Below are 57,671 nucleotides of genomic sequence, written 5' to 3'. Positions count from 1 at the left end.
TTTCATGATATTACTATATTCTTTGATTTAAACCATTTACGCTTCTAAAATAGTCTGACTCACCAATGATTACTGCTGAAAATCATCCTGCGCAGCATAATCATCATTATACTGAGGCTCCATAGGCGCTACAGGAGCCTGTGATGGTGAAGACTGCATAGCGTTATTGAGCTCTCTTCGATTGCTTACTACAACACTGTAGGTCTTCTGCATGCTATCCTGAATAGCCTGGAATCTCTGATGCTGCTCAGAAATAGAATTACTCATAAGAGCTTCTATTGAAGCAAGAATAGAATCTGTATATGAAATAGCACTGGCCTTCACACTGTTTGCCTCTGCTGTTGCATTGGCAAGGATCTGATCGGCCTGTGCCTGTGCCTGCTGAACAAGCTCATTGGCCTTGTTGTATGCCTGCTGCATGATCTCATTCTCTGAAACCATCTCCTCAGTCTGCTGCTTGGCATCCAGGATCATTGCTTCTGCCTGACTCTTTGCGTCAGCAAGAATAGCATCCTGCTGTGAAATGATCTTCTGATATTTCTTTATCTCATCAGGTACTCTGAGTCTGAGCTCAACCAGAAGCTCCTCCATCTCCTCTTTATTTACAAGAATCTTTGTATTTGAAAGCGGCTGAAATTTGCAACCGTCAATGTACTCTTCAATCTCGCCAATTAACTGTTCTATTCTGCTCATATATCTATTCCACCCTTATATTATTTTTTATATTTTTCTTTGATTTTTTTCTCTACATAGTCCGGTACGAATTCATGAATCATTCCGCCGTAGCTGGCAATCTCTTTTACCATACTGGAACTCAGATAAGAATACTTAAGATTTGTAGTTAAGAAAATAGTATCAATATCAGGCGCAATGACCTTATTGGTCTGTGCAAGCTGAAGTTCATACTCAAAATCAGTTACTGCACGAAGCCCTCTGACCATAACTGAAGCTCCGCAATCCCTTGCAAAGTTTACAGTGAGGCCATCAAATGATCTTACCTCGACATTACCATAATCCCGAGTCAAATCCTCAATCATTTTAACACGTTCATCCATCGAAAACAACGGAGTTTTCGAGCTGTTGACGAGAACTCCGACTATCAGCTTATCAACCATCTTCGAAGCTCTTTCTATAATGTCAAGATGACCATATGTAATCGGATCAAAGGAACCCGGATAAACACCCACTATCATATCTTTTCTTCTTTCTCGGTATATATTTATAGCACGTAAACTTATCGCTTGTAAACAGCAACATTTTCCAAACTATTGAAGTTTTTTAAAGAAAACATGTTTATTTGTTTTATATGTTTTCTCTTTTTGCAGCTCATAGCCCATTTTTGCTATGTCCTCTGTTATATCATCATTGATATCTGCTTCTATAACAAAAAGGGTATTGTCATCAACATAATCCGCATCATGCATGAGTTCCATGGCTTTTCTCTCAAATCCCTTATTATAAGGAGGATCCATGAAAACAACTCCAAAATGATATCCTTTTCCATTCAGCCGGTTTAAAGCTGACATATAATCCGAAGCCATCACCAGAGATCTGTCCTCGAAGCGGCAGTGCTCAATGTTTTCCTGTATGCATGCAACCGCCTTTGGATTGTTTTCAACAAATACCGCTCTCCTTGAACCTCTGGACAAAGCCTCAATACCTATTCCTCCGGATCCGGAAAAAAGATCAAGGAAATCAATCCCGGGAACCTCAAACTGAAGCATATTAAAAAGGGTTTCCTTGATACGATCCGTTGTAGGGCGTGTGTCCATTGAATCTATGGTTTTAAGTAAAAGTCTTCTTGCAGTTCCTGCAATAACTCTCATATATTAACTCCATTCTGTGTGCAACTGTCTTTGCCGTTAATAGTCGCAATATACAGCTCAACACGGTTATTCTTCTTATCTGTTACATCATCGCGAAATGATTCTACATTAAGAATGAATTATTTACAACTGAGGAAATACTTATCTGTGAACTTTATTTTAATTAAAGCACATAGCTTTCTTCCAGAAACATATCAAGTTCCTGTCTAAGTTCCAGGTTTTCAGGATTGGAAAGTCCCGGATCTGTTTTAAATACATAAACTGCATCTTCCGATGCTTTCTGCAGAAGTACCTTATCCTGATATATGTCTGCAACACTGAAATCCAGGGCACCTGACTGTCTGATACCGAAGATGTCTCCGGGGCCTCTCAGTCTCAGATCCTCCTCTGCTATATGGAAACCGTCATTGGAGGACGCAAGTATGGAAAGTCTTTCCTTTGACTTTTTCGAATTCTCTGTATCCACAAAAATACAAAAGCTTTGATGGGAGGATCTTCCAACACGACCTCTGAGCTGGTGAAGCTGTGCAAGTCCGAATCGTTCTGCATTCTCAACCATCATAACTGTAGCATTTGGCACATCCACGCCAACCTCAACAACTGTGGTTGATACAAGAATGTCGATTTCCTTTTTGAGGAACCGCTCCATTATGTCATCCTTTTCTTTGGGTTTCATTTTTCCATGAAGCTTTTCTATCTTTATTTCCTTAGGGAAAATCTTCCGGATCTTCGAAACATAGTCGGTAACATTTTCAAGGTCAAGAATATCATTCTCTTCAACCATAGGACAAATGATATAGGCCTGCCGTCCCTTCTTTATCTCATCGTATATAAATTTATAGGCTTTCTGACGATAGCCTTCGTTAACAACAGCATTCTTAATGGGGAGCCTGTTGGAAGGAAGCTCCTTTATCTGGCTGACCTGCATGTCCGCATACATAAGCATTGCAAGAGTACGCGGGATGGGGGTCGCTGACATTACCAGCACATGGGGATTTCTTCCCTTTTCGTTCAACGTCTTTCTCTGGTTGACTCCGAATCTGTGCTGCTCATCCGTAACCACCAGAGCCAGATCTTTATAAGTAACTTTTTCCTGAAACAATGCATGTGTACCGATGATTATATCTGCTTTATGATTCTCAATCTCCTCATAGATCTCCCGCCGCTCTTTCGCTTTAAGAGAACCCGTGACCAGTACTGTTTTAAGGTTCAGGTCATTTTCTTCCAGAAGCTTTTTCATTTTGTCATAATGCTGACCTGCCAGGATTTCTGTGGGGGCCATAATAGCTGCCTGATAACCGTTCAATGCGGTCTCAAGACAGGCTGCGAAGGAAACTATAGTCTTTCCGGAACCCACATCCCCCTGAAGAAGCCGGTTCATGATCATTCCTGATGAGAGATCATTCCTGATGATTTCAATGGCTTCGGACTGACCCTTTGTTAGAGAAAAAGGAAGATTTTTTAAAAAATCATCTACACGTTTATCCGGAGTAAGCTTAAAGAAGGATTTCAGATCTTCCGTATTCTGTTTCTTCTTCACAAGAGCCAAAGAAAATAAAAAGAGTTCATTATATGCAAGACGGCCTCTGGCCTTTTCAAAGTCCTCTATATTTTCAGGAAAATGAACATGTGCCACAGCATCCTTCATTTCCATGAGTTGTCTGTTGTATCTTATGGCAACAGGTACAAAATCTTCTTTATATTCAGCCACCTCTATGGCCTGACTGACTGCTTTAACTATGGAGGCATTGGACAATCCCTTCACCTGGCTGTACACAGGTTCCAGGGTGTCAACCTTTTTCTCATAAGCTTCAGGAGAAAAGATTTTGGGCTGATTCATGGTTTTCTGACCATTGTAACTGCCAACCTTTCCCATGAAAACAAACATTGAACCGGCTTTCAGGGTAGTCCGGAGAAAGGGTGCATTGAACCAGGTTATCCTGAGTCGTCCGGAAATATCCTTTAGATACACACTGGTCATAAGGAGCCCGTGAACTCTGACTACAACCGCATCTTTTTCCAGCATGCCTGTCACCGCCTGTACTTCACCCTCCTGAAGATTTCCGATGGGGACAGGTTTATGAAAGCTCACATATGTATTGGGAAAAAAATACAGCAAGTCATTAACTGAATATATTCCGAGCTTATTATATAGTTTTTCTGTTTTCGGACCTATGCCCTTAAGATCTTTTAGTTCCATACTTTCTATATAGGTATTTCCTTAGCCTTAACTGTAGGATTTCAGTGTACCTGGTTTAGATCATTACATATTCCACAGCCTTAGAGTGAACTTAAAATCGCTCCCGAGTAATCTCAGGAGCGAAAATATTGATCACATTGGCTGAAGCAGTGATAGTGTCGGCAAATCCAAACTACACATCTTCAAGATATTAATGCCTATTCTACTGAAAGGAAGTAGTAGTATATCGGCTGGCCGCCAAACTGAAGCTCTGTCTCCAGGGACGGGTACTTCTTACGGATGACTCCGGCAAGCTTTTCTGCATCTTCCTCTTTTACATCAAGTCCGTAATAAATGGTAATAATCTCAGACTCGCTGTTTACCATCTTTGAAACTGCTTCCTCCACAGCTTTTCCTATATCCTTCTGGACAGAAAGAAGTCCTTCATCACCCAGAGCCATGATATCGTTTTCCTCTATTGCATGGCCGTCTATCGTAGTATTACGGACAGCATAGGTGATCTCAGCAGAACTTACATATTCTGAAGCATCCTTCATGGCTTCAAAGTTTTCATCTGCGGTCATATCCGGACTGAAGCTTATCATAGCGGATATTCCCTGAGGAATGGTTTTTGTAGGAACAACCATGATGGTTTTGTCCTCAACAATTGCCTTAGCCTGATTTGCTGCAAGAATAATGTTTTTATTGTTAGGTAAAACGAAAACGGTCTTGGCATTAACCTTCTCACAGGCGTTTATAATGTCTTCAGTTGAAGGGTTCATGGTCTGTCCGCCTTCGATAACGTAGTCAACACCGACTCCCTTAAAGATTTCTGTAAGACCGGCACCTGCAGATACCGATATGAATCCGAAATCCTTCATCGGTTCATTGCTTACAGCCTCCGCTTTATCATCCTTCTTTGAAGGGGCTTCCTCTGCGGCGATCTTTGACGCATCCTTAATGAGCACTTCGTTGTGCTCAAGTCTCATATTGTCAACCTTCATCTTTGAAAGGTATCCCATGCTGAGACCCTTCTCAAAGGCATCACCCGGGTGGTTTGTATGTACATGAACCTTAATGACATTTTCATCAGAGAAGCAAACGATAGAGTCACCTACACCGTTCAGCCAGTCTCTGAGACCATCAACCTCTTCATCTGTAAATTCATGGTCTCCGTTAACCATAAACTCTGTACAATAGCCGAATTTAATCTCAGCTGTTGAAATGTCCCCTCTGGATTTTCTTTCACTTACAGGCGCTGCAGCAGGGTTTACATCAAGTTCAAGATCCTTAACATTTATGTCAAGCTTCTCACCCTTTACGATGGAAAGTGCACCCTTTACCACAGTCATAAGTCCCTGTCCGCCGGAATCAACAACACCTGCTTCTTTCAGTACCGGAAGCATCTCCGGAGTTTTGGCAAGAACTTCATCTCCATAAGCTATTACATCTGAAAGCATCTTGACGATATCTTCTTCTGATACAGATACTTCTGTGATACGATCAGCCATTCCCTTGGCCACGGTAAGAATCGTACCTTCTTTAGGCTTCATTACCGCCTTATAAGCAGTCTCAACCGCACGGTTAAAGGCTCTTGCAAGAGTAAGACCATCAATATAACCTGACTCAGAATTCTCACGTATCTCTTTTGTGAAACCTCTGATGAGCTGGCTTAATATAACGCCTGAATTTCCTCTTGCACCACGGAGTGAACCGCTGGCCATAGCCTTTGCTACGTTCTCAATGGTCGGATCTGTAATGGCAGCCACTTCCTTTGCAGCTGACATGATGGTCATGGTCATATTGGTTCCGGTATCACCGTCCGGAACAGGAAATACGTTGAGCTCGTTGATGTATTCCTTATTAACATTTAGATTATTTGCGGCTGCAAGAAAAGCATCCTGTAACTTTTTCGCATCAATCTGATTACCCACAGGTAATTCCTCCTTTAAAACCGGTACATTAATCAATTACTCTTACGCCTTCTACGTAAATCTTTACATTCTTTACCTTCATACCGGTATACTCTTCAACTTTGTATCTTACGTTTTCGATAAGGTTGTCGGCTACAGCCTGGATGCTGACACCATAAGAAACGACGACATGAAAGTCCAAAAGGATTTCATTATCCTCAATCCTTACCATGATGCCCTTTGTAATACTCTCTCTCTTAAGAAGCTTTACAAGACCGCCGGACTGATATGACACTTTAGCCATACCAACGATTCCAAAACACTCTATCGCGGTAGTTCCTGCATAGGTAGCAATAACATCAGGATTGATTTGAATTTCACCCAGCTTGGATGCAATTGTTCCTTTCATAAAGTACCTCCAGAAATATCTTATTTGATATAAATAAAACGCTTCAGTTAAAATCACACATTAACATGCTGCACATCCTTTGATACTGACTTTTAGATGTACCCATGTTTTTTGATTATAACATATATATCATAACCATGCACTCTTACTTTGGTTCTGTAACCACAAGGGAGCACTCTTGCATGAAAAAAGGGTATTACGAAAATGCTCTCGTAATACCCTATCATACATCAACTAGACGATCCTGAATCAAGCGTTTGCTTCAACAGTCTTAGATGTACCGATTGCACGCTGAACCTTGCCAGATCTTAAGCAGGAAGTACATACATACATCTTCTTTGTACCGCCATTTACCATAACTCTGACTGACTTAACGTTAGCCTTCCAGATCTTGTTTGATCTTCTATGTGAATGGCTTACCTTATTTCCGAAGTGAACTGCCTTCTCACAAACTGCGCATTTTGCCATGGTTGCACCTCCCTTTCACAATAATCGAATCAGATGCACATCTGAATTCGCGACTTGAATATACTATCAAATATCATTCTATAATGCAAGCTTTATTTTACAAAAAAAACTTTAAATGTGAGGACTAAAATTGTCAATAATTGCCAAGCCGCCTATTTAATCAAAAAATGTAAATCTGCATCATCGGAAGATGACCGAATCAAACCAGATTACAGCTAAGGGATGTCCTTACCTATTGTAAAAATCAAATCTCATCCACCATATATGTTTCTTCAGCATTATCAGCTATTTTGTCAGCAGCAGCCTGAGCTTCCCTTGAGACTCTGTTCCCGCCGGTTATCTTATCTATCGCCTCAGGAATCATTTCCAGAATCTTTGTCATCGCATCCTGATTCTTGATATTAATGAGCTTTGTATTGCCACCCTGTAATATAAGAACAGCTGTAGGTGTGATCTTTGAGCTCAATGCACCAGCACCGCCTTCTCCCTCTTTAGTCTCTTTAGGCTTTACAAATCCTCCTGCTCCCATGCCACAGCTGACTTCAATAAGCGGGATCAATGTTGCATCGCCAACCTTAACGGGCTCGCCCACAACTGTCTTTGAATTTACAAAACCATCCATACCCTGGAAAAGAGTATCCAAAATATTCTGTACATTATTATTGTTATTTTCAGCCATCATTATCCCCCTTGAAATGGTTTGCGACTACCAGTCGGATTTTTTTATTTAACAAAAGTTCAACAATCGAAACCAAAAGATGAATCAGCCTGATATGTCCTTTAAAATACATATCGCCCTTCATGACAGGTCTGTCAAATACCGGTTCAATTTGGAAATTCCTTCCATATACCGGATGCAGAATACTAAGATACATCATGACCTGCCCCACATTTGCAGGATCGTCGGAACCATATGCAAAATGTCCTTTCAGCACTCTGAATTTATAGTGTTTTATGAGATATCGGACATTTTTGACAAGAAGCTTAACTGCCTTTTGATTTTCCGGATCGTTAATCTGTTCTCTAATTATGTTTATCTTCTTAACAACATCCTTTATTCTACCAAGAAATGCTGTAAATTGCTCTTTTATTTTCTCTAAAAGTGTTTTTTCTATTATATGTCTGTTATTGGACTTTTTGCTATCTGGTGCCTGCTCAGGGCTTTGCTCCGAAGTGCCGTCAGGTTCTTTCTCCTGATCAGGTTCAATATCATCCGACGATTCTTCGATGTCTTCTGCGATTTGATCCTCGTCCGAACCTGTTTCTTCTGCCTTTTCTAAAACACTGTCTGCCTGGTCGCTTCCTTCCCGGCAAGTTTCTAAATTCTCCGGCTCTATTTTCGAGATATCTGATTGCACCGCTTCCATCCGGAGTTCCGTTTTTTCCATTGACTCCGTTTCTCTCAGAATTTCTGTTTCCTCCCGAGCTTCATCCTCCGGGGAATCTGTCTCTTCCAAATCCTCTTCTCTCAAATCTTCTGATCCCTCCTGAGGTTCATCCTCTTCCGGAGATTTCATGAGAGTTATCCAAAACAGCTTCAAAAGCAGCTCTAACCCGTTATCCGTGTACACAGCCTTAAAGCGTAGTATTTTCATAAGCCAGTCAGCTCTGAAAACAATACGGTAATCTGTAAGTTCTTCACCTTTATAGCCATCGGAGGCATATCTGATGGGAACAAACAGAACAACTGCCAAAAGCAGTAGGATCAGCAACAAAAAAAGGAGGAGTATGCCGCCTATGACTTTTAATATCGTCAGGACAATCATCAATTCCTCCTTGTATAATGGTTTAGTTTAAATATCTTTTCTGGCCAGTATCATCTTTGTGACACAATCCACTGCATCTTTGTACCCATAACCTATGCCAAGTATCTCGACATTTTCTGTATCAAGCTTTGGATTTAAAAACATAGCCTGATTATATATCTCATACAGGTTAGGGCTTTGGGCTTCAATTATAACATATGCTCCGGGTTGAAAATGTTTCTTTCGGAGGTTATCCAGTATATATTTCTTATGCTCCGCAGCATGTCTGCCCCAAAACATATTTTTTGAAAAGATCATAATAAACCTCTCCCAAAGCCGTAAGCCGCTGAAATACACGACTCAAAGATAAAACCTATAACTTTCATTAATAAACGTGGAGTATCACTGTTTATAGATGACATACAGATTTGCATCTTATCAGCTTTACATTCCGCCTTCTGTGATAACCCGAATGTTTTTCACCATATAATCCACCAAAGATACTATAGTCAGGATCAAAGCAATGGCTGCAAATATATTTGTGATTACTTCCAATTCCGAAATATTTATAATCAGAAGGATTACGGTAAACATCTGAAATACCGTTTTGAATTTTCCCCACCAGGAAGCTGCTATGACGATTCCGTTGTCGGCAGCTACCAGTCTGAAGCCCGAAATAATGAACTCCCTGGCTATAATGATGATGACATACCAGGCAGGAAGCTGATCAAGCTCAATAAGACATATCAGGGCAGAACACACCAACAGCTTATCCGCCAATGGATCCATAAACTTTCCAAAATCAGTAACCAGATTCTGACGGCGTGCTATCTGTCCATCCAGAAAATCCGTGAATGAAGCAAGACAAAACACTACCAAAGCTGCTATACGCATATTCTGATCAGTGCCCTCTTCAAAAAGAAGCAGAAACACAAAAACCGGAATCATTACAACACGAAGTAAAGTCAGTTTATTTGGTAAATTCATCAGATACGCTCCCCAATCAAATCATAACCGTCTGAATCAATAATGCGGCAGTCGATCATATCACCGGAAACTTTATTGTTGTAATCTCCTGCATCAACAAAAACAAGGCTGTCAATGTCAGGATTATCCATGTATGAACGGGTAAGATACATATTGTTGTCAGGATCGTAGCCCACGATGATAACCCTAAGCTCCCGGCCAATCTGTTCTCTTGCCTTTTCAAAAGCGATACCCTGTTGAAGCTTCATTATTTCGTCCTGACGCTGAAGCTTAATCTTCTGTGGAATCTGCGGTTTCATTTCTGCCGCAGCTGTTCCTTCCTCACGGGAATATGGAAATACACCTAGTCTGTCAAAGCGCATTTCCTTTACAAAATCCTTCAGGATGGTAAAGTCTTCTTCCGTTTCTCCCGGGAATCCCGTAATAAGAGTGGTTCTCAGGACTATATCCGGTATAGCATTACGGAGTGATGCTATCTTCCCCTTAAGCTCAGCCTGTCTTGTCTTTCTGTGCATGTTCTCAAGAATATGATCCGAGGCATGCTGTATAGGTATATCAAGATAATGAACAACCTTTTTATTATCACGGATGGCAGCGATAAGTTCATCATCGATTTCTTCCGGATAGCAATAGAGAATACGTATCCACTCGATACCCTCTATCTCTGACAGCTTTTCCAGAAGTTCGGGAAGAGCCTTCTTATGGTAAATATCCTTTCCATATAAGGTTGTTTCCTGAGCCACAAGGATAAGTTCCTTAGTTCCTCTTTCTGCAAGCATCTTAGCTTCTTCTACAAGATGCTCCATGGGAACAGAACGATAATGGCCTCTTAATGAAGGAATGATACAATAAGTACAATACTTATCACAGCCTTCGGCAATCTTCAGGTATGAGGTGTAATTGTCAGCATTATCAACACGGGCAAGCTGAACATCAAGCTTGTCCACGTAGTCACTTATACCCATGACCTCATCAACCTCAGGCAGTTCCTTCCTGATCTGGTCTTTATAGCGCTCAACTAAACAGCCGGCGACTATGATTTTCTTAAGATTCGCCGACTGCTTATATTCACCCATTTCAATAATGGTATTTATACTCTCTTCCTTTGCATCTCCGATGAAAGAACAGGTATTTATGATAGCGATATCAGCCTCTGCAGGATCATCGGTTATCTCTGATCCGGGATACTTCTCAAGCAGATTACTGAGCATCTTTTCACTATCAACCCGGTTTTTATCACAACCGAGAGATATCATATGTATCTTCATACTTATGCTTCGCTGTCTGAATTATAGTCATCTTCTGATGAAGCTGAAGGTGAATTGTCAATTATCTCAGATGTACCATCATCTTCCTCATCATACTCTTCCGTTGCAAAATCAAAACGCTTTTCAACAGCATTGGTTCTGATCTCGTCCTCTACCTCAGTTCCACGCTTGATGGTTATGGCATTCTTTGCAAGCTCCTCTACCGCAATTGAGAGTGGCTTTCTGCTGGGATCTACAGGGAGAACAGGCTCCGCACCATCGATCAGCTGTCTTGCACGCTTTGCGCTTGCGATAACAACAGAATATCTGCTTTCTACAAGTTTATCGGTGTCATCCTGAATGGCATTGGTATTGTTAGCTGCATCGATCAGGTCATTATATGTTTGCTGTGACATCTTCTATCCTCCTAAGATCTTTTCTCACACTTTCAATGATATCAATATGCTGAGCCGCTCTTTCGTGCTGAGCACGAATGAGATTATGCAATTTTTCGGTGCATGTGTCAATATCATCATTTATTAAAATATAATCATAGGCTTCTACGCCTTCAGACTCTTGAACAGCTCTCTCTAGTCGCTTTTTCACAACCTCCGGAGCTTCTGTCCCTCTTCCTATAAGACGGCTCTTCAACTCTTCTCCGGAAGGAGTTGTGATAAAGACAAGTACCGCATCCGGGAACTTCTCCTTGATCTTGAGAGCGCCCTGGATTTCTATCTCCAGAAGCACATCCTTTCCCGCATCTAGCTGAGACCAAACAAACTCTTTCGGAGTGCCATAGTAGTTATCTACATACTGTGCGTACTCCACGAGTTCATCGTTTTTGATCATTTCTTCAAACTCTTCCTTTGTTTTGAAGAAATACTCACGTCCGTCAAGCTCTCCTTCTCTCGGCTTACGTGTGGTACAGGAAATTGATAAAGCGTAGTTATCATACTTGGCAAGCAGGTTCTTCATAAGAGTGCCTTTGCCCGCACCGGAAAAGCCCGATACAACAACCAGTGATCCTTTATTCATTTAAATCTCCATTCCGCCGCTTTCAGTAAGCGGCACAAACAGCGATGAAAAGTATCTTTCACACCATATTTCTCTCTGTATACCTGCAAACGCATTCATCTGATCGTAATGAATGAAATCAACCTGCGTTTACCGGTCATACCATGAATATAGTGGAAATCATTTTCGTTAACAGGTATAAATCATGATTTAACTGAATCACTCCAGATTCTGAATCTGCTCTCTTATCTTTTCTATAAGAGTTTTGAGTCCGATAGCATCATCTGAAATAATAAGATCATTTGCCTTGCTGAGGGTTGTATTGGCCTCCCGGTTCATCTCCTGTGCCAGGAAATCAAGTTCTCTTCCCACAGAGCCGCCTTTTTCGAGCTTCTCCCTCATATTCTTAATATGACTGTGGAGACGTACCCTCTCCTCATCGGTACAGGTCTTGTCTGAATACATGGTGACTTCCTGCACTATGCGGGATTCATCGATTCCTGCAGATCCCAGCAACTCTTCCACCTTTGTACGAAGCTTTTGTTCAAATGCTGCAGCAATCTCAGGTGATCTCTCATCGATTCTTTCGACGATAGCTTCCATTTCATCGAGCTTCCCAAGAAGATCAACTTTAAGATTTTCACCTTCCCGAACTCTGGTATCAACAAAATCAGATAATGCTTTACGTAATGCAGGATTAAGTCTGTTCCAAAGCTCATCATCATTTTCAGATTCCTCAGAGATAACAAGAACATCCGGCAGATTGGCAATGTTCGTTACTTTAACATTATCATCCACACCCAGTTCGCTGCTTATCTTACGAATGGCCTCAAGATACTCTCTGGCCAGATCCATATTGAGGCGTAAAGATTTTGAACCTTCCGAAAACTCTTCATAAGTAACGAAAAGATCAACCTTTCCACGGGAAATATACTCCTTGATAGTATTACGGATATCAGCTTCAAGAGCATTGAACTTTTTCGGCATCTTGATGTTAAGATCAAGAAAACGGGAATTAACCGACTTAACTTCAACTGACAAACGATAAATATCATTGGATATCTCACATCTGCCAAATCCGGTCATACTTTTTAAATCCATAACATACCCCTTTGATCACATATAATATTTTTTGATATGTCGGAAATTGGTGCCCCTGTCTGCGGCTTGTCTTTTCCGAACATTTGTTATAAATTATAGTCTACCTGTAAAAATAAGTAAAGTTAAAGAAATCATGGAAGGAAGGTTAGTTCAATGGCATACGATGGCCTGGTTGTATCTGCAACCGTTAAGGAGTTTCGGGAAACTTTAATCGGCGGTAAAATTTCCAAAATCACACAGCCTGAAAAAGATGAGATTGACTTAACTATCAGAAATCAGAAGGATAATTATCGTTTAAAGATCTCTGTAAATCCATCTCTTCCACTATGTATACTTACAGAAGAAAAGAAGCTGTCTCCCATGGCTGTACCAACATTTTGTATGGCCCTCAGGAAACACATAGGAAACGGTGCCATCCTTAATGTTATCCAGCCCGACCAGACTCTGGATAAAGACGGGCTTGAAAGAGTTATCATTTTTGAGATTGAACATCTGGACGAAATGGGGGATTTAGGAAAACGTTACCTGTCCGTTGAATTGATGGGGAAATATTCAAATCTCATACTCTTCAGAGAGGACCGGACAATCATTGATTCCGTAAAACGTATTTCCGTTTCACAATCCTCTGTCAGGGAAGTATTGCCTAACAGACCATATTTCATACCGGATTCAGGAGATAAAAAGAATCCCTTGGAACTTGATAAGGAAACATTTGCAGCTCTTATAAAGAACACTCCGGAGCCCGCCTTCAAGGCTCTGTTCCATGGCATAACAGGTCTAAGTCCTCTTACTGCTTCAGAGATCTGTCACGTGAGCCGTGTGGATCCGGATCTTTCAGCCAATTGTCTGGATCCTGATGCATTGGAAAGACTTTACAATGCTTTTTATAGCATAATCAGGGAAACCGTTTCTCTTTCCAAACCGGATCCTGTGATCATTTACAAAGACGGAGTACCCTCAGACTTTTCGGCTTTCAATCTTTCCATATATGCGGAGGATACCAAGTACGAAGTGCGTCACTTCTCATCTATGAGCGAAGTCATCACTCAGTTCTACAGTGAAAAGGATAAAAGTTCGCGTATGCGCCAAAGGTCCACTGATCTCAGAAAAGTGGTTAATACTCTTATGGAACGTACCTCAAAGAAGCTTAATATCCAGGAAAAGCAGCTTAAAGATACTGAGGGAATGGATAAATTCCGTGTATACGGAGAACTCCTTCACACTTATGGCTATTCCCTAGCGGGCGGCGAGGATCATTTGACCTGTGAGAATTTCTATACAAATGAAGAGATCACAATACCTCTCAAAAAGGATCTTACAGCGTCCGAGAACGCAAAGCATTACCTTGAAAAGTACGACAAGCTTAAACGAACCAAGGAGAATGTTACCGTTCAGCTCAGAGAAACCAGGCTTGAGCTTGAGCATCTGGAGTCCATACAGACATCCCTCGATATAGCCGAAAGCGAAGAGGATCTTCAGGATATCAGAAGGGAAATGAGCGATTATGGTTTCATCCATAAGGTTCAGGGAAAAGAAAAAGCCAAGCTTCAGCGCAAATCAAAACCCTATCACTTTGTTTCTGAAGACGGCTATGAGATATTTGTGGGTAAGAACAATTACCAGAACGAAGATGTCACTTTCAAAATAGGTGACGGCGGAGACCTCTGGTTTCATGCAAAAAATGTTGCCGGCTCCCATGTTATCGTAAAAACCGGCGGGCAGAACATGGAGGAGATTCCCGACAGACTGTTCATCGAAGCCGCAGGACTGGCAGCCTACTACTCTTCTCACCGTAACGACCAAAAGGTCGAAGTAGACTATACCATTAGGAAGAATCTCAAGAAGGTGCCTAATGCTGCCCCCGGATTCGTAATCTACCACCAGAACTGGTCCGTTACCGTTGAACCTAAAAATATGACGGAGAACTGAACTGCATAAACTTCAATAGAATTCCACCGGGTAGAATTCCACCCGGTGGAATTCTGACTGAGAACTAAAAAAATCCCCGCGCATCGGAATAACCCGATGCGCGGGGATATATTTTTATAGATGATTACTGAACGCTGTCGTCGTTCTCCTCTTCCCAGTTGGTGTAAACATTCTGAACATCCTCAGATGCATCAAGAAGATCAAGAGTTCTGCGAAGTCCCTTCACTGCCTCAGGGTCAGTTACTGATACGTAGTTCTGAGGAACCATAACTACATCAGCCTCAGCCATAGGGATACCCTGCTTCTCGATATTGGCACGAACCTCATCAAAATCTGCAGGAGCTGTGTATATTACATAAGAATCTTCCTCATCCTGGATATCTTCAGCACCAGCTTCGATAGCCATATCCATAAGAGTATCAAAATCCTTATCAAGATCATCCATAGCTTCCTTATCAAGGATGATCTGTCCCTTCTCATCAAACATGAAGGAAACTGCGCCCTGTGTTGCAAGAGATCCTTTTCCCTTTGTGAAAGCGGAACGAATATCTGCAGCTGCACGGTTCTTGTTATCTGTAAGTACCTTTACGATAAGAGCAACACCGTTAGGACCATAGCCCTCGTACTGAAGCTCTTCAAAGTTATCTGCCTCCATGGATCCGGCAGCCTTCTTGATACCATTATTGATAGTATCGTTAGGCATGTTATTTGCCTTAGCCTTTGCGATAACAGCTGCAAGCTTAGAGTTGTTGGAAGGGTCAGGACCGCCGGCTTTAACAGCAAGCGCAATCTCATGGCCGATCATAGTGAAAATTTTGCCCTTAGCAGCATCATTCTTTTCTTTCTTTGCTCTAATATTAGAAAATTTTGAATGTCCTGACATATCTTTCTCCTCATATCATAAATAACTAAATTCTCGGTCTCCGGAGTATATTTCACTCCCGAAGCGGACTTTTTATAAATCAAACTCTAGTACTATAACGTAAAATACAAATAGAATCAAGAGGGATATGAGTCATGGTAAATCAGATTCTTACTTGGCTCATAATCTGTTTTTAGAGATATGAGTCATGATGAATCGTATTCTTCCTTGACTCACATCTGTTTTTTGAAGATATGGGGCATGGATAATCGGACTTAACATTGACTTATAATCCTTTTTGGGAAATATGGGTCATACAAAATCAGACTTGACATTGACTCATAATCCTCATTGGGGAGATATGGGTCATAGAGAATCGGACGCTTATTTGACCCATATTTAGTAATTGTGATTTTGAGTCAATTACTTACTATAAGGTAATTGACTCAAAAACCCGGATTAGAATATGTGGTCATTCGTAATCCAATAATTATTATCCTGTAAAGGGGTCTGTCTTACACCCTTACAATGTCACTCCGTTCTGATTCCGTCCAATACAGTTCCGAGTTTATCTGCGGTATCCCGGGCAAGGACTCCGTTTACTCCAAAGGTTTTGGCCGCTTCTCTTCCGGCTTCGGCATGGATGAGTACTGCGGCAACTGTGGCTCTGTATGCGATTTCCATCGGATTCAGAGCTATCTCAAGAGATACAGATGGTCTCATCAAGGCGTATAAGCCTGCAATGGCTCCGCTCAGAACATCTCCCGAACCGCCTTTACTGAGAGCAGGACTTGCTTTCGTATTTTTAAACATGGCTTCATGTTGTGCATCACATATCAAGGTTTGTGAACCTTTCATGACTGTTATCAGACCAAACTCTCCGGAAACAGTCTCTGCATAGTATTCCGGGTTTTTAACCACTTCCGATATTTCACACTCTGCCAACCGGCTCATCTCCATGGGATGCGGGGTGATAACCACCGGGATTTCTTCCGCCACGGACTTCAATTTATCTTTGAGATGAGGCATTGAACTTATGATGTTGAGGCCATCTGCATCTATTATAAGAAGCGGATGCTTTTCTTCTGCCTTGTCACCCCATTTATCAGACACAGCGTTTAATATCTCTTCCACCATATCTTTGCTGAGATCGGTCGTTCCCATACCGGGTCCCAGCACCATAACATCCGCCCAGACTGCATTCCTCTCAGATATTTCCTGAAGATCCGTTTCCTCATCATAGCCTTCGAAAATGGCTTCCGGCAGCAGTGTCTGAAGGATCAGACGATTATCCTTATGTGTGAGAAACTTGACAAGTCCGGCTCCGGTCCGGTAAGCAGCCAAAGCCGAAAGATAGGCTGCTCCGCTCATCCCTTTGCTTCCTGCAACTATAAGAACTTTCCCATAGGTGCCTTTGTTACTGTCCTCAAGTCTTTTCGGAATATAGGCATAAAACTTTGAAGCATCTGTCACTATCTGCATGGTCTCTCCTTTTTGACCCATACCACGTACTTAAATCCAGCAGATTCGTACTTTGGCAGTCAATGATTCTGACCCAAAAGGGTCATGACTTCAACAAAATTGTTTAGTGTAAATGAAAGATATGAATATACTATACAGGATGTCTCACCCTTCCATTACTGCAAATGCCGACACCAGATCTTTTGTGTCGGTTATAGATAAATGTATGGTTTTTCCGCCAAGCTCTTCGAATTTCTTTTGTGCATTACCGTGTAGAACAGCATAAGGTTTTCCTTTTTCATCCCTTAGGATTTCAATCTCAGAAGGCCTGATTCCCGCAGTAAACCCTGTACCGAAGCACTTGACTATACATTCCTTACATGCAAAATCGCCGGCAAGCATCGAATCTTTGTCAGATGCCTGCCGACGCTCGTCTTCGGAAAAAATACGTTCTACAGTTTTGTTTCTTCTTGTATTTTTTATACGACTGATCTCGATAAGATCAGTTCCGATTCCTATGATCATAACTGAATCCTATCAATCGTTTAATCTTCAAGAGCCTCGCCCATACGATAGCTGAGTCTCATAAGTGACTCTGAAAGATGAACATTCTCAATAACAATATTATCAGGAACATCAAGGTCTACATGGGCAAAATTCCAGATTCCCACAATTCCTGCATCTATAAGCTGCTCAACAACTTTAATTGCCGGCCCCTTAGGGATACACACTGCAGCCATTTTGATATCATTCTCTTTGATGACACTTTCAAGCTTGTCCATGGACTGGATCTGAATCTCTCCTACCATATTGCCGATAATGCTTGGATCCTTATCGAAAATGGCCTTAACGATAAATCCTCTCTTACGGAAATTTGTATAGTTGGCAAGAGCCTGTCCGAGATGTCCGGCACCGACGATGATCATTTCATGTTCATTGTCAATGTTTAAAATCTTGGCTATCTCATCATGGAGATTCTTGATGTTATATCCATAACCCTGCTGTCCGAAACCTCCAAAGTTGTTCAGATCCTGTCTGATCTGAGAAGCAGTGAGCTTCATACGCTTACTGAGCTCACTTGAAGAAATACGCTCAATGCCCTGATCCATAAGATCCTCAAGATAACGATAATACCTCGGAAGTCTCTGGATGACTGCCTGTGAAATATCTTTTTTAGCCATAATAACCCTCAATAATTACTTAAAGATTTTTATTGTCAATGCGGTCTTTCGAACAAGTAATAATCACCTATTTCCCTTTAGACCCTTTGAAAAATATTATACATTTTTGTTAATATTATGTCAAAAAGAAGTTGTAGAATTCTTAACAAGCCATAGAAACCATACGAATTCTTTTGATCCGCACAAAGCCTTATGACTCTCACAATTATAATCCCGGGCAGATATAAAAAGACTGATCGGACATCATATCCGATCAGTCTCGTATTATCATACTATAAATATATCCACCAGGAAGCTTTCTCTGTTTTAGATCTTCGGTGTTCTCTTAAGTATTGCGTGTCTTTCAGGACCGTTGGAAACCATGGTGATCGGTGTTTCAATCTGCTTCTCGATGAAATCGATATAGTCCTTGCACTCCTTAGGAAGATCCTCATAATCAGTGATACCGCGGATATCACAGTTCCATCCCGGAAGCGTTTCATAAACAGGCTTTGCCTTATGAAGGAGCGGTGTTACAGGGAAATCTGTAGTCACCTTTCCGTCTATCTCATAACCTGTACAAACCTTAAGCTCCTTAAGATAGCCAAGTACATCAAGTACTGTAAGGACAGCCTCGGTTGCGCTCTGGAGCTGACAGCCGTACTTTGAAGCAACTGCATCATACCAGCCTACTCTTCTTGGACGGCCTGTAGTTGCACCGTACTCGCCCTTGTCTCCGCCTCTCTTACGAAGCTCCTCTGCCTCATCTCCGAAAAGCTCGGAAACGAAGTCACCTGCACCTACCGCTGAAGAATAAGCCTTTGTAACAGCAATTATATCTTTAATCTCATATGGAGGAATACCTGCACCAACTGCACCGTAAGCTGCAAGTGTTGAGCTTGAAGTAACCATCGGATAGATACCGTGATCCGGATCCTTCATGGTTCCAAGTTGACCCTCCAGAAGAACAGTCTTACCTGCCTTAAGAGCCTCTCTCAGGAACTTTGAAGTATCTGTTACATAAGGTGCGATGAGGTCTCTCTGCTTGTGCATCTCTGCAAGAAGATCCTCATATACAAGCTCAGGTGCATGATAAAGCTCACGGAGTGTAGCATTCTTCATCTCAACAACCTTATGAAGTCTGTCAGTGAGAACCTCTTCATCGAAAAGCTCATTTACCTGAAGACCGATCTTTGCAAACTTGTCAGAGAAGAAAGGAGCGATGCCGGACTTTGTGGAACCGTAGCTCTTTCCTGCAAGTCTTGCCTCTTCAAGGCTGTCAAAAAGTACATGATAGGGCATCATAACCTGTGCGCGATCAGAAACAAGTATCTTAGGTGTGGGAACTCCTGCGTCAACTATTGACTTAAGCTCGGAAACGAACTTTGTAATGTCTAATGCCACGCCATTGCCAAGTACTGATGTTGTGTGATCATAGAACACACCGCTTGGAAGAAGGTGAAGAGAAAAACGGCCATAGTTGTTAATGATGGTATGACCTGCATTTGCACCGCCCTGAAAACGTACAACGATGTCAGAAGACTCTGCAAGCATGTCAGTAATCTTGCCTTTTCCTTCGTCTCCCCAGTTTGCACCTACGATTGCTCGAACCATAAAAATCCTCCTAAAGGGATAGTATCCACATGGACACTACTGATGCTTCTCACCTTTTTGACACATACCAACAACATAAAATGAAATCGGGCGGCTGAACCGCTGTGAGAGATTCGTGACCGAAGCATCAAAAATATTATTTTTTAGTCAAACCCGTGAACCAGATGAAAATATATATAACCGTTGGTATCACGATCAGACAAAACAGAACCGCCAGGATATACTCTTTTTTCGCGCCCGTGAAGGCGAAAAACAAAAGCATCACAAGCAATATGACAATTAAAACCAATGCCAAAACGGCAAGTATCCGTTTTAATGACATAACTGCACCTCCCGGCTCTGCGCTTTCAGCACAGACAAAAAAATTATATAAATAAACCTCATATATTTCAAGGTTAATGTTAAACGCAATCGTTATGTCTGTTATTCAAATAAAGGCGCCCCGCAACATGGCGGAACACCTTTATGGTTAAATATTTTTTCTCATCGGTCATATTCAGAAAGAATTTCACAGAACCGGTCGAAATAAACGCGGCTCTCGAATTTCTGGATGAAGGAAATGCTTATTTCATTTCCTTCATTTCCGATCATCACAAGCAGCGGAACCGGAGAAGCATTCTCGCTCTCTATTGATTCAACGATATCCGGGTTTTTCTGGCCGTTGCCGATCATGTTTGTTACGGCAAAAGTGGTATTAATGATGGAACCTATCAGCATTTTGTCTTCGGAAGCATCAAGTTTCCCGTCAATCATCAGCCTGAATTTCATGAGCTGCCACTTTAAAACTTCCGGGGTTAAAGCTTCGGTCAGCTGTTGGAAGCCGTCTTCACCCGGGAAGAATACTGCCAGACCCATACTCATATTTTTGAGAGAATCCTCATGTTTCATGATGGATCTAAGGTTTACAGAGGTACGGCATCCAATCTTTTCAGCCTCAGGATGAATATCCTTAATGGCCTTTGCAATCATGTCAGCAACCACAACCGTGGCACCGCCTCCGACAGAGGAAAGCTCTTTTGACTGCTCTTCTGAAAGAGCCGGCAGCTTATCGAGCTTAATCTTGACGGTATAATGATACCTTTTTCCGGTGTCCTTCTCTTTCTCATCGGGTGCCTCAGGGAATCTGTAGGCTCCGACAACGTTCTTATAAACCTCAGGCACTTCTTTACCGTACACTGAATAATCTTCACTGAAGATTTCATAATAATGTCCGGGAGTATATACTTCTTCCTTCTGAAGATCAGGCGCCTTTCCATCCAGCAGTTCCTGATAGGTGCCCAGGAACAGCTGCAGGAATAAATGCATACCAAAGCCATCAGTAAAAGAATGAGGAATTTTTACAAGAAGTTTCTTACCATCGGCAATAACTCTTATCCGGTCTTCTCTGTCAACAGGCATTTCCGGCGTATAAACTTTCGGTCCCTCCACATCTCTGACATAATACAGCCTTCCGTTCTCCGCCTCCAGATGCTGATGATAAAACGGATAGTTTCTGTACACTGTAAAAAGCGCTTTTTCGAGAAGCGGAATATCCGACTCCTTCTTCAGCATGATAACCGTATCAGAGGTAACATTATTCACGAAGGCACCATAAAAAGCTCCTCCGGAAATATTCTCATCACGGTAACCTTCCGCCATCCTTTCAGAATAATCCGCTGATTCTCCATCCTCTTTTTTCTTTGCATTTTCCGCAAGAAGCTCCGGAGTTCTGTAGCTGTAAACAGCATTAACATCAAGGTCATATCTGTCACATAGCTGCACAAGGCGGATAGCTAAGACAGAATCACCGCCTATCATAAAGAAATCATCATCCCTTCCCACCGCCGGAATATCCAGAAGCCTTGCAAATATCTCGCAAAAATACTTCTCACCCTCACTAACAGGAGGTTTATTCTTACTGATATATCTTGAAGCATCAGGGCTTTTCAACTCTTTTTTTGCAATCTTTCCATTGATGTTTAAAGGAAATGCTTTCAAAGGTATAAAATATGAAGGCATCATGTAGGACGGTAAAGCATTCAAAAGCTTTTCCCTGTCGAATTCCAGATCACCTTCGGTAAATATACCAAGCCGCTTTGCTTCATCCTCCAGATAATAAACGCAGATAAACTGGTGATGGTTTTCGTCAAAGCCTTTTGCAACCACCTTTTCAAGACCCGTAATTCTTTGAACCTGAGCCTCAATCTCCGCAGGTTCTATACGGTTTCCGTTAATCTTGAACATATCGTCCTTTCTGCCGCACAGATAATATATGCCGTTTTCATCTCGGCGGCAGAGATCTCCGGAGTGAAAGATCCCATTGACAAAAGCCTGAGCTGTTTTTTCCGGTAAATGAATGTACCCCCTCACATATTCATTCCTGTAACACAGCTCTCCCATCCCAGGTCCATTGATGATTTTCCCATCATCATCAATGATCCTAAGATCAAGCCCTTCTACAACAGGTTTTCCTGCAGGAGCTACGTCATAAGCCTTATCAAGAATGGTGGTCAGGATGGGGAATCCCGACTCAGACATACCGTAGAAGTTGCAGATCTGAGGTTTCCCGCCTTCATAATACAACCCATTGGCCGGTTCGCTGCCCGTATTGATAAGCTTAAGGCTTGGAGCGGGATCCTTATATATCCTTATATAGGATGGCGGGATATACACCTCCTCAAGCTCGTTTTCTTCGATGAATCTGCAAAACTCAGGCTGATTCCTGAGAAGTTCCCCTGATACCATATAAAAAGTCCTTCCCCTAAGGGAATAGGAGATTATGAAACACACGCAGGCAACGAAGCTTGTGGGCGGCACCAGACCATGACGTGTCTCAGGATACGGAATGTCAGTGTCCACATAGGATCCCATCTGATCAAGGTTTCCGTATTCATGAAGTACACCCTTTGGATTTCCTGTGGAGCCTGAAGTATATATGGCATAAGCTGCATCATGAACATCTGTCTCTTCATATCCGGAAAGAGGCTCGCAGGAATACATGATCTCATTAAAGAGCTCCATATCAAGAATAAGCTTTGCATCTGTATCCTTACATATATACTCTACTCTTTCTGGGGGATACCCCGGTTCGTTCATGACATAAGCGGCACCGGCTTTCCATACTCCGATCATGCAGCTTATGAAATGACAGTTCTTTGGCATGATGATATATACAAAATCTTCTTTTCCGATATTATGTTCCTTGAGATAGCGGTATATGCGGGCAGATTCAATATCCATTTCACCGTAGGTGATGGTCTCATCTCCGTCAACACATGCAGCTCTTTCAGGGATAGTCTCAAACACTCTTGACAAAAGATCAAGATATCTCTTCATCTCTATTCCTCCGTAATGATCATATTGCTAAACCCTCACAAGTAAATTGTTATAACTCATGGTATTCATGAATGTTACATCCGAAGCAGATCCAAAAACCATTCTTATGCCGAAATTGGAAACTTTATCATCTTTGCCCGAATAGAGATCATAATATTCCTTAGGGTTGAAATGCACACCATTATCCCTGAAACGAAGTTTGAAACCTTCCTCGGTAAACATAAGTTTTATGGACAATAACGGATCCTTCTCTTTTTCATATGCATAGGAAATGATATTCTTACCCATCTCTTCAATGCAGAGAGAAACCAGCATTTTCTGGCGCTTGCTGCCTCCATGCTTATTTACAAATTCAGCCGCATCTGATGAAAAAACGCACAGATCCTCCACTGACAAAGAAGTATCTTCCATCATATTTTCTTTGGCTATGCCGAAACTGTCAGGCTTAAGTATCCAGGCATCCGGCATAAATGGATTCTTATGAGATATGGTGCATATGATCACCATGAGAAATACAAGATTAAAAAACATTACAACAACGAAGTTGTACCATAGTGACTCAAGGCCGAGGAAACAAGGTACAACGTATGCATAAACCGCCGTACACAAAGCCATAAATATGAGAATCATATTTCCGAGACCGTGTCTCTTTATACCTCTCAGATATCCGATGTAACTTTCAGAAATGCATCTGAATAAGATATGTATGGTGAATATCCTCAGGCCATGCTTGGCAAGGCTTAGTATATTTTTATCAAGTGTAAAGATTCTTGCCGAAAGATCTCCGGAAAAACATATCACTGCCAAAAGGGCCAGGGATATGATAACGGATTTCTTCAGCATGATTATAAGTATCTCCTTGAGACCTTCCCTGTCTTCCTCGCCATTGATGATTCCGGTAACCATGGCAGACAACTCACACATTCCTGAGGGGAAGCATATGAGTAGTTCTCCCACCTGGGATACCACGGTAAATATAGACACATATCTTTCCGAACCGAATTTCAGAAATGCTGCATTGATGGCTGCGGTCGACAAGGCGATACACAGATTCCGAATAAGGGCAGGCAAACCGTCATGCATTATTTCCCCGATCCTGGAAAGACGTACACTTTTAATTGAATACTTCACGGTATGATTGCCGGAAGACATCCTGACAAGGACAAATGCTGCAGAGATCCAATAACTCAGTGTTGTCGCCATGGCCATTCCAAACACACCGCCGTGAAATACAAACAGGTTCGCAAGATCGAAAACAATATCCAGTAAAAATGCGGTAAGCACCGCGATTATGCTGGTCTTATTATCACCCTCTATCTGAAGCATACCCGGAAAAACCATGATAACCGAAAGAGCCGGCATAACCAGAACATATCCACACATATATCCTCTGGTCTGTTCAAACAGTACGGAGTCACGCTGCAAACCCAGCATCATACATACTACTGGTGAAAAAATGAGTACCAGTGTTGTAAATATAAGGGAAATGCCTACAGATACGGTTACAGTTGTAGAAAAAAAACTGTTCATTTCATCTATATTGCATTTTCCCGATTCATTACTGCATATATTGGCATTACCTGCTGCCATGATGCTGGAAAGTCCTGCCACCACCAAAACCACAGGGGTAACCATTCCTTCCGCAGCGATAGCCTGCTCTCCCAGGAAATGTCCTGCGAGAGCAGTATCAATTATGGAACAAATGGTGATAACCAACTGACTTGCGATCATGGAAGGCAGCATCCGGGATATGAAATCCGAAATAAATGACCTTTTCCTATTCATTTAAATACTCTCTTTCGTCAGATAGGATACTGCTTCACAGAAAAGATCATACAGTCTATTCATACTTTCCTGATCATAATGCGCCTTTGAGTATCTCTCAACAAATAACAGATCTTTCATTTTTAAACTATCAACAATACTAATGCCACACATACTGTCAGTTGCGTCGCCATTAATCGTACCAAGCTGTATCTCTTCCTCAATGAGTTGTTCAAAAACACCGATATCATCTACATCCTTCTGGTAGATAAAGCGCATAAGCCTGTTTTCAGCATCAATAAAACCTTTAAAGTAAGGGTAGGAAATATGAGAATCAATGAACCTTACCTGCTCCTCGACAGAGGCCTTTAAACTCTCAGGTGTTGAATCCTTATCCCTGACGAGTACTATAGGAAAATATTCTGCATAGAGACCTATGGAATTCATCCTGTGAATATCATTTCTTGCTTCACTGGCGAACCTTACAAGCGCGCGATCTGTTTCATTATAATTACAAACCGCAAGCGCACAGGCAGTTATAAATGAAACATTCCCACTCATTGCCGACCTGTCGAGGGGGAGGGGTTTCATGTTTAAAGCTCCCTTAAAACTATCATTTTCATGATCAGTTCTTAAACACAGATCACTTTCCTTAAATGAACCTAACTTCTCAAATAATGCCTTACTGTACGCCTCAGCCTCCTTGTATTCTTCCGTAGAGGAATCTTTTGATTTCTTCATAAGATAATAATAAAAATCAGGTTCAAGTACTGCATCAGGGTCACTGTAACACTCATAAATCTGATCCAATAAAACCTTGAATGAGAAACCATCACTTATAGTATGATGCATTTCAATGTAAAAGAACGAACCCTTCTCCGTACATATTATGCGAGACCTCCAGAGCGGGCTATCAAACATCTTAAATGGCTGTATAAGGCTGTCTTTAATAGCTTCAAATTCAGCAGAAGACATTTTTTCAATGGAAACCTCTTTAAAGATACTCTCGTCATATACCTGTCTGTACTCTCCGCTGCCATCAACTCGTATTATCTTCGTGAAAAATACAGGATGCTGCTTCAGCACTTTATTAAGGGCATTCGCAAAGGCATCTGTATCGATATCCCCCTTTAGTCTGAATAACTCCGCATCATTACCGTATAGCGAATCAGGGGATTCCAGCTGAATGTCAAGGTGCAGCTTCATTCCAATGGTAAGAGGCAATGCTTCCTTCATGGCAGCTTCATTTTCCTCTGCAATAGCATCATTGTCAGCTATTCCTTCACAGTAAGCAGCTAAAGCTTTCGGTGTACGATATTTATAAATCGTTGCATTATTAATACCCGGATGGCTGCACTCCATAATAAGTCGTATGGATGTGATGGAGCTTCCGCCTATCTCAAAGAAGTCATCATTTACACCGACTCTCTCAAGACCGATGCAAAGCGCATACTTCTCACAAAGCAGCTTCTCCATATCTGTGGAAGGTGCTTCATAATTATCTTCATTGTCTGTTCCGGGCTCAGGCAATGCCTTCTTATCTATCTTTCCGTTTGCGGTGAGAGGCATCTGATCAAGCTGTATGAATACCTGAGGTACCATGTACTCTGTAAGCTTTGATGCCAGGTGTTTTCTCAAAGAATCTATGTCTACGGTCTCATCTGCTGTGAAATAGGCCGCAAGATAATCTGTTTTCTGCTTTATAACCACAACGATACTTGAACGCACTGAAGGATAGGAATTGATAACACTCTCTATCTCTCCAAGCTCGACTCTTAATCCTCTAAGCTTCACCTGATTATCCATACGTCCATGGAATTCAATGTTTCCGTCCTTACGTATGCGTACAAGATCTCCGCTTCTGTATGCCCGCTTTCCGAGCATTTCAATGAAGCATTTTTCATTAAGGTCTTCCCGACCGATATAGCCGCGGCCTACGCCTTCACCCATAATCACCATTTCACCAAGAGCACCCAGTGGCTGGAGCTTCTGATTTCTGTCCATAGTGCAGATAGAGACATTGGCATTTGGTATGCCTATGGTGATATCCTGAGAGCTCCTGATGACCTGCATGGTACAGCTGATTGTGGCCTCAGTGGGACCGTAGCCGTTCATGATATAAATGTCAGGATTTACGGCACTCAGTTTATCGTAAAGTGCTGCCGGGAATGCTTCGGCGCCTAAGTCGATACTTTTAACGTTCTTTATTGCTTTTTGGAAATCCTCCGCAAGCTTTCCCATATCAAGCAGGTTCATAAGATAGCTGGGAGTGCATGACATAAGATCAACACCGTTCTTTAGCATAAGATCCGCCAGAGCCTGAGGATTCATGATCTCTTCACGGGTGGCAAGAACAGATGTCAGACCATTGGCTAACGGTATAAATTCCTCCATTATGGAAACATCAAAGGTAAGTGCTGCTATGGCAAGACTCACATGTCCTCTTCTTGTATACCCAATCGTCTCATGATTCTTTTCGTTGTCATCAACAAAATTCACAATGTTTTTGTTCATGAGCATAACACCCTTGGGCTTTCCTGTGGAACCGGAGGTGTAGATAACGTATGCAAGAGACTCCGGTGACACAGAGACATTAATATCCGATCTGTCACCCTCCTTTACGGCATCGTAAACATTGATGACGGTAATGCCTGATGCAGCAAGCTTATCAAAGAGTTCCTTTCTCTTTTCCAGAACCTCACCTGTCGTTACAAGAAGCTTTGCCTTGGAATCCTCAAGAATATAGCCGATTCTGTCTTCCGGATACTCCGGGTCTATGGGCATAAAAGCACCGCCGCTCTTAAGGGCACCCTGTCTCATGACATAGGCATAACTGTTCCTTTCAGCAAGAACCGCAATTATGGTGTCAGGCTTTGCGCCAAGGTTTTGCAAGTAGTGTCCAAGAGCATTTGCCTCACCGTTAAGTTCCTTATAAGTGAGACTACGATCTGTGGCAACCATAGCCACTCTCTCAGGATACTTTTCTGCAGTGTCCTGAAGAAGACGGTATGCAGGTCTTTCAACAACGGGATATGAGGAATCATAAAGAGATGCTATGGTGTCTTTATCCTTTTCTGTTACAAGGGTAATGTCATAAAGCTTTTCCTTACAAAGCATCTCTCCTGCTACATGGTCAAGGAGACCCATCAAACCATTTACCGTATACTCACTGTATTGTGAGGAATCGTAACAGCCTTTATAAACTATTTTTCCATCAGTTGAAGCAACGGAAATTCCAAGAATAGCTTTGTTATTTACCTTTTCTTCAGCCCTCTTGATGTTTAAAACGTCTTCCGAAAAAGATAAGGTATAAGCATTTGATATCGGGTTTTCGGCTATCACAGGCTTCCCATCACCTTCAGAAGGAGTCGAACCGGAATTCTCGTCTCTGAAGCTAAAAAGAATCTGCCCCTTTACATCATAGGTTTCTCCTAAATCAAAGAAATCATATATTTCATTCTCCAAAGCACTTGTGAGAAAACTGTTACAACGCTTAACGAACTCTTCAACACTAAGCTTATCATCATATGACAAACATACCGGTACTGTCTTACCCGACATGGATCCACAATCCTCAGAACCGGCTTCTCCCGATAAATCAAAGTTTGATGTGAATATAACCTGCTCAGATGCTGTATAAGCATTTAATGCTATGCCGAAGGCCGCACTTAAGAAAGCATTCTCTGAAACCGAATGCTCTTCACAATATTTTTTCACAGCAACGTAATCCGTTTCTCCACACAATTTTTCACAGACAATATTTGCTGCATTTTTTGAACCATCTTTGACAGGTAAAGTATCACCGCTGCATCCTTTAAAAAAACTGTCATACCAGGCTTTGGCTTTTTCACGTTTATCATTGTCTGAGCTATTGATCGTTTCTGATTTATTGTTTATTCCCATATTATCTATCCTAATCTCTTATTTGATTATTTTTTAACTCCGGTGCTGAATTTATATGCTCTCTTGAACTTTCCATGATTGAATGCATTAACCACTGTCCAGCCGTGGCACTGACCTGAACACATGAAGCTGTTGCATCTCGAAAGAACAAAAAGAGCATAGAAGTAATTGACAGTATTATCTTCAAGTATCTCTTCATACTGTTCCGGAGAATTTTCCTCTTTTTCCAGATCACTGATCAGAGATACATCCACAAAATCAGAAACTCTGTGACGTACCTGTGCTATCGTGATCAGCATGGAACCAAACTCTTTTCGCATTGTATCCAGAATGTCTGCATCCTCTGTTGCAAGAACTATTCTGTCATAGCCATCTTCCCTGATCCAGTCCTTTATCATCGGGATCATCTCCTCAGGAGTTGCCATCTTTCGGGTACCCGACATATTCGAAACAATATAATCCGTTCCTCTGATCAATACACCAAGGCTGTTATGTCCCGCCATTAATGCCTGTGTGTACTCTTCCATTTCATTTCTGAAGTTCTCATTCAGAATACTATCATCAATCTCTACTGAATTTCCGGAACACGCATACAGATCTACGATAGTAATAACCTCCCCGATATATACGGTGTTTTCATGAGAGCTGTCTGCAGGTATCGGTGAAAAACCAAAATATTTTTCCAACAGGGTATTGGGGTATCGTGTACAGTTTTCTTTTAGAAATACTTCCCATCCATAGGTCAGGAAAAACTGCTTCATTTCATAGTAATAGGACAAAATACCGCCTATTCCGACATTGGGCGCAATCGAAACTTCTACATAGCGGATATCTTTCAAAGGAACATCTGTGAACGACTGCTTGTAAAATATGGAATGAAACAGTGTAATAGGACAAAGCCTATGATAGTGACCCTGAAAAGCTCCTGTCACAAACTGATCAACTATTTTTAAATAATCATTATTATCCTCACTTCCCTCCGGGAACTGATCCGTGATTACAATCCTGTCAGATTCCGGCAGAAAGTTTTTTATCATACTATTATTTTTAAAATACAAAAGCATATCAGTATGCTTAAGCGCAAGTTTGGCTGTTACAACAGTATACTCATCTATCGTATCGTAGAGAATGGCCTTGTGATCATGCAGTAAGGAAAGATCCAGAGTTTCCGTATCATTTTCATCGTATTTTGCATAATCAGGGTATATATGATCCACCTTTTTCATCTTACGCAACTGCTCCGGGATGAAGTCATCATTTTTAATATAATCAAGCACATAATCTCCATATGGTGCCCCGGAAACAACCATTAGTTTTTCTCCTGAATTCTGTGCATCGTGAAATACATTTTCCGAATGCGCTACTTTTGCAAAATCCGAATCAGACTTTTCGATTGTTCTTATTCTATACATATGAATCTCCATTCCGCCGTTTTGAATCGACGGCACAAATAGTAATGAAAAGCATTTTCACATTACAAAATAATCTTGATAATGTGTGTATTTATAAAGGCCATGCTTCAAAAAGCTCCGGAATCTCTGCGATATCCTGCTGTTTCAGGTTGTTTACATATTCCATGATAACTTCCCTTTTGGCAGTAATCTGCTGTGGTGTCAGTTCCTTGCCTCTGATGTTAAGATTGATAAAACGAACAAACAAAACATTGTTGTAAATAGACATCAGCTTTAAGCATTTTTCTTTTCTATCTTCCGACATTCCCTCGAAATACTTATCAACGAAGCAATCGAAACACTTTGTGGCTTCTTCTCTGGTCATACGGAATATCTTACTGAAGAATGGATCATATGGTGCCTCGGGAGGAAGGTCAAATATTACCTTTATCTGATCCGGCTTAGTGGGACAAATTTTATAAACCGGAATAAGCTGCGTTGCATCCCATACAGGATGTCCATATCCCAGATCATCCATGTCTATCAGGATAAACTCATCTCCCTGCTCAATCACGTTGCATCCCTGGAAATCACCGTGAACCGCAGAATATCTTTCCGGTACAGCCTCAATAAACTGTTTTACCAATGCAATGTCTTCCTTGCTGATAAGAACTTCCAAACCTTCAAGGTCAACAATAAGTCTTTGCTCATATTTTTTTAGTTCGCCCGGCTTCATTTCTGCAGCTGCAAGCTTTTTCAAAACAGCCACCATGCGTTCTGCATAAAAAGGAATCATTTCCGGATTATCATGCATTTTCTTAGCTATCTCATTATTTGCCACACGCTCTGTAATAAAGCCAATTCCGTCTTTGGTAGTAACAACCTCAAACGGTAATATCGTTGGGATTCCCTGTACGATAGCAGCTCTTATATTATGGATAATTCTTTCCAGAATTTCCCTTGACAGGTTACGATGAAAGACTTTGACAACCTGTTCATCATTCAGACGATATACTGTTCCACTGACTCCCCTTCCCAAAGGTTCGAGTCCTTCGATATCCACAAAACGTAAAGCCTTGTTAATAGTGAACATCTCCGTAAATCCCGTCGCATTAAATATTTCATATACATCATGAGCAACATCATCAATCACTATGGGTAAGCTCACTTTTTTTGAAAATTTTAGTATGACCCTTAGCCCGGCCGAAGAAATATACTTCATGCCCTTAGCATCCAGGACGATTTTTTGTACTCCATCCGGAATCTGAATATTCAGGAGTTCCTCCTCAAATGCAGGAGCGGAATTACTGTCCACCTTGTCAGGCAGTTCAATCTTAATGGTATCGTTTGTAACATTTGTATTCATATTTTACCTCCAAAATAATAATCAAAACTTTACACTGCTTTTTCCATGCTTCTTAGAAACCGTCCCATGATTTCTGACACAAATTCAGTTGAAAAATTGTCATACAATCTATTTTACACCATTTAAATTATATCATTTATAAATAATTTTTATGAGATTTAAGGTATTTAATTTTTTTGTTATGATTTTTTGAAAAAAAATTCAGCCATGGCAAGAAGGCTTAAACCAAATCTTATCCACGGCTGAATTTATACTTTATGATATTTTACTGTTTGTTTTTTATACCTTGATTTCAGCTGTAAGTCCCAGAACTTCTTTGTTCTCTTCAAGTATCGGATTTACAACTTCGTTAATGTAGTCCTCTGTCTGCTTTGGTGAGCGACCTACATAGCGCTCAGGCTGCATGCTTGCCTCAAGGTCTTCGAGTGAAAGGTGGAAGCTTGGATCAGCAGCAATAAGTTCAAGAAGGTTGTTGTCCTTGCCTTCTTCTTTGACTGTCTTTCCTGCCTCCATGCTGAGCTGCCTGATCTTCTCATGAAGCTCCTGACGGTCTCCTCCTGCCTTAACTGCATCCATCATGATATTCTCTGTGGCCATGAAAGGAAGCTCGGCCATAAGGTGCTTACGGATAACCTTGGGATAAACCACAAGACCGTCCACAACATTTAAATAAAGATCAAGGATTCCATCGATAGCCAGGAAGCCCTCAGGTACTGAAAGACGCTTGTTTGCAGAGTCATCAAGTGTACGCTCAAACCACTGTGTGCTGGACACAAGCATTGGATTCATCACATCTGACATAACATAGTCAGCGAGAGATGCGATACGCTCTGAACGCATAGGATTACGCTTGTAAGCCATGGCACTTGAACCGATCTGATGCTTCTCGAAAGGCTCCTCAATCTCCTTCATATGCTGAAGCATACGGATATCGTTTGTGAACTTGTGAGCTGACTGTGCAATACCTGCAAGAATGCTTAAAACGCGGAAATCCACCTTACGGCTGTAGGTCTGGCCCGAAACCGGATAGCATGACTTGAATCCCATCTTCTCAGCTATCTTCTGATCCAGCTCACGGCACTTTGCATGGTCGCCGTCGAAAAGCTCAAGGAAGGAAGCCTGGGTTCCTGTTGTTCCCTTGGAACCAAGTAATTTGAGAGAATCGAGAACATAATCCAGATCCTGAAGATCCATAACGAGATCATTGATCCAGAGAGTAGAACGTTTGCCGACTGTGGTTGGCTGTGCCGGCTGAAAATGTGTATATGCAAGAGTCGGGAGATCCTTGTGCTTCATGGCGAACTTGCTGAGCTCGTTAATGCAGTTGATAAGCTTCTTACGAACAAGCTCGAGACCCTGACGCATGATGATGATATCGGTATTGTCACCAACATAGCAGGAAGTAGCACCGAGATGAATTATTCCCTTTGCTGTCGGGCACTGAACACCGTAAGCATAAACGTGGCTCATTACGTCGTGGCGAACCTCCTTCTCACGGGCTTCGGCAACTTCGTAGTTGATGTCATCCTGATGTGCCTTAAGTTCATCAATCTGCTCTTTGGTAATGTTAAGACCCAGCTCATGCTCAGTCTCTGCAAGAGCTATCCAGAGCTTTCTCCATGTACGGAACTTATTGTCCTGTGAGAAAATGTACTGCATCTCCTCCGAAGCGTAACGACCTGTCAGTGGGCTGGTGTAACGATTGTGTTCTGCCATCTTGATCTCCTTTTAATAAATCATAAATGAATGATGATTCGGATTATAAATAAACCCGCAACATTTTAAAATATATACTATTTTTTTCCGGCTGTCGAATCCATATTTTTATGTTTTGCAAATAGACCATCGGGGACGGTTCTCGCCGGCGAGAACCGTCCCCGATGGTCTATTTAATTTACACCAGAACATCCTGCATGGAATAAAGTCCTGCAGCCTTTCCGTTAAGGAACTTAGCGGCGTTGAGGGCGCCGTTTGCGAAAATGTTTCTGGAATAAGCTGTGTGATTGAAGGTGATGACTTCGTCTTCACCGGCAAAAATGATGTCATGAACACCGGCGATGGTTCCGCCGCGAACGGCACTTACACCGATTTCGTCATGAGGACGGGCCTCACGGCGGCTTGAACGGTCATAAACGTAGTCAAGTTTGTTGTCGAGAGCTTCATTTACAGCATCAGCAAGGGCAATTGCTGTTCCTGACGGAGCATCTGCCTTTCTTCTGTGGTGCTGCTCAACGATATCGATATCAAAGCCTTTCTCATAAAGCTTCTTAGCAGCTTCCTTCACAAGTGAAAGAAGAAGGTTTACACCGATGGACATATTGGCACTCCTAAGGACAGGAGCCTTCTTTGAAATCTCCTTTACACGGGCAAGCTGCTCCTCTGAAAGACCTGTTGTGCACTGAACGCAGGGTTTTCCGGTCTTCTCCACGTAATCCAGAAGTCCGTTAATGGCAGGTGCCACTGAAAAATCGATGATTACATCAAAATCCTCAGTTACTTTATCGAAGCTGCTGTATACAGGGAATCCAAAAGCAGGATCATCGAAGTGATCCTCACGATCCAAACCTGCTACTATTTCTATGTCATCCATAGTCTTTGCACAGTTTGCAACATTTCTGCCCATAACGCCCATAGCGCCGAAAATCAATACTTTAGTCATTCTTCTCTCCATTCTGCTAAGTTTTATACCCTACAAGCTGTAAAATAACTCCATCTATTACAGTATTTTGAAGCCTAAATGTCTGACATACTAATTTTTATCTGATTGGCTCTATAATACAGCCTATATACTTTTAGCCATCAATTTTTTAAAAACAGCAGTGATCGAATCTGATTTAGGATCACTGCTGTATATTATATTAATATGTTCAATTAAAGATTAAAGAATTCCGTATTTCTCCATCTCTTTCTTGAGAAGCTCCTTTGTGGCATCTGATGCCTCTGTAAGAGGAAGTCTAAGAGAACCAACCTTCTTTCCCTGAAGATTCATTGCTGCCTTAACCGGGATAGGGTTAACCTCTGCAAAAAGAGCCTTGATTAGAGGGAATGCCTTAAGCTGGGCATCAAGTGAACCCTTGACATCACCGTCAAACCACTTCTGGCAGATTTCGTGAGTCTCTCTCGGAGCTACATTGGAAAGCACTGAAATAACTCCTGAGCCGCCAAGTGCAAGAAGAGGAACAACCTCATCATCATCTCCTGAATAAAGAGCAAAATCCTTATCCACAAGAGTCATGAGCTTTGTGCTCATCTCAATATTGCCTGTTGCATCCTTAACACCAACGATGTTCTTTACATTGTTGTAAAGAAAAGCCATGGTCTCCGGCTGTATGGTAACACCGGTTCTTGAAGGAATGTTGTAAAGGATACAGGGAATGCTGATGCTATCAGCTATAGCGGTGAAGTGCTTGATAAGACCGTTCTGTGTAGCCTTGTTATAGTAAGGTGTAACCAGAAGAACTCCGTCTGCTCCGTCCTTTTCAGCCTGCTTTGAAAGCTCTATAGCCGTTGCTGTACAATTACTGCCGGTGCCTGCAATAACCGGAATACGATGTGCAACCTTTTCTATAATGAAACGTACAACATCCATATGCTCTTTTTCTGACATGGTTGAAGCTTCACCTGTTGTACCACATGCAATGATGGCATCTGTACCGCCCTCAACCTGTTCTTCTACAAGTTCTGCCAGTTTATCGTAATTTACTGAACCATCCTCATGAAATGGAGTAATGAGAGCTACTCCTGCCCCTTTAAATATAGCCATAATAACCTCCGTTTTTTAAGGTTTTAAACACTAAACTTAGCCTATTATACAACATGAAGCAAAAACAAGCGACAGAAAATCTGCCGCTTGCCATAATTTTTATTTATTTCAGAAATACTATGAAAAGATTTCATCGAAATGCATTTCTCCGACATCTCACATAGGTGAATCAAACCACAAAATCAGTTTTAGCTGTTCTTACGAGCGATACCTGCTCTCTTTCTGAGGGTAGGATCAAGGATCTTCTTACGTATACGGAGATTCTCAGGAGTTACTTCGAGAAGCTCGTCTGTATCGATGAAGTCGATGCACTGCTCAAGAGACATTATCTTCTTCGGTGTAAGCTTGAGAGCTTCGTCGGAAGATGATGTACGGGTATTGGTAAGGTGCTTGGTCTTGCAGACATTAAGCTCGATATCCTCGGACTTGGGTGACTGACCAATGACCATACCTGAATATACCTTCTCGCCGGGTCCGATGAAAAGAGTTCCTCTTGCCTGAGCCTGGAAAAGACCGTAAGTTACAGCCTCACCGTTCTCGAATGCGATAAGTGAACCCTGGTGACGATATGAAAGCTCTCCTCTGAACTCGCCGTAACCGTCAAACTCAGTGTTGAGGATACCGTTACCCTTTGTGTCAGTCATGAACTCGCCTCTGTAACCGATAAGACCTCTTGAAGGAATATCGAACTCAAGACGTGTGTAGCCTGTTGCAAGAGGGCTCATACCGTTGAGAACACCCTTACGCTGTGTAAGCTTCTGGATAACAGTACCGGTGCAGTCATCGGGAACATCGATGTATGCGATCTCCATAGGCTCCATCTTCTTGCCCTGCTCATTGGTCTTGAAGATAACCTCTGCCTTTGAAACGGCAAACTCGAAGCCCTCACGACGCATAGTCTCGATAAGAACAGAAAGATGAAGCTCTCCACGTCCTGATACCTTCAATGTATCTGCAGAGTCTGTATCCTCTACGCGAAGTGAAACGTCTGTCTGAAGCTCACGCATGAGACGGTCTCTGATATGTCTTGATGTAACGAACTTTCCTTCCTGACCTGCAAGAGGAGAATCGTTAACGATGAAATCCATGGAAATAGTAGGCTCAGTGATCTTCTGGAAAGGAATAGCCTCTGCCTCACCGGTTACAACAGTATCTCCTACATGAAGATCTTCAATTCCGGAAATAGCAACTATCTCACCGCAGGAAGCTTCCTGAACATCTACTCTCTTAAGTCCGTCAAAGGTATAAAGCTTAGTGATTCTTACCTTTGTCTTCTTGTCATGATCATGGTGGTTAACTACAAATGCTTCCTGATTGAGCTTAAGTGTACCATTCTCGATCTTACCGATACCGATACGTCCAACGAACTCATTATAATCAATAGTAGAAACCAGCATCTGAGTATCAGCTTCCGCATCTCCCTCAGGAGCAGGAATATAATCAAGTATAGCCTGGAAAAGAGGCTCCATATCCTTCTCTTCGTCATCAAGATTAGCCTTTGCGAAACCTTCCTTTGAGGAAGCGTAAAGGAACGGGCAGTCAAGCTGCTCGTCGGAAGCATTGAGATCCATCATAAGCTCGAGAACTTCGTCCTCAACCTCTGTAGGACGTGCCTGTGGCTTATCGATCTTGTTGATAACGCAAAGTACAGGAAGTCTGAGATCCAGAGCCTTCTGAAGTACAAATCTTGTCTGAGGCATAGGTCCCTCAAATGCATCAACAAGGAGAATTGCACCATCAACCATCTTTAAGATACGCTCAACCTCGCCACCGAAATCAGCGTGGCCCGGAGTATCAATGATATTGATCTTGGTATCCTTATACGTAACCGCTGTGTTCTTGGAAAGGATGGTGATACCTCTCTCACGCTCAAGAGGGTTGGAATCCATTACACGGATACCTACATCCTGGTTGTCACGGAATACGCCTGACTGCTTTAAAAGTTCATCTACCAGAGTCGTTTTACCGTGATCGACATGGGCGATGATAGCAACGTTACGAATATTTTCTCTCTTCTGCTTCATTCTATTACCTCAGATATTACATTAAAGAAGCGTTTGCTTCTCATTATAAAAAAATCTTAGGCATTATACCACCGGGATTTCTCGATTGCAAGTGTTATACTGCCGCCGGATATCTCCTGTATGTGATTTTGAAACGGAGCGAGCTTAAGTTCAGGCACAAGCCAGGCCATTTTAACATTATTCCCATACTCGGCCTCCGCTTCGGTAATGCCGGTGGTCTCTGTGAAATATTTAATTTTTCCTACCAATGTATATGGAATCTCAGCTTCTGCCCTGTAACCCTCAACCGCTGAGAGCACCACAGCATTGTCAATGGCAGCTTTTGCGGCATTGGTGTAGCTTCTGACCAGTCCTCCGGTCCCGAGAAGGGTCCCACCAAAGTAACGGGTCACTATCATGAGGGCATCATGTATGTCCTGACCCTTCAGAACATTAAGGATCGGCATACCGGCAGTCTGTGAAGGTTCCCCGTCATCGGACTGCTTCATGATCTCATAATTGTCGCCAATCACGTAAGCATAGCAATGATGTCTCGCATCATAATATTTCTTTCTCACAGCATTGATATGTTCCTGGGCTTCTTCCTCAGACTTAACAGGAAACACCTCACCTATAAAACGTGATTTCTTTTCCTCATATTCACCTGTTGCATAGTCTTTAATGTACTTCATAAACTCTGTTTCTTTAATGTAAACCCATCTAAATCAAAACTTTTAATTATAGTAGTACCGCAAAATCAATAAAATATGGTCCTGCATCAACCTACTATCACCACCGGGGCTTCGATGGGGCCTGTCGATCCGGGTGCACCGCTTGGTCCAAATTCTCTGGTCTCAGGTTCTGATGTCTCCACCGTTACCGGAATATCAAACGTAATCGGAAGCTGCGGGGTTGGAGTACTGGATCTTGAGCCATAACCATCATCAGTGCCACGATCCTCTTCTTCAGGTATTTTAATGCTTCCTCCTCTGGTATGAAGCTCGCAATCATCCTTTGGAACTGTGCCTTCGGCAAAATACTCTGTTATCACTGCACTGCCGCGGAAATCATTATAACAACCACGTGACGGGAGCATGCCTGACTTACGGCATACCTTTTCCTGAACGATGCCTTCGGGCTGCTCAAATCCGATATCAGGAAGGCCTTCATGAACTCTTTCCATGATCTTACGCCAGATGTCCTTGTGGAAACCGGAACCTCCGTTGTACTCACCGCTTGCATTGTCAATGAGTGGCTGGTTTTCATCACAGCCTCCCCATACACCACCTATATAATAAGGTGAAAATCCTACAAACCAAATGTCCACATCCTTTGTGGTGGTACCGGATTTTCCCGCAAGACTCATTCCGTCAAAATGGGCTCTTGTGGAGGTAGAATTTACATTTATGGATCCTGAAAATGCTCTGTTTGGAAGCATTGACTGGCTCATGGCGTCTGTTAAAAGAAATGCCGTAGTGGCCTTCATGGCCTGCACCGGTTCATCGAGAGTTGTATCGATGATAACATTACCATTCTGATCTATGATCTTCGTAAAGAACTTTGCTTTATTGAATTTTCCGCCGTTTGCTATGGTTGCATAGGCCTGAGTCAGCTCAAGATTTGTCACACCATTTGTAACACCACCGAGAGCAAGTGCCGGATTCTCATCATCATCAACCAGAGATGTGATACCCAGACTCTCAGCGTACTGGCGACCCTTTTTAGGATCCAGTTGCTCCATAAGACAACGTACCGCAACGATATTAAGGGAATATATGATTCCGTCTCTTATGGTCTGATAGCCAAGAAATCCTTTGCTGTACCAGTTTTTAAAGGTCTTTGTTCCCAATGTATACTCACCGTCATAGAAACTTGTGGCAAGTGTTGCACCGTAAAGATCTATGGCAGGGGCAAAGCTGGAAATAACTTTGAAAGTTGATCCCGGCTGTCTCAAAGTGTTGGTTGCTCTGTTAAGCGACAACGAAAACAGCTTCTCGCCACGTCCTCCGTTTACAGCCTTCACCTGACCTGTATGAGGATCCATAAGTACAAAGGATACCTGTGGCTCCAAAGTTGTGAAAAAGCGTTCACCAAGCTCCACATCTGTATCGGTAAGAAGTTCTGTCTTATATTCATTTATATAATTATGTGCGGACTCTTCCGACTTAAACAAACCATTGAAGGAAATGCCTCTGACATCTTTAATATAATGAAGAAGATCTCTTTCTGAATAGTTGACTATCGTACCGTCATCGTGTTTAACAGTATATCTCCAGGTGATTGAATACTTTGCGGTATCATAATTATCGGGATCATTAACCTCTTCATCAACTATTGCCTGGAGTCTCGGATCCTGTGTGGAATAAATGCTCAGTCCACCTGAATACAGAAGATCCGTAGCTTCCTCCTTTGTGTAACCCAGTCTGTCCTGAAGCTCCTGTACAACCTGCTCTGTAAGCTCATCAACAAAATATGAATATGGCTCCTCCACCTGAGAAGATTTCTGAATGTCTACGTCCTTTATTCGTGCGTAAACATCATCAGCCTTTGCGGCATTATACTGTGCCTCTGTAATATAGCCCTGCTCAAGCATATTGGAGAGAACCTGAGCACGTCTTGCTGCATTTTCCTTTGGATGAGTAATAGGGTTAAGACCTGAAGGATTTTTGGTAATGGCAGCGATTACGGCACATTCAGAAAGATTCAGAGTATTAACTTCTTTATTAAAGTAGCGTCTGGCAGCAACCTTAACTCCGAGAGTGTTGGAACCAAGATTTATGGTGTTCAGATACTCGGTAATAATGCTTTGCTTAAGCTCTTCTTTTGTCATGTTTGGCTGATTTTCAAGCTCCAGAGCCAGATACTGCTCCTGGAACTTTCGGACATATTTTTCAAAGGCACCCTCGTTGAGGCCGCCGCCGAAAACATTGTTCTTTATAAGCTGCTGGGTAATCGTTGATCCGCCGCCGGCCGAGGAATCATCTGAAACAACACCTCTTACGGCACGGAGTATGGATTTAATGTCTATTCCGTTATGTTCCCAGAAACGCTCATCCTCTATGGCAACAAAAGCATTGATCAGATCCTCAGGAATCTGCTCATACTTTACTCTCTCACGGTTAGACCCTTCCTGTACAAGGGTTGCCGTAACGTTTCCCTCAGTATCATAGACCTTGGAGGCATATGCTGTGGGTCCCACATGTATGGACTTAAGGTCCGGTGCAGAATCCAAAACACCTCTGAACATACCAAAGCCGAAAGCAACGGCGATGATACTTCCGAATACTGCTCCGATAATAAGACTCATCTGAAAGAAGTGAGTGATACGGTAACCTATCTTACCTTTGGTGTTATCCAGCGCGTCCAGGGTTTTATCAATATTGTATCTGGTGTAATTTGTCATTTATTTCCTGCCTAAAGTGCCTGAGCAACTTTAAATTTGTATATATGTTTGCTTTATGCATAGTAAAACATTTTAATTATACTAGCCCTTGCAAACCTATGCAATGAAACAGGACTTACAAATATATTTCACTTAATCAAATGGAGGGCATCCATTTAAATGGATGCCCTCCGGCTCTGACCTGCTCTTTCGTAAAGCTGAGATATTTTTTGAACTCAGTTCACAAGTGTTTTGATATAGTCTGCGATTTTCTCGTCCTTGCAGTTGGCGAAGAAAAGCTCTTTAAACTTTTCGCCCCGGAAAGCACCTTTTACAAGTTCTGGATCGAGTTCCTTCAGAACTTCTACGAGGTCCTGTCTCAGGGTGTGCCTGCGAACTTCGTCAAGGATCTTCTTGTTTCTCTGCTCGGGCTCACGTCTCTCTGGTGGGTATCCGCCTCCGAAGGGCTGTGAGAAGAGCTTCTCGAAAATGTAAACCAGGTTCAGGTCTCCGCCCCAGCCGAACTTAAGTGCGAAAGGAAGGGCAACAGCATTACCATCGTTGATCTGTGCAAATGTAAATGCATCCAGCGGATCCTCTACATGTCCGCAGATAACGCCCGGGAATGAGTTAAGTGCAAGCATTGCGCCCTCGCCTGTTCCGCAGCCTGTTACGACAAAATCTGCCGCACCGCTGTTGAGAAGTACAGCTGCAAGGATTCCGTTCTGAACATAGGTGAGCTGTGCTTCGTCTTCTGCACTGTACATACCATAATTATCTACTGTGTAGCCCTTCTCATCTGCGACTTTCTTGAGAGAGCTGTAGATCATGGCATTCTTTCCTGCCTGAGAGTTCTCATTAATTAACGCAATTCTCATTATATTTCTCCTTAATTGCATAAAAGTTAACCGTTTTACTAAACATATTCTAAATCAATTTGTCGGCAATTACAAGAGTAATCCGAATGATTGTATTACAATTTAGGCAAACTCGCGTAATCCGAAGATGTAGGACACCTATTTACTCACACGTAGCTTCGTCTGAAGACTCAGCCCAAAATGTTAAAGCCATCTGGTACAGTTCCGGCAGGAACAGTTCCAGATAGCTTTCAGCGGATTTACACTCCTTCTCCGTTCCAGTCAGGGATAAAACTTTCCTTTGCAACACTTCCGTCCTGGATGAAGGCATTAGTTATACCTTTTTCCATTGCGTGGTTAATAAGGCGCTCGTATTCACGATGTGTGACTTTTCTATTTATCTCGGGATATTTTTCCAGGCGTTCGAATGGAGTGAACTGGTGCATGAGGCTGAGATAGACATCGTCGCCATAAGTGTCATATACGTAATCCACCACAGCTTTTCCGTTTCTCACCATGCCGGGCATCAGGAGATGCCGGACGATGACTCCTTTCTGCATGATTCCGTCATCATTGAACACCGGCTTCGGGCACTGTCTCACCATCTCGGCAAGACTCTCTTTTGCTCTTTCGGGATAATCCCCGGCACCGGAATATTTCTTCGCTTTTTCAGCATCCATATATTTAAAATCGTCCAAGTAGATGTCAGCGAGCCCATCCAGCATACCTAACAGCTCTTTAGTCTCATAACCGGAGCAATTTATAACGTTAGGGATCTTTAGCCCCCGGGTTCTTGCTAAAATCATAGCTTCACGAATCTCCGGAATATAATGGTCCGGAGTTACAAGGTTAATGTTGTTGGCGCCTTTTTCCTCAAGCTCCAGAAAGATTTCAGAAAGGCGGTCAATGCTTACTCTCTTCCCGTTCTCCCCGTGGCTAAGTTCATAGTTCTGACAGAAAACGCATTTAAGCGTACACCCGGAGAAGAAAACAGCGCCGGATCCTTTTGTTCCGGAGATGCAAGGCTCCTCCCAGAAATGAAGTGCCGCTCTCGCCACATATATATCAGAGGAAACTCCGCAGACACCGGTTTTGCCGGCATTTCTTTCTGCTCCGCATTTTCTCGGGCATAGTTCGCAATGCTCCATGAGAGTATGAGGATCAAATTGTGATATATTTTTAAAGTCAGATTGAATCATAGTATTTATCTTGCTGAATCAGCATTTATATATTGAAAATCTATATTTCATAAGCCAAAGGGAAATATGTCCCTCCATATAGAACATATTTCCCTTCAAGTTGTCATTTATTCACCGGGGACGATTCTCGTTAGTGAGAACTGTAACCAATAGATTAGTTTTACTTCCGGAAGTTTGCATTCTTCCTGTTCTCTTCTGCATTTTTTCTGGCCTGCTCGGATTTCGGCATGGAATCGATACGAGCCTTTTCCTTCTGAAGTTCCTGAGCCTTTCGCTTTTCATCCTCCAGTTGTATCTCATCTTCGGTTAAAACGCCGATCTTCAGGTCGTTTTCATTATCATACCACTCAAGGAAGCTGTGCTTCACATGCTGGCGCTTGAATCCGAGGATCTTATTGAGGCTTATATTCTCCATGGCGCTGAATATATTTCGTTCAACGTACGGGTTTGTTTCCTTAAGCTTTTCAATGAGGTGCTTGGTCTCAAGACGCTTTGAGCTTGTCTGTCCGTCAGTGTGGCAGGTTGAGCAGGTGGCTGTAAAATGGCAGGCGCACTGAATAAAGTTAAGGTGATTATAATCTCGCCAATGCTTTATCTCTGCTTCATGTACGAGATAAAGCGGTCTGATGAGCTCCATCCCCGGGAAATTGGTGGAGTGAAGCTTCGGCATCATGGCCTCATACTGTCCGGCGTAAAGCATTCCCATGAGAATTGTCTCGATCACATCATCAAAGTGGTGTCCGAGTGCAATCTTGTTGCAGCCCAGCTTCTGTGCTTCCTTATAAAGGTATCCTCTTCTCATACGCGCGCAGACGTAGCATGGAGACTTTGGAATGTTATAAACCGAATCAAAGATGTTTGTCTCAAAGATGGTAAGAGGGATACCCATGAGCTCTGCATTTCTCTCGATGATCTTGCGGTTCGCCTCATTGTAGCCGGGATCCATGCAGAGGTACACAACCTCAAAAGGAAGCTTGTTGTGACGCTTAAGCTCCTGAAACAGCTTCGCCATAAGCATAGAATCCTTACCGCCGGAAATGCAGACAGCAATCTTGTCTCCCTCTTCCACCAGATTGTAATCACAGATGGCTTTCACGAACATGCCGTAGATATTTCGTTTAAACTTCTTACGAAGTGATTTCTCAATGTCTTCTCGTCTCTGCTCTGAATCAAGGTCTCTCTGTATCTGGCGGAGCACCCATTTACCGTAGCCTCCCTGAAGGCTGTAGGCTTCATACCCCTGATCTGCGAGATTGTCGGCAGCGGCCAGGGAAAGCTCTCCGTACTTACAGTAAAGGACAACTTTTTTGTCTTTGGGGATAACATGATTCTTATCCGCAATATCCACAAGATCTACTCTCATGGCATCCGGCATCTTGCCGGTAAGAAAATCCTGTTCCTCCCGGACATCTATAAGGGTATAGCTCTCCTTAGGCCAGGTTTCAAATTCATCTATTGTTATTTCTCTGATTGTTGCGTCCATATAATCCTCAGTTCTTAATTCCAATTAAAGCATTTTCTCGAAAAAGCACATTTTCCTTTATATAAAAGGCTGCAAAAAATCTCTTGAACAATGCTCCTATATTATCCTCTTCGAAACAGCAACGACGATTATATGTTATGTGCAGGATTTCGGCAAGTACAAACAAAGGACACCGGAAAATATTCCGATGTCCTAATGCAATCATTTTTTATTTTATACTGATCAGTTAAGCTTGATTCCGTTCTTCTTCATAAGATCGCCAAGTGTAGCTGTAGCTGCTCCTGACTCCTTGTAATTTGCGCGGAAGTCGTCACGCTCTTCCTTCTCCTTGCGTTCCTTCTTCTCAGCCTCAAGTGCCTTCATAGAAAGAGAAATCTTTCCGTCCTTGATGGCAATAACCTGAACCTGAACTGTCTGTCCTTCCTTGAGCACATCTGAAGGTGACTTAACACGCTTGTTTGAAATCTCCGATACGTGGAGAAGTCCCTGAACATCATCACCAAGGTCAACGAATGCACCATAATCCTTGAGAGTCTTAACAGTACCTTCTGTTACGAGACCAACCTGAATCTTTGCAGCCTTCTCTTCCTTTGCCTTATCCTGCTCTTCACGAAGAATTTCTCTTGCGGAAAGTACAAGCTTGTTGTTCTCAGGCTCAGCTGTGATAACGCGAACATTGAGCTTCTTGCCGATCCAGTCCTTCAGCTCTTCTTCCTTGATGAAGTTAAGTGAAAGCTTTGAAGCAGGGATAAATGCTCTGAGTCCGTTAACTGTAGCAGTAACACCGCTCTTTACAGCTTCGGCGATCTCTACCTGAATGGTATTCTTATTCTCGAAGTCATCAAGAATCTTCTCCCACTTACTCATGTCAACGCGCTTTGCATTGGCATGTTTCTTGAATGATGCCTCAAGCTCGTCCTTAAAGTCATCCATGGATGGGATTTTCTCCTCAGCAACCTTCTTTACTGTCTCTACAGCTGCCGTAGCTTTTTCCTTAATCTCGGCTGCTGCCGCAACAGCAAGATCCTTTACATCACCGGTTGTAACCGCAAGATCTTCAGCAACATTCTCGGCTGCCTTCTGTGCTTCTGTCTTAACATTCTCGTTCTTGATTTCTTCTGCCATAATCGATGGTACCTCTTTTTTCATTATAATCCCGGGACTCGCCCTATTGCCTTATATTGTAGCACAAAAACGGAAGTTTTACATAATGATTTACTCCAGAAAAATCAAGGGATTATTGCAACTGGAGCAACTAAGCAGCCACTGTCATTTCTTCGATTGGGCGTTTTTGGGCGGCGGCGGTTTCGTAAATGCGGGCGCATATCCGGTAGCGGCGGAAGGTGTTCAGGGCTTTCTTTTCATCGCAGTAGACTTTCCAGAAGCCGCAGGCGAGGCAGTCTCTGCCTTCATGGCGGATGAACTCTTCAACGTCTTTTACGGGGAAGCCCAGGAAAAGACCTATTTCGTGAGGAAAGCAGTCATAGTCGGAAAGGCGCTTCATGAGATATTTAACCTTTTCTTCCAGAGCACTGTCGGTTAATGTCTCTGCATAGGGATAACCGAAGTCCTTCAGAATATTTATCGCTCCGGAATTTGTGAGGTCTCTTTCAAGCTGACTTTTCCGATAAACATATATAAGGGAATTGTTCTTTTTGCTTCTAACTCTCTCTATGAAAACGCCAAGTGAGTTAAGCTTCTCGTTTAGCTCTGAAATCTGCTCTTCCAGAACACTGACAGGCATATCAGATATGTTAAATATTGACCCGGTCTTTAATCCGGCCAGTGTCTGTGAACAGTTTTTCAAAATTTTTTCACTGAGTTCGTCTGCCATAAGCCCTCCGAAATCTCTATTAATAATACTCTACCTTTATCTCCCCGAAGTACGCATCATTGTGTCGATACAAGTACTTCACTTATCCAATATGGGAGGTCGATAAATCGCCTCCCACTAATCCTAAACCTATCAGATTGCAGCAAGCTTCTTGCCGAGCTCTTCACAGGCAGCCTTGGCAGCTTCATCAGGTGTTTCGTTTGCGATTACGCCTTCACCCCCAACTACTGTTGCGCCGGCTTTCTGCATACGCTCAGTCCATGTGCGCATCCATTCACCATCACCCCAGCCATAGGAGCCGAAAAGACCGATCTGCTTTCCATTTGCAAATGCTTCTACCTGAGCTACAAATGGCTCCATCTCACTTTCTTCAAGCTCCTCAGCTCCCATTGCAGGACATCCGAGTGCAAAGCCTGCCACATCCTTAAGTACGTCTGCCGAAACATCAGATACGGAAACAACCTCAGCTGTCTTTCCTGCAGCTTCAATACCCTTGCCTACAGCCTCAGCCATTTCCTGAGTGTTTCCTGACTGTGTCCAGTAAACTACATAAATCTTGTCCATTTTTAAAACCTCCTTGATTCAGCCTCTTTAGCCAATGTTTTTAGTTTGTCTCTGTGGTTAGTCTTTTCTAACCGAAAATTATTATAGGTTAGTTGTCGCTAACTGTCAACGCGCAAGTTAGATGTATCTAACCAAGAACAAAACATCTGTATTCATTCCATATCAATCCTCTTCGCCTTTGTATTTTCTATTGTTTCAGCTGAGAATAATTGGTAAAATCAAGGAGTTGTAAGATATCTCCGATAAAGCACTCATAGCTTTTCACGGGATATTGAGAAGCAATCCAATGGGTATTCCACGGATGCTTTTGTAATCATTTAAATCGAATGAAAGGAATAACTTATGGCAAATCCAATAGTTACTATCACAATGGATGACGGTAAGGACATAAAGATCGAGCTTTATCCCGATATCGCACCAATCACAGTAGAGAATTTTGTAAAGCTTGTTAAAGATGGTTTTTATGATGGTCTTACTTTCCATCGTATAATCCCGGGCTTTATGATTCAGGGCGGAGATCCTGAGGGAACCGGAATGGGCGGTCCGGGCTGGTCTATCAAAGGAGAGTTTTCTTCTAACGGAGTAAAGAATGATCTGAAGCACACCCGCGGAGTCATCTCAATGGCTCGTTCCATGAATCCGAATTCCGCAGGATCTCAGTTCTTCATCATGCACCAGGATTCACCTCATCTTGACGGTGAGTACGCTGCCTTCGGAAAGGTTACAGAGGGCATGGACGAAGTTGACCGTATCGCTTCCATTCCTACCGACTGGAATGACGCCCCTAAAATCTCCGTTACAATGACCAAGGTCACTGTTACAGAATAACTATAATCATTTGAGCAATTCCGCTAGAGATAAGTTCAAACAGAGCCAGAGGGCATCCGATTATAAATGGATGCCCTCTGGCTCTGTATCATCAGTCAGTCTCTCCCGGAGTCTTACGAAGATCGATTCCACGGATTACCTTACGGAGTCCAAGGATGGATACCGGATTTACTGACAGCTCATCAACTCCGTAGCGGAGGAATGTTTCTGTCAATGTCAGATCTGCTCCAAGCTCACCACAGATTCCAACCCATGCACCGTGACGGTGTCCAGCCTCGATAGTCATCTTAATTGCTTTCAGAACTGCAGGATGATGAGTATCAAGGAAAGGATCCAGAGCCGCATTCTGACGGTCTATAGCCAATGTATACTGAGTAAGATCATTGGTTCCGATGGACATGAAATCACACTCTTCGGCAAGCTCATCCGCTATCAAAACAGCTGCAGGAGTCTCGATCATAACACCGATACTGTACTTACCGATTGTAACTCCCTTTTCAAGAAGCTCATCTGTGCACTCCTTTAAAAGCTGCTTACACTCATTAAGCTCTCTTGCGGAAATGATCATCGGGAACATGATACCCAGATTTCCGTAAGCAGAAGCACGAAGCAGTGCCCTCAACTGAGTCTTGAAGAAATCCCTTCTTGTAAGGCAAAGTCTTATTGCACGGCATCCCAATGCCGGATTGTCTTCCTTTACAAGGTTCATGTAGTCAACCTGTTTATCGGCACCGATATCACAGGTACGTATGATAACCTGCTTTGGAGCAAGTGACTCAACTGCCAGTCTGTAAGCATTGAACTGCTCATCCTCTGAAGGATAATCCTTAGAGTTGAGATATACGAACTCTGAACGGAAGAGTCCAACTCCGCCTGCATCATTCTGCTGAACAAGACCAATGTCTGAAGGTCCGCCGATATTTGCATAAACCTTGATGGTCTTTCCATCGATGGTTGTGTTGCTCTGTCCCTTAAGCTCCTGGAGTAATGCCTTCTGACGGTTATCAGCATCCTGCTTGCTCTGAAGAGACTTCATGAGATCATCTGTAGGCTCGATATAAGCACAGGCATTGTAACCATCAAGTATAGCCATCTTACCGTCCCACTTACTTGCCACGTCACCGCACTGAACCAGTGCAGGGATGCCCATGGATCTTGCAAGGATAGCTGTATGGCTGTTAAGTGAACCTTCTCTCGTAATGATTCCGAGAAGAAGTGATTTATCAAGACGTACGGTCTCTGAAGGTGTCAGATCATTAGCCACAAGGATGCAAGGCTCTGTTCCCTGCATTGATTCGGGATCGATACCGAAGAGTACATTAAGAACTGCCTGCTCGATATCATAGATATCTGCTGAACGCTCCTTCATGTATGGATCATCCATCTCGGCAAAAACACGTGCCTGATTGTTGAAAGCTGTCTTTACGGCATACTCTGCGTTGTGCTTCTGGCTGACAATGATCTCCTTTGTAGCGTCGATGAGGTCATCATCCTCAAGCATCATTGCATGAACCGAGAAAACCTCTGCACTTTCCTCGCCGGCATCGATAACTGCCTTTTCGTATAATGCATTCTGCTGATCGATAGCCTTTTCACGGGCCTCGTCAAAACGAGCAAGTTCAGCGTCTGTATCTTCAACAAGACTTTCGCTGATAACCACCTTTGGTGGTGTATAAACCTTGATCTTTCCGATTGCTATTCCGTTAAGAACGCTTTTACCTGTTGCAACTTGCATACTTTTCTCCCTTTTTTAAAGACAAAAAACAAAGCCTCCCGGAAGTTACCTTCCGGTCTTCCGAGAAGCTTATGTTTTTGATCAGAAATTATCGTTAAGTGCCTTCTCAAGTTCAGCTGCGCATGTCTCTTCGTCATCACCTTCGATCTGAATCTTGACGGTATCTCCCTGCTTAACACCCATACCCATCAGAGCAAGAAGCTTCTTCATATCTGCATTCTTGTCACCCTTATAGATAGTAACCTTTGAATTAAAAGCCTTTAAAGCCTTTACAAGGATACCTGCAGGTCTTGCGTGGATTCCATTAGGGTCATTAACTGTAAACTCGATCTCTTTCATGTTGATAATCTCCTTTATTATTTAAGTACTTATACAATTATATCACATTATACACTAACTTGCTTATAATCGTCACTATTTGTTAAAAGAACTACAACCACATCCGGGTGATCGGCAGCCTTTATGGCAGCCTTGGAGAATTTAAGTATAGGCTGGCCGGCCTTAACCTTGTCACCATCCTCTACCAAAGGCTCGAAGCCCTCTCCGTTCATGGCTACGGTATCAACTCCCACATGGATAAGAACTTCCATATCTCCGGGGCCACTAAGTCCGATGGCATGCTTTGATTCTGCCACTGAAGAAACTTCTCCATCGAAAGGAGCATAAACAATTTCGCCTTCAGGTTCGATTCCGACTCCCGCACCAAGTACACCTGATGCAAATGTCCCGTCAGGAATCTTGTCCTGTGGAATTACATTGCCATTGATAGGTGCAAGAATTGTTCCTGCCTCACAGGTTATAACCGGCTTCTGCTCGAATTTCACGGTCTCTGCCGCCTCATCCACAGGCTTATTTACCGGCTTTTTAACCTCTTCCTTCCAGAAGCTCCAGGTTCCTGCAAATGCTACTCCGCCGGAAACCAGAAGAAGAACTGTATAAACTCCTGCATTATTGATAGTAAGATATCCCGGGATACCGGTTACACCGTAAGCTGTAGCACCGATTCCTGTGATGGCACCGAAGATTGAACCGATGGCTCCGCCCACCATACCTGCAACAAAAGGCTTATAGAAACGAAGGTTTACACCGAAGATTGCAGGCTCTGTAATTCCGAGGGCAGCTGAAAGAGCTGAAGGAACCGCGATAACCTTTGTCTTATTGCTCTGAGACTTGAGACCTACTGCAAGACAGGCACCGAACTGTGCGAAATTCGCTGCCGATGCTATAGGCATCCAGGTGTTGAGACCAACACTCGAAAGCATTCCGGCCTCGATTACATTGTACATGTGGTGAAGACCCATAACTACGGTAACAGGATAGATAGCACCCATTACCATAGCGCCCAGCGGGTTCTTTACAAGAACCTGTGCTCCGTTGAGAACCATGGTTTCAAGTCCTGAGAAGATAGGTCCTATAATAGTAAATGTAATAAGAGCAGTGATAAGAACTGTACAAAGCGGTGTGATGAAAAGATCCAGCATTTCCGGAACATGCTTATGGAACCATTTCTCAACATTACTCATAAGCAACACCGCAATGATTACCGGAATTACGTGTCCCTGATAACCAAGCTGATTTATCTGGAACAATGAATAAGATTCCGTGATCCTGATGTGTCCGAAAAGGTACCATACATCATATCCTGCTGCAGCATTCCAACCGTTGGTAAGGGCAGAGTGGATCATCAGAAGACCGATAACTGCTCCCAGGAAGATATTTCCGCCGAAAACTCTGGCTGCCGAAATTGCAACGATTACAGGCAGGTATGCAAATGCTGTATTCGCTACCATATCAAGGAAAGCATACCAGTCTGTTCCCGCAAAATTGAGTCCCGGAATCTTTCCGAGAGCCTCTACAAGACCCATCATAAGACCGGATGCAACGATAGCCGGAAGAATCGGTACAAATACATCACCGATAGGCTTAAGGAGCTGCTTCCACAGTGGCTGCTTGGCAGCTGCAGCTGCCTTTACATCATCCTTTGTAGCTGCTGTCATACCTGTGATACTCAGGAATTCATCGTAAACCTTGTTTACGGTTCCTGTTCCGATGATCAATTGGAGCTGACCATTGGATTCAAACATACCCTTTACGCCCTCAACATTGTCAAGATACTCCTTGTCAACCTTGCTGTTATCCTTGATAACAAGTCGGAGTCTCGTTGCACAATGCGCTGCCTGTGCGACATTATCACGACCACCTATGTGGTCAACAATTTCCTGCGCACACTTTCTGTAATCAAGTGCCATTTTATTTACCTCGCTTTTAGATATATAACACTAATCTGCCACATAACCCCCCGGCAGACATGCACGATTGAAAGCATGGATTATTTGATTAATGCTGTCTCCATGAAAAACAGCCGGCCGGTTTTCAGATCTTATATTGCCTGCATCACACCGATTGATCGGTTTTCGAATCCGGACACATCAGGCATCAGGCTGTTTATGTCCTGACCGGTCTGTACTCAACGCTTTATATGAGCTTAAGATCTGCAAATGCCTTGGCAAGACCATCCTCAGTAACCGACGGACAGACGATATCGGAAATCTCCTTGAGCTTTTCGGAGCCGTTTGCCATACATACAGAAACACCTACGGTCTCTATCATCTCAAGGTCATTCATGCTGTCTCCGAAGCCTATGGTGTCTTCGATGGGGATTCCCAGGTGCTCCGCAATGAGCCTTACGCCTTTACCCTTATCGAATTTCCGGTTAATGAGTTCGCCATTGACACATCCATGTGCAGGAACATCCTGTATAACGAAGCTGAAATCCTTCTCAAGAAGCGATCTGCATTCATCTATCTGGGAATTCTCCCTTGCCATGATGACTACCTTGTAAATGGGCTGCCCGTCATACTCATCCATGGGGCGGATACCGAGATTTTCACTCAGAGCTTTTCGCCAGCGCTCTATTTCGGAATTACCGCCCTCGGTGCTGTCAAGAAAATCCTTCAGGTTTGCGTCTCCAAAGGATCCATCCTTCCCTTCAATGGTACAGAACACACCGTTTTTATGAAGTGATTCCAAAGCTATATCAAGCTGTTCCTTACTCATGGGGCAGTCATAAAGAACCTCATCACCACAGGTAACGTATCCTCCGGAGCTACCCACAACTCCGTCAAAATCATATTTCAGCACAGGCTTTAACATATCAAAATTTCTTCCTGTACAGAGAAATACTTTATGTCCGTTCTGTTGGGCTTTCTTTATGGCTTCCACAGCACTGTCCGGCGGAACATTGGTCCCCGCGGGAGTAAGAGTGCCGTCAATGTCTACGAAAATCAGTTTATTTTTCATATCCGGTCATCTCCAAATCTATGTCAATCGTTTGACATAGATATAGTTTAACAAATTTTTAACAATATTGCACTATAAAACTTCAATTATTGATTAAAAAATATTATCTGTCCGGTTCTCTGAATAAAAACCTTGATTTCCAAACAGATAAAGGTCTTTTTAAACTTCTAGCACTTGGCAATAAGCCATACAAAATCTCTTGCCGGAATTCCAACAGCCTTTGCTTCTCTCCGTTTATTGGTCATCAGATCTATATATTTCTCTTCCTCGTTGATCCAGGCTGTTTCATCCTGAGTCGAGAAATTGAAGAGACCTATCATCTTTTCCCCATGGAAATATCTGCCGATTCCAAGGATGTGATCATTGTAGGTTTCCACGATCCAGCAGTCTGCTCCGGATTCAAAAACTATATGTTTTGAACGAAGCTTCTCAAGCTTTCTTAAAGCCTTATAGATACGTCCCTGTCTCTTTGCGGGAGATTTTCTTGCCGCAACCTCATCCCATTTGAAGGCACCTCTGTGGAGATACCTTGAATCATCCCATTTTTCCGGATCCTCATGGTAAGTGTAGTCATTAAGCTGACCTATCTCATCTCCGGAATAGATGATAGGGATTCCGCTCTGGGTAAGCAGAAATGCGTGCAGCATTATGTCAAGCCGTATTCCTATATCCAGCTTCCAGTCATTTCTTTCATACTCTGCTGCCTCAATGCCGCAAAGAGAAGCTGTCGTTCCGCATAGTCTTGCGTCTCCCAGTCTAGGGTCATTGTTGTAAAGCTCGCCTCTTGAATCAAGGCCGTAATGTGCTCCGCAGAAATATTCATTAAGGAACTTTTTATGGGAAACCTCTTCTACCCCGAATTGCTTAAGATAGTTATAGTCGAGACCCCATCCTATATCGTCATGGCAGCGCAGATAGTTTAGGAAAACATACTGCTTCGGAAGTGCAAAAACCTGTCCGAGCTGATGCTTCATGAGTCTCACGTCCTGAGTCGCCACAGTATGCCAGGTACTTGCCATAGTGGTAACATTGTAAAGCATATGGCATTCCGGCTTTTCGATGGTACCAAAGTACGGAACTACCTTGCTTGGCTCCATTACGACTTCTCCCAGAAGCAGTGTTCCCGGACATACGATCTCGGAAGCCATTCTCATGATACGCACAAGGGTATGTACCTGAGGAAGATTCCGGCAGCTGGTGCCCAGCTCCTTCCAGATGTATGGTGTGGCATCAAGTCTTATAACATCAACACCGTGATTACACAGGTTCAGCATGTTAGCAGTCATGTCATTGAACACAACCGGATTTCTGTAGTTGAGATCCCACTGGTATGGATAAAAGGTAGTCATCACCACCTTATGAACCGCCTCACACCAGGTGAAATTTCCGGGCGCCGTAGTCGGGAAAACCTGTGGTACGGTTTTTTCGAACCTGTTGGGGATATCCCAGTTATCATAGAAGAAATATCTGTCCTGATACTCCCTCTCACCATTCCTCGCGCGACGGGCCCACTCATGATCCTCGGAAGTATGATTCATGACAAAATCCATGCACACACTCATTCCGTTCCTGTGGCATTCTTCCGCAAGCTCCTTCAGATCCTCCATAGTTCCAAGCTCCGGCTGTACTCTTCGGAAATCAGAAACCGCATATCCTCCGTCGGAACGTCCCTTTGGGCTTTCCAGAAGGGGCATAAGATGAATATAATTTGAACCCGTCTCTTTAAGATACGGAATCTTCTCCTTAACACCTTTCAGAGTTTTATTAAAACAGTTCACATACATCTGCATTCCCAGCATCTCGTTTCCGCGATACCAGTCAGGAACCAGTTCTCTTGCTTCATCCCATTCCCGGAGATCCGGATCACGTTCCTCATAGTACTGATGAAGCATACACAAAAAATAGTCAAAGGCCTGCTGATCATTATGATACAGCTCACTATAGAGCCACTTAAGCTCATCATAATGCTTATCAAGCCGCTCCTTAAACTCTTTCTCCAATTTAATGCTTTCAAACATATCAATGCCTGTCCTTTGTTATTAGATTTTCAGTTCACGTTCTAAATAGAATTAATATTGCCCTAAACGTAATTATAAGAAAATATTTTCGTCGTAGCAATGAAATGACAGAGTATTTATAAAAAAAATATTATTTCCTTTTTTTATTATGATTATTGATTTTTTACAATCCCTCCTCTACAATCGAGTTAGTTTATTTTTTCACAATTTTTGTGGATTGCATAAGGTTTATATGAATAATCACATTCATACGTCAGTCTTTCGCAAAGCAGATTATCGATGGTCTGACGGTCAAGGTATTCAGGAGGACAACATATGTTATATGGAGCATTAGAAGCAGGCGGAACCAAGATGGTATGTGCCATAGGTGATGAAAACGGCAAGATTCTGGAACAGATTTCGATTCCAACTGTTTCTCCGGAAGAAACCATGCCAAAGATCATTGACTGGTTTAAGAACAAAAACATTGAATCTCTGGGCATAGCCGCCTTCGGTCCTATCGATCTGGACCGTAAGTCACCCACATATGGAAGCTTCACCACTACTCCGAAGCTTAAATGGGCAAATTACAACATTGTTAAAGATATGAAGGATGCCCTGCATATTCCCATCGGCTTTGATACCGACGTTAACGGCTCACTGCTGGGAGAGATAACTTACGGACAGGCCAAAGGACTTACTGATGCTGTTTATATCACCATCGGAACAGGTGTGGGCGGCGGAGTAATGTCTAATGGAAAGCTTGTTCACGGAATGCTCCATCCTGAACTTGGACATATGAAGCTTCTTCCTTATGAGGGGGATACTTACAAGGGTCACTGTCCTTACCACGGAAACTGTCTGGAAGGTATGGCAGCGGGTCCTGCTATTGAGGAGCGTTGGGGCAGGAAGGCCATCGAGCTTAAGGATGATGCAAAGGTTTGGGACATGGAGGCTTTCTATATTGCTCAGGCGCTTTGCAATATTATCCTTATCATGAGTCCTCAGATCATCATTCTGGGTGGCGGAGTAATGCATCAGCTTCAGCTCTTCCCTCTCATCCGTGAAAAGGTAAAGGAGATGCTGAACGGCTATCTGAAAACTTCGGAGCTTGCGGATATTGATCACTATATCGTTCCTGCGTCACTGAATGATGACCAGGGTATCATGGGATGTATTAAGCTCGCTATAGACGAAAAGGCGTTGGAAGGCTAAAAAAAAGGAGGGTAAGCCCTCCTTTTTTAGTGTGCGTTGATATCTACTCTGCCGGGGTCGTATTTGCTGTAGCGAATTTTTTGTGAGCCGTAGAGGCCGTAGTTTCCTGAGAACAGGAAAGTAATAGCTACGCCCAAAAGAATAAACGGCGAAAGTTCGAAACCGAAGAGTTCAAAGCCGATCAGGATCGAGGTCATGGGACAGTTTGTTACTCCGCAGAAGACAAATGTGGCTCCGAGAGCTGCGCCCATGGTGGGGGACATTCCGAAAAGGACGGCAGTGGCATGTCCGAAGGTGGCACCTACAAACAGCGTGGGTACGATTTCGCCGCCCTGAAAGCCTCCTGAGAGTGTTACAGCGGTGAAGAGCATTTTCAGCAGGAATGCGTAGGGTACAATTTTAAATGCTCCGTCGAGAACACAGGATTCTATGATGGCAGCACCGGCTCCGTTGTAGGTCTGGGAGCCTACTATCAATGTGAGTGCCACAACTATCGCGCCGCAGATGGCAGCTCTCAGATAAACATTTTTGACAGTAAGCTTTGCAAGCTTTTTTGAGCTGTGAAGTACTGAGCAGAAAAGTACTGCCACCAATGAGCAGTAGAGCGCGAAGAGAACCGTAAGTCCACCCTGCTTAAATGAAAACTCCGGCACATTCGCAATTATCATGGTTTCTTCTGAACCCGGGTTTATGATTCCTGCAACAACGTGAGCCGTAAGAGCCGCAACCACACAGGGCATAAATGCGGAGTAATACATCACTCCTACAGTACTCATCTCTATAGGCATGACTGAGGCTGCCAATGGCGTTCTGAACAATGCTGCAAAGGAAGCACTCATGCCGCACATGATGGTACGTCTCCGGTCTTTATCATTAAACCCGATAAGCAGTCTTCCCAGGGCATCCCCCAGGGAACCTCCAACCTGCAGCGCCGCTCCTTCTCTTCCGGCTGAACCTCCGAATAAATGAGTCACGACAGTGGAAACTATGATAAGCGGTGCCATGCGAAAAGGAACTTTCTGATCGTTATGTATGGAATCTATGACAAGGTTTGTTCCTTTTGGTGAATCCGCCCCTAAAACATGGTAGTACCAGACTATGGCAACTCCCGCAACAGGTAATCCGAACAGTATCGCCGGATGAGCTGCCCTTAAAGCTGTAACCCAGGCAATGGCTTTTCCGAATAAGGCGGCTACAGTTCCTATCAGGCTTCCTGAAATTATGCCAAATATCATCCATTTCAGATTGATAAAGAATTTCTCAAATAAAATCCCGGATTGCTTGGAAAACTTTATAGACATTTTTTATTCCTTTTTTCTTTTAATCCTTAAACTCATCATCAGGGAAATGCCGTACAAAACATTTCCCCGAGATATTGATCAAATATGCTATTTATACTGTCTGCTGAGCAATACCTTTAATGTTGTCGATAGCCCAGTCTTCATTTTCTATGGTTATGATAGATCCGCAATATGGACATTTAGCTGTCTGATTGATATCAAGAGGTGCTCCGCAGTGAGGACATACAACTGACTTAAGTCCCGTCTCTGCAGTTGTCTTTATTCCGGTCTTTCTGCAGAGATCATACTCATAGGTCATGAATTTTTCTCTGTTCTTATCTCCGGAAATCAATGCTCCTGTCTCATCATTAACAGTATAATCCACTATACGTGAACGAACTTCACAAATAATGTGATCCATACCGTTTTCCTGATACCAGGTCATAGGCTCAACCGCAAGTACAGCGATCCTTTCAATATAATTTGTCTGCTTGTTTCTTCTTAAGGCATCAAGCTGACGATCCGCCTGGTTATAGAAACTATCGGTAAGATATGGTCGTACTTCTGAAAGATCCTT

General features: G+C 42.8%; 47 protein-coding genes (1 of these 47 cut by a window edge). 3 read left to right on the top strand and 44 right to left on the bottom strand.

Annotation, left to right across the window (positions count from 1 at the left end; translation table 11 throughout):
- Positions 1-69: 69 nt before the first annotated feature.
- From BLV86_RS03405 to BLV86_RS03335, 15 genes are all read right to left on the bottom strand, one after another.
- Complete coding sequence (locus tag BLV86_RS03405) at positions 70-693, bottom strand: vacuolar family H+-ATPase subunit H (protein ID WP_242873223.1); 624 nt, start codon at positions 691-693, stop codon at positions 70-72.
- Positions 694-713: 20 nt separating this feature from the next.
- The gene (gene coaD / locus BLV86_RS03400; protein WP_031547368.1) at positions 714-1,193 is read right to left on the bottom strand and encodes a pantetheine-phosphate adenylyltransferase; all 480 of its coding nucleotides are present in this window, start codon (positions 1,191-1,193) and stop codon (positions 714-716) included.
- Positions 1,194-1,265: 72 nt separating this feature from the next.
- A complete protein-coding gene (gene rsmD / locus BLV86_RS03395) occupies positions 1,266-1,826 on the bottom strand; it encodes a 16S rRNA (guanine(966)-N(2))-methyltransferase RsmD (RefSeq protein WP_031547370.1) in 561 nt (186 codons plus the stop codon).
- Between the two features lie 163 nt (positions 1,827-1,989).
- Entirely contained in the window at positions 1,990-4,026 is a 2,037-nt protein-coding gene (gene recG / locus BLV86_RS03390; RefSeq protein WP_090815123.1) for an ATP-dependent DNA helicase RecG, read from the bottom strand.
- Between the two features lie 197 nt (positions 4,027-4,223).
- Positions 4,224-5,939, bottom strand: coding sequence for a DAK2 domain-containing protein (locus BLV86_RS03385; RefSeq protein WP_090815122.1), 1,716 nt, complete (start codon positions 5,937-5,939; stop codon positions 4,224-4,226).
- Positions 5,940-5,967: 28 nt separating this feature from the next.
- Entirely contained in the window at positions 5,968-6,327 is a 360-nt protein-coding gene (locus tag BLV86_RS03380) for an Asp23/Gls24 family envelope stress response protein (RefSeq protein ID WP_031547376.1), read from the bottom strand.
- A gap of 249 nt (positions 6,328-6,576) precedes the next feature.
- Entirely contained in the window at positions 6,577-6,795 is a 219-nt protein-coding gene (gene rpmB / locus BLV86_RS03375) for a 50S ribosomal protein L28 (protein ID WP_029201014.1), read from the bottom strand.
- Between the two features lie 244 nt (positions 6,796-7,039).
- On the bottom strand, positions 7,040-7,474 hold the full coding sequence (locus BLV86_RS03370; protein ID WP_242873222.1) for a GerW family sporulation protein: 435 nt from the start codon (positions 7,472-7,474) through the stop codon (positions 7,040-7,042).
- Positions 7,467-8,561, bottom strand: a complete 1,095-nt coding sequence (locus tag BLV86_RS03365; protein ID WP_090815120.1) for a hypothetical protein — start codon at positions 8,559-8,561, stop codon at positions 7,467-7,469. The genes BLV86_RS03370 and BLV86_RS03365 overlap by 8 nt, the downstream gene beginning before the upstream one ends.
- A 27-nt stretch (positions 8,562-8,588) precedes the next feature.
- On the bottom strand, positions 8,589-8,858 hold the full coding sequence (locus BLV86_RS03360) for a hypothetical protein (RefSeq protein ID WP_031547386.1): 270 nt from the start codon (positions 8,856-8,858) through the stop codon (positions 8,589-8,591).
- 126 nt (positions 8,859-8,984) lie between these two features.
- The gene (gene pgsA / locus BLV86_RS03355) at positions 8,985-9,527 is read right to left on the bottom strand and encodes a CDP-diacylglycerol--glycerol-3-phosphate 3-phosphatidyltransferase (protein WP_031547388.1); all 543 of its coding nucleotides are present in this window, start codon (positions 9,525-9,527) and stop codon (positions 8,985-8,987) included.
- Complete coding sequence (gene rimO / locus BLV86_RS03350) at positions 9,527-10,795, bottom strand: 30S ribosomal protein S12 methylthiotransferase RimO (protein ID WP_090815119.1); 1,269 nt, start codon at positions 10,793-10,795, stop codon at positions 9,527-9,529. Before rimO ends, pgsA begins: the two co-directional genes overlap by 1 nt.
- A 2-nt stretch (positions 10,796-10,797) precedes the next feature.
- The gene (gene rpoZ / locus BLV86_RS03345) at positions 10,798-11,190 is read right to left on the bottom strand and encodes a DNA-directed RNA polymerase subunit omega (protein WP_031547392.1); all 393 of its coding nucleotides are present in this window, start codon (positions 11,188-11,190) and stop codon (positions 10,798-10,800) included.
- Positions 11,171-11,809: a guanylate kinase gene (gene gmk / locus BLV86_RS03340; RefSeq protein WP_090815118.1), complete on the bottom strand. Its 639-nt coding sequence runs from the start codon at positions 11,807-11,809 to the stop codon at positions 11,171-11,173. Before gmk ends, rpoZ begins: the two co-directional genes overlap by 20 nt.
- Before the next feature lie 198 nt (positions 11,810-12,007).
- Positions 12,008-12,889: a YicC/YloC family endoribonuclease gene (locus tag BLV86_RS03335; protein ID WP_031547396.1), complete on the bottom strand. Its 882-nt coding sequence runs from the start codon at positions 12,887-12,889 to the stop codon at positions 12,008-12,010.
- 153 nt (positions 12,890-13,042) lie between these two features.
- On the opposite strand from BLV86_RS03335, the gene BLV86_RS03330 reads away from it, so the two are divergent.
- On the top strand, positions 13,043-14,818 hold the full coding sequence (locus BLV86_RS03330; protein ID WP_090815117.1) for an Rqc2 family fibronectin-binding protein: 1,776 nt from the start codon (positions 13,043-13,045) through the stop codon (positions 14,816-14,818).
- A 124-nt stretch (positions 14,819-14,942) separates the two neighbouring features.
- On the opposite strand, the gene BLV86_RS03325 is transcribed toward BLV86_RS03330, so the two are convergent.
- The 22 genes from BLV86_RS03325 to BLV86_RS03215 all read right to left on the bottom strand — a co-directional run bounded on the left by BLV86_RS03325 (position 14,943) and on the right by BLV86_RS03215 (position 46,739).
- Positions 14,943-15,701 (bottom strand): YebC/PmpR family DNA-binding transcriptional regulator, encoded by a 759-nt coding sequence (locus BLV86_RS03325; RefSeq protein ID WP_090815116.1) that lies wholly within the window; start codon positions 15,699-15,701, stop codon positions 14,943-14,945.
- Between the two features lie 510 nt (positions 15,702-16,211).
- A complete protein-coding gene (locus tag BLV86_RS03320; RefSeq protein WP_175456430.1) occupies positions 16,212-17,162 on the bottom strand; it encodes an NAD(P)H-hydrate dehydratase in 951 nt (316 codons plus the stop codon).
- A 144-nt stretch (positions 17,163-17,306) separates the two neighbouring features.
- Positions 17,307-17,666, bottom strand: a complete 360-nt coding sequence (gene acpS / locus BLV86_RS03315; RefSeq protein WP_031547403.1) for a holo-ACP synthase — start codon at positions 17,664-17,666, stop codon at positions 17,307-17,309.
- A 20-nt stretch (positions 17,667-17,686) separates the two neighbouring features.
- Positions 17,687-18,322: a redox-sensing transcriptional repressor Rex gene (locus BLV86_RS03310; RefSeq protein WP_090815114.1), complete on the bottom strand. Its 636-nt coding sequence runs from the start codon at positions 18,320-18,322 to the stop codon at positions 17,687-17,689.
- Positions 18,323-18,628: 306 nt separating this feature from the next.
- Positions 18,629-19,915: an adenylosuccinate synthase gene (locus BLV86_RS03305; protein ID WP_031547407.1), complete on the bottom strand. Its 1,287-nt coding sequence runs from the start codon at positions 19,913-19,915 to the stop codon at positions 18,629-18,631.
- A 483-nt stretch (positions 19,916-20,398) separates the two neighbouring features.
- Positions 20,399-23,230, bottom strand: coding sequence for an AMP-binding protein (locus BLV86_RS03295; protein ID WP_090815113.1), 2,832 nt, complete (start codon positions 23,228-23,230; stop codon positions 20,399-20,401).
- Between the two features lie 27 nt (positions 23,231-23,257).
- Positions 23,258-25,015, bottom strand: a complete 1,758-nt coding sequence (locus BLV86_RS03290; protein WP_090815112.1) for an MATE family efflux transporter — start codon at positions 25,013-25,015, stop codon at positions 23,258-23,260.
- Positions 25,016-28,897: an amino acid adenylation domain-containing protein gene (locus tag BLV86_RS03285; protein WP_090815111.1), complete on the bottom strand. Its 3,882-nt coding sequence runs from the start codon at positions 28,895-28,897 to the stop codon at positions 25,016-25,018.
- Between the two features lie 26 nt (positions 28,898-28,923).
- Positions 28,924-30,309 carry a hypothetical protein gene (locus BLV86_RS03280; RefSeq protein WP_090815110.1) on the bottom strand — a complete coding sequence of 462 codons (1,386 nt, stop codon included), beginning with the start codon at positions 30,307-30,309 and terminating at the stop codon, positions 28,924-28,926.
- Between the two features lie 91 nt (positions 30,310-30,400).
- Positions 30,401-31,654, bottom strand: coding sequence for an STAS domain-containing protein (locus tag BLV86_RS03275; RefSeq protein WP_090815109.1), 1,254 nt, complete (start codon positions 31,652-31,654; stop codon positions 30,401-30,403).
- Between the two features lie 279 nt (positions 31,655-31,933).
- A complete protein-coding gene (purB, locus tag BLV86_RS03270) occupies positions 31,934-33,370 on the bottom strand; it encodes an adenylosuccinate lyase (RefSeq protein WP_031547428.1) in 1,437 nt (478 codons plus the stop codon).
- A gap of 178 nt (positions 33,371-33,548) precedes the next feature.
- Positions 33,549-34,313 carry a 4-hydroxy-tetrahydrodipicolinate reductase gene (dapB, locus tag BLV86_RS03265; protein ID WP_090815108.1) on the bottom strand — a complete coding sequence of 255 codons (765 nt, stop codon included), beginning with the start codon at positions 34,311-34,313 and terminating at the stop codon, positions 33,549-33,551.
- A gap of 219 nt (positions 34,314-34,532) precedes the next feature.
- Positions 34,533-35,417 (bottom strand): 4-hydroxy-tetrahydrodipicolinate synthase, encoded by an 885-nt coding sequence (dapA, locus tag BLV86_RS03260; RefSeq protein ID WP_090815107.1) that lies wholly within the window; start codon positions 35,415-35,417, stop codon positions 34,533-34,535.
- 188 nt (positions 35,418-35,605) lie between these two features.
- A complete protein-coding gene (gene typA / locus BLV86_RS03255) occupies positions 35,606-37,441 on the bottom strand; it encodes a translational GTPase TypA (protein WP_090815106.1) in 1,836 nt (611 codons plus the stop codon).
- A 56-nt stretch (positions 37,442-37,497) separates the two neighbouring features.
- Positions 37,498-38,112: a YigZ family protein gene (locus tag BLV86_RS17515; RefSeq protein ID WP_139297873.1), complete on the bottom strand. Its 615-nt coding sequence runs from the start codon at positions 38,110-38,112 to the stop codon at positions 37,498-37,500.
- 86 nt (positions 38,113-38,198) lie between these two features.
- Entirely contained in the window at positions 38,199-40,823 is a 2,625-nt protein-coding gene (locus tag BLV86_RS03245; RefSeq protein ID WP_175456429.1) for a transglycosylase domain-containing protein, read from the bottom strand.
- 215 nt (positions 40,824-41,038) lie between these two features.
- Positions 41,039-41,680 carry an RpiB/LacA/LacB family sugar-phosphate isomerase gene (locus BLV86_RS03240; RefSeq protein WP_029200298.1) on the bottom strand — a complete coding sequence of 214 codons (642 nt, stop codon included), beginning with the start codon at positions 41,678-41,680 and terminating at the stop codon, positions 41,039-41,041.
- Between the two features lie 239 nt (positions 41,681-41,919).
- Positions 41,920-42,858 (bottom strand): radical SAM protein, encoded by a 939-nt coding sequence (locus BLV86_RS03235; RefSeq protein ID WP_090815105.1) that lies wholly within the window; start codon positions 42,856-42,858, stop codon positions 41,920-41,922.
- A gap of 160 nt (positions 42,859-43,018) precedes the next feature.
- Complete coding sequence (locus BLV86_RS03230) at positions 43,019-44,341, bottom strand: PP-loop family protein (RefSeq protein WP_090815104.1); 1,323 nt, start codon at positions 44,339-44,341, stop codon at positions 43,019-43,021.
- Positions 44,342-44,563: 222 nt separating this feature from the next.
- Entirely contained in the window at positions 44,564-45,466 is a 903-nt protein-coding gene (locus BLV86_RS03225) for a S1 RNA-binding domain-containing protein (RefSeq protein ID WP_049962161.1), read from the bottom strand.
- Positions 45,467-45,596: 130 nt separating this feature from the next.
- Positions 45,597-46,175: a DUF3793 family protein gene (locus tag BLV86_RS03220; protein WP_090815103.1), complete on the bottom strand. Its 579-nt coding sequence runs from the start codon at positions 46,173-46,175 to the stop codon at positions 45,597-45,599.
- Positions 46,176-46,307: 132 nt separating this feature from the next.
- Complete coding sequence (locus BLV86_RS03215; RefSeq protein ID WP_090815102.1) at positions 46,308-46,739, bottom strand: flavodoxin; 432 nt, start codon at positions 46,737-46,739, stop codon at positions 46,308-46,310.
- A 342-nt stretch (positions 46,740-47,081) separates the two neighbouring features.
- On the opposite strand from BLV86_RS03215, the gene BLV86_RS03210 reads away from it, so the two are divergent.
- The gene (locus BLV86_RS03210; protein WP_175456428.1) at positions 47,082-47,567 is read left to right on the top strand and encodes a peptidylprolyl isomerase; all 486 of its coding nucleotides are present in this window, start codon (positions 47,082-47,084) and stop codon (positions 47,565-47,567) included.
- A gap of 91 nt (positions 47,568-47,658) precedes the next feature.
- On the opposite strand, the gene ptsP is transcribed toward BLV86_RS03210, so the two are convergent.
- The 5 genes from ptsP to BLV86_RS03185 all read right to left on the bottom strand — a co-directional run bounded on the left by ptsP (position 47,659) and on the right by BLV86_RS03185 (position 54,620).
- Positions 47,659-49,302: a phosphoenolpyruvate--protein phosphotransferase gene (gene ptsP, locus BLV86_RS03205; protein WP_090815101.1), complete on the bottom strand. Its 1,644-nt coding sequence runs from the start codon at positions 49,300-49,302 to the stop codon at positions 47,659-47,661.
- An 81-nt stretch (positions 49,303-49,383) separates the two neighbouring features.
- Positions 49,384-49,641, bottom strand: coding sequence for an HPr family phosphocarrier protein (locus tag BLV86_RS03200; RefSeq protein ID WP_031547450.1), 258 nt, complete (start codon positions 49,639-49,641; stop codon positions 49,384-49,386).
- A gap of 47 nt (positions 49,642-49,688) precedes the next feature.
- Positions 49,689-51,551 (bottom strand): PTS sucrose transporter subunit IIABC, encoded by a 1,863-nt coding sequence (locus BLV86_RS03195; RefSeq protein ID WP_090815100.1) that lies wholly within the window; start codon positions 51,549-51,551, stop codon positions 49,689-49,691.
- A 226-nt stretch (positions 51,552-51,777) separates the two neighbouring features.
- The gene (locus tag BLV86_RS03190) at positions 51,778-52,602 is read right to left on the bottom strand and encodes a Cof-type HAD-IIB family hydrolase (protein ID WP_031547454.1); all 825 of its coding nucleotides are present in this window, start codon (positions 52,600-52,602) and stop codon (positions 51,778-51,780) included.
- Positions 52,603-52,769: 167 nt separating this feature from the next.
- A complete protein-coding gene (locus tag BLV86_RS03185; RefSeq protein ID WP_090815099.1) occupies positions 52,770-54,620 on the bottom strand; it encodes an alpha-amylase family protein in 1,851 nt (616 codons plus the stop codon).
- Between the two features lie 315 nt (positions 54,621-54,935).
- Between BLV86_RS03185 and BLV86_RS03180 the strand changes: the two genes are divergently transcribed.
- On the top strand, positions 54,936-55,814 hold the full coding sequence (locus BLV86_RS03180) for an ROK family protein (RefSeq protein ID WP_090815098.1): 879 nt from the start codon (positions 54,936-54,938) through the stop codon (positions 55,812-55,814).
- Positions 55,815-55,840: 26 nt separating this feature from the next.
- On the opposite strand, the gene BLV86_RS03175 is transcribed toward BLV86_RS03180, so the two are convergent.
- Together BLV86_RS03175 and BLV86_RS03170 are read right to left on the bottom strand one after the other, a co-directional pair.
- On the bottom strand, positions 55,841-57,115 hold the full coding sequence (locus BLV86_RS03175) for a chloride channel protein (RefSeq protein WP_090815097.1): 1,275 nt from the start codon (positions 57,113-57,115) through the stop codon (positions 55,841-55,843).
- 91 nt (positions 57,116-57,206) lie between these two features.
- Positions 57,207-57,671: the end of a TIM44-like domain-containing protein gene (locus BLV86_RS03170; protein WP_175456427.1), read on the bottom strand. The gene runs 504 nt beyond the window's last position; only the last 465 of its 969 coding nucleotides appear in the window; the start codon falls outside the window, past its right edge; it ends in the stop codon at positions 57,207-57,209.

It is taken from the genome of Oribacterium sp. KHPX15 (assembly GCF_900107835.1).
Taxonomy (GTDB): domain Bacteria; phylum Bacillota; class Clostridia; order Lachnospirales; family Lachnospiraceae; genus Oribacterium.
Note: the sequence above shows the minus strand (reverse complement) of the source record. Positions and strands in the feature narration are given on the sequence as shown.

Coding starts and splice junctions, on each gene's coding strand:
- BLV86_RS03405 (WP_242873223.1), bottom strand. CDS start 693: ATGAGCAGAATAGAACAGTTAATTGGCGAGATTGAAGAGTACATTGAC.
- coaD (WP_031547368.1), bottom strand. CDS start 1,193: ATGATAGTGGGTGTTTATCCGGGTTCCTTTGATCCGATTACATATGGT.
- rsmD (WP_031547370.1), bottom strand. CDS start 1,826: ATGAGAGTTATTGCAGGAACTGCAAGAAGACTTTTACTTAAAACCATA.
- recG (WP_090815123.1), bottom strand. CDS start 4,026: ATGGAACTAAAAGATCTTAAGGGCATAGGTCCGAAAACAGAAAAACTA.
- BLV86_RS03380 (WP_031547376.1), bottom strand. CDS start 6,327: ATGAAAGGAACAATTGCATCCAAGCTGGGTGAAATTCAAATCAATCCT.
- rpmB (WP_029201014.1), bottom strand. CDS start 6,795: ATGGCAAAATGCGCAGTTTGTGAGAAGGCAGTTCACTTCGGAAATAAG.
- BLV86_RS03370 (WP_242873222.1), bottom strand. CDS start 7,474: ATGGCTGAAAATAACAATAATAATGTACAGAATATTTTGGATACTCTT.
- BLV86_RS03365 (WP_090815120.1), bottom strand. CDS start 8,561: ATGATTGTCCTGACGATATTAAAAGTCATAGGCGGCATACTCCTCCTT.
- BLV86_RS03360 (WP_031547386.1), bottom strand. CDS start 8,858: ATGATCTTTTCAAAAAATATGTTTTGGGGCAGACATGCTGCGGAGCAT.
- pgsA (WP_031547388.1), bottom strand. CDS start 9,527: ATGAATTTACCAAATAAACTGACTTTACTTCGTGTTGTAATGATTCCG.
- rimO (WP_090815119.1), bottom strand. CDS start 10,795: ATGAAGATACATATGATATCTCTCGGTTGTGATAAAAACCGGGTTGAT.
- rpoZ (WP_031547392.1), bottom strand. CDS start 11,190: ATGTCACAGCAAACATATAATGACCTGATCGATGCAGCTAACAATACC.
- gmk (WP_090815118.1), bottom strand. CDS start 11,809: ATGAATAAAGGATCACTGGTTGTTGTATCGGGCTTTTCCGGTGCGGGC.
- BLV86_RS03335 (WP_031547396.1), bottom strand. CDS start 12,889: ATGGATTTAAAAAGTATGACCGGATTTGGCAGATGTGAGATATCCAAT.
- BLV86_RS03330 (WP_090815117.1), top strand. CDS start 13,043: ATGGCATACGATGGCCTGGTTGTATCTGCAACCGTTAAGGAGTTTCGG.
- BLV86_RS03325 (WP_090815116.1), bottom strand. CDS start 15,701: ATGTCAGGACATTCAAAATTTTCTAATATTAGAGCAAAGAAAGAAAAG.
- BLV86_RS03320 (WP_175456430.1), bottom strand. CDS start 17,162: ATGCAGATAGTGACAGATGCTTCAAAGTTTTATGCCTATATTCCGAAA.
- acpS (WP_031547403.1), bottom strand. CDS start 17,666: ATGATCATAGGAATCGGAACTGATCTTATCGAGATCAGTCGTATAAAA.
- BLV86_RS03310 (WP_090815114.1), bottom strand. CDS start 18,322: ATGGCTAAAAAAGATATTTCACAGGCAGTCATCCAGAGACTTCCGAGG.
- BLV86_RS03305 (WP_031547407.1), bottom strand. CDS start 19,915: ATGGTTCGAGCAATCGTAGGTGCAAACTGGGGAGACGAAGGAAAAGGC.
- BLV86_RS03295 (WP_090815113.1), bottom strand. CDS start 23,230: ATGAAGAGATATCTTGATCTTTTGTCAAGAGTGTTTGAGACTATCCCT.
- BLV86_RS03290 (WP_090815112.1), bottom strand. CDS start 25,015: ATGAATAGGAAAAGGTCATTTATTTCGGATTTCATATCCCGGATGCTG.
- BLV86_RS03285 (WP_090815111.1), bottom strand. CDS start 28,897: ATGGGAATAAACAATAAATCAGAAACGATCAATAGCTCAGACAATGAT.
- BLV86_RS03280 (WP_090815110.1), bottom strand. CDS start 30,309: ATGTATAGAATAAGAACAATCGAAAAGTCTGATTCGGATTTTGCAAAA.
- BLV86_RS03275 (WP_090815109.1), bottom strand. CDS start 31,654: ATGAATACAAATGTTACAAACGATACCATTAAGATTGAACTGCCTGAC.
- purB (WP_031547428.1), bottom strand. CDS start 33,370: ATGGCAGAACACAATCGTTACACCAGCCCACTGACAGGTCGTTACGCT.
- dapB (WP_090815108.1), bottom strand. CDS start 34,313: ATGACTAAAGTATTGATTTTCGGCGCTATGGGCGTTATGGGCAGAAAT.
- dapA (WP_090815107.1), bottom strand. CDS start 35,417: ATGGCTATATTTAAAGGGGCAGGAGTAGCTCTCATTACTCCATTTCAT.
- typA (WP_090815106.1), bottom strand. CDS start 37,441: ATGAAGCAGAAGAGAGAAAATATTCGTAACGTTGCTATCATCGCCCAT.
- BLV86_RS17515 (WP_139297873.1), bottom strand. CDS start 38,112: ATGAAGTACATTAAAGACTATGCAACAGGTGAATATGAGGAAAAGAAA.
- BLV86_RS03245 (WP_175456429.1), bottom strand. CDS start 40,823: ATGACAAATTACACCAGATACAATATTGATAAAACCCTGGACGCGCTG.
- BLV86_RS03240 (WP_029200298.1), bottom strand. CDS start 41,680: ATGAGAATTGCGTTAATTAATGAGAACTCTCAGGCAGGAAAGAATGCC.
- BLV86_RS03235 (WP_090815105.1), bottom strand. CDS start 42,858: ATGATTCAATCTGACTTTAAAAATATATCACAATTTGATCCTCATACT.
- BLV86_RS03230 (WP_090815104.1), bottom strand. CDS start 44,341: ATGGACGCAACAATCAGAGAAATAACAATAGATGAATTTGAAACCTGG.
- BLV86_RS03225 (WP_049962161.1), bottom strand. CDS start 45,466: ATGGCAGAAGAAATCAAGAACGAGAATGTTAAGACAGAAGCACAGAAG.
- BLV86_RS03220 (WP_090815103.1), bottom strand. CDS start 46,175: ATGGCAGACGAACTCAGTGAAAAAATTTTGAAAAACTGTTCACAGACA.
- BLV86_RS03215 (WP_090815102.1), bottom strand. CDS start 46,739: ATGGACAAGATTTATGTAGTTTACTGGACACAGTCAGGAAACACTCAG.
- BLV86_RS03210 (WP_175456428.1), top strand. CDS start 47,082: ATGGCAAATCCAATAGTTACTATCACAATGGATGACGGTAAGGACATA.
- ptsP (WP_090815101.1), bottom strand. CDS start 49,302: ATGCAAGTTGCAACAGGTAAAAGCGTTCTTAACGGAATAGCAATCGGA.
- BLV86_RS03200 (WP_031547450.1), bottom strand. CDS start 49,641: ATGAAAGAGATCGAGTTTACAGTTAATGACCCTAATGGAATCCACGCA.
- BLV86_RS03195 (WP_090815100.1), bottom strand. CDS start 51,551: ATGGCACTTGATTACAGAAAGTGTGCGCAGGAAATTGTTGACCACATA.
- BLV86_RS03190 (WP_031547454.1), bottom strand. CDS start 52,602: ATGAAAAATAAACTGATTTTCGTAGACATTGACGGCACTCTTACTCCC.
- BLV86_RS03185 (WP_090815099.1), bottom strand. CDS start 54,620: ATGTTTGAAAGCATTAAATTGGAGAAAGAGTTTAAGGAGCGGCTTGAT.
- BLV86_RS03180 (WP_090815098.1), top strand. CDS start 54,936: ATGTTATATGGAGCATTAGAAGCAGGCGGAACCAAGATGGTATGTGCC.
- BLV86_RS03175 (WP_090815097.1), bottom strand. CDS start 57,115: ATGTCTATAAAGTTTTCCAAGCAATCCGGGATTTTATTTGAGAAATTC.